The organism is Paenibacillus sp. FSL P4-0338 (assembly GCF_038002365.1).
In the GTDB taxonomy this organism is placed as follows: Bacteria; Bacillota; Bacilli; order Paenibacillales; family Paenibacillaceae; genus Paenibacillus_AQ.
In genome coordinates this window covers 1211104-1267076 of the sequence record NZ_JBBOCG010000002.1, presented here as the reverse complement: position 1 = coordinate 1267076, position 55973 = coordinate 1211104, and the positions used below count along the sequence as shown (strand labels likewise).

Here is a 55973-nt window from a genome sequence, read left to right as displayed (position 1 = left end):
AATAATTAATCCGAAGAAATAAGGCTCACGATACGAGCGCATGAGCTGCATGATTAGACTATCGTTATTGCCTCCCATCGTTCTCGCTTCTTCCCGCAGCTCCGCCGAACGTGATTCTGGCAGGACCAGCAAGGTGATTACCGCAACAATGGCGGCAGCCCCCGCAGCGACAAAGAAGGGGACGCGGATGCCCAGCTCCGCAAGATAACCGCCGATTCCCGGCCCGATGATGAAGCCGGTGGTAATGGCTGCGTTGATGAAGCCCATGCCCTTGGCCCGCTCCTCCGAGGTAGTGGTGTCTGCCACATAAGCCATAACCGCAGGCATAATCATCGCGGCACCGATACCGCCAAGCATTCTGGATACGAACAGCACCCAGGAGGCATTGGCCAGACCGAACAGAAGCTCCGAGAAGGCGAATACGGCCAGACCGCCGACGATGATTTTTTTACGGCCCATCTTATCCGACAGTCTTCCGGCGAAGGGCGAGACCAGCAGCTGCGTCAGTGAGAAGGCTGCCACCAGCAGTCCTACCACACTCCCGCCAATGCCCAGCTCGTTCATATAGGTAGGCATAATAGGGACAACTAGCCCAATCCCCGTGAACGCCAAAAAGATATTCAACATCAGGAGCAGCATCGCTCCCCGGTTTTTTAACAGTAATGACATTGGTGTTTCCCTCCGTATATCTCAGAGCCTTGCTATAAGCTCTGATTGTAATTCATTAATGATCTCTATTTATTGCTCCATCTTCCTGGAACCTATCCCCTGAAGCAGGATCTGAATTCCCGCACGGTAGTATGCCCTGATCGTCTCCGGGGTATCGGTCCGGCCTGTGATCTCATGGACCCGGCTGATTCCCTCCAGCATGGCGCTGAGCGTGATTACATAGTTCTCCAGATCACCACGGATCAAATAACCGGAATCCATCCCCTCTTGCAGCAGTACACGGCAGGCCTCTGTTACCGATTCGAAAATATGTGAGAGTCGCTCACGGATCTCCTCTGACAGCGTATGAGATCTTCCGTATTCCTCCAGGGCATGAATCAGCGGATTCTGGATATCTTTTGCATAATGATCCCCAAGCGCGTATAGACGGGCTTCCGTTCCGCTAATCCCGCTCCGCAGCTCCTCCCACTCCTTGAGCCACTTCAGGGTATCCACCTCCACTACGTACAGGAACAATTCATCCTTGCCCGGAAAATGGTGATACAGACTGCCCTTGCTGACCTTCGCGGCTGTGCAGACCTCGTTCATGCTTACAGCGCCATAGCCCTTTTGCGCAAATAAACTGGTGGCATGCTCCAGAATCCGGCTCTTCGTTTCTTCTCCATCTGAGCGTCCCTTCATTGTTAACCCTCCTCTAGACCGACCGATCGGTCTAATTATAACACGCAGTAATGTCCATACACAACCCCCATCACCCATACTCATCTATCCCTTCGGTATATCAATAAGTATATATGGGACTAACGCCAAATAACCCCACAAAGTGGGGCTTTAGCTTCGATGATGACTCAGGTACTTTGCGGGGACCCCAAAACGCCAAAAAAGGCAGCACCGGAATATATCCAGCCTGCCTTTTATTACGATGGTTGATGTTATATCCCCGTAGGGTTCAGAAATCAATCAGCCCCAGGCTGATTTGCAGCGAATCATCCACCAGCTTCATGGTTTCATCGTCCAGATGGGTGATTTTATCCGTTAAGCGTTGCTTGTCAATGGTACGAACCTGCTCCAGCAGAATCACGGAATCCCGGTCAAAGCCATGAGCTGCTGCATCAATCTCGACATGCGTCGGCAGCTTGGCCTTCTGGATCTGGGCAGTGATAGCTGCCACAATCACAGTCGGGCTGAAACGATTGCCAATATCGTTCTGAATGATCAGTACCGGCCTTACTCCACCTTGCTCAGAACCCACAACCGGTGAAAGGTCGGCAAAAAAAACGTCGCCGCGTTTAACAATCAATAGTTACACCCCGCTTACTAAGCGGCCAAGAGTACTGTCTGCATCTTCCTCTGCGAGAAAAGCCTCGCATGCCATGGTCAAATTAATCTTAGCCATTTCCATATAGCCCCGCTGCATGGACTCGCGGATGGTACGTTTCCTCCGATCGCTCAAGTACAGCTTCATGGCCTGCCTGATCAATTCACTACGGTTAGAGTTCTCCAGTTGAACGATCCCATCTACTTCCTGCAAGAGATGATCGGGCAAGCTGATCATGATTCTTTTGGTGTTCTGCAAATTGGCCACCTTCTCTTCCACCCCCACAAACCTTCTGCCCTTGTGTTCCAGTGTTACAATATACAAGGAATTTTATACAAGGAATATATGCCGCCAGTATATCAAGTATGCTGCATCCCATTATAAACTAGAAATGGCGGTTCGTATAGACTATAAGTCACAAGCTCTACACGGTACGTTCCTTATATTCAGTTCCTGTACTAGGTATCTGGTCAGGGTATTAGGCTTGCAGCAAAGGATTAACGAGGTTGGGTAGCATACCTTGGCGTACATACACGCGCGGTACCCGGTGAGCCAGCATACAGATTACTTCGTAGTGGATCGTCCCTAAATGGAGCGCCAGTTCATCTGCCGTAATCGACTCGGTGCCCTGGCGGCCGATGAGTACAACCTCTTCGCCTGCTTTGATTTGTTCCGCTTCTAGAGCGAAAGATTTGAGTGATACCATACACTGGTCCATGCAGATCGTTCCGACGACAGGAACGCGGCGTCCGCGTATTAGCACCTCCGCTTTGCCTGTTAGCATGCGGGAATATCCGTCAGCGTACCCCACGGGGAGCGTAGCGATGATCTCATCGCCTGCCGTGAAGTACCGGGTGCCGTAGCTGATGCCTGAGTCAGGCGGCAGGGTTTTGACATATACAGCCTGCGTCTTCAGCGTCATTACCGGGTGCAAGGCCACCAGCTCGCGGTTCACCTCAGCCGAGGGGTAGAATCCGTACAAGCTTATGCCTACACGCACCATGTTAATGGATAGTAGAGGTGTATCAATGGCCGTAGCGCTATTGCCCGTATGTATGATCGGGATGGTAATGTTCATGTCCCGAAGCGCCTCCGCCACGCTCATGAAACGTCGGTGCTGCATTAGTGTATAGCTTTTATTGTGTTCGTCTGCTCTGGCAAAATGGGTGAACATGCCCTCCAGCTCCGCCTGTGCCACCGCATGAACCTCAGCGATGAATGCAGGCGCATCCTCCGGCAATAATCCCAGTCTTCCCATTCCGCTGTCAATCTTGATGTGTACCTTCAGCCGGTGCTCCTTCTCTACAGGAAGAGCCCTAACCGCTTCCAGTACCTCCGGTGTGAACAGTGTAACGGTGATATTGTTCTCCCAGGCTACGGCAATGCCCTCCGGTGAAGTATAGCCCAGCACCAGGATAGGAAGTAGTATTCCCGCCTGACGCAGCTCCAATGCCTCATCCAGAAAAGCAACACTGACGTAATCTGCTCCAAGCCGCTCCAGCTCCCGCGTCACCTCCACTGCTCCATGTCCATAAGCATTTCCTTTGACGCATCCCATGAACTTGGTCTCCTGCGGCAATACGCCGCGTAAAGCTTCGTAGTTGGCACGCAAATCATCCAGGTTAATCTCGGCTGCTGTCGGCCGATAGCTTGCCTTCACTTCAGGTCACCTTCTTACATTGTAGTAAAACATCTCTGCCTTGTTCGCACAGATCAGAAGTCTTACTGCCAATGGTAATGCTCGTGAAGGCCGCTGTCAATGTGAGCAATGTGTAGGCAAAAAACGGATACCGCGGGTAGAGGAATGATTCCCACCTTGCGCAGTATCCGCCCACTGATTTTTATTTACCCGATTGTTCCTCCATAGAAGCGGCTATTTGCATCATTTCCGTAACTGGCAGATTTGCGCTTGTAATCCGGTACTCTACACCCTCGCTCATCCAGGTCAGCGTCTGCTGCTCATCTCCGCTAAGCAGGCCTGCCGTGAAGCCCAGATCGACCAGTGTTCCGGGAGCCAGTGACACTGCACGGTCCAGCGGACGGGCTTCCATAATCGTATACTGGTAGACGCCGTCATAGCGGATCAGCACCGCATGGTCCTTGCTGCCTTCAATCTTATTGGTGTCCTTCAGCTTCACACCGGCCGGAATGTAAGCCGGCTCAATGATCCCGAAGTCGCCCAGCTCGGCCGTAACCGGCTCACCGGTCTGTTCACCATCTTCCGAGACCACCGGATTGCCATCCTGATCCACTTCCGCCATCGTATTCTCGGAAGGGCTGCCGGCCGCCATATTCTTCTGCATATCGAAGGAATCTGCTGTGAATTCCGGATCGAACTTGAAGCTGTCGAAGGTCACGTTCACCACAACCTTGGCTTCGGAATCCGATACCTGCACCTGCTTCGGCTCATAGGTCTTTTTGTTCAGCCAGATCTTCTGGCGGACCAGCGCACTGCTCTGATAGTTGGCAGCGACCTCGAACACATAATAATCCCCGTCCTCCACGAACTGCCGGTTGTTGTCTTTGACAATTCCCTTCAGCAGCGTCTGGTACAGATACACCTGACCCTGGCTGTCCGGCCAGTCGCTCTGGAAGCGGAAGCTTTTACCCAGGCTTGGGGTCAGGACGAATACGCCCTCATCATTGCGCAGCACAATCTGCTTCACGTCCTTCTGGACGTTAGACAGGCTGATCCGGTAATACGAAGGATTCTTATACCATACCTCCACCTTGTAATCCTGCGGCTGCTCCCCGGTGTACAAGGTCATCGTGCCTGAGCCCTGATAAGCTCCCTGCTTGCTCTCCAGCTTGTCAGACACTTGATTCAGATCCTTGACCACAGAGGCGGCATCCTTCTTCCCGCACCCCGCCAATACTAAGGCCACGCTCATAATGATCGCGAGTACCCATGTTATCCGGCGCATGACATCATCCCCTTAACCTGTTTTGAATGCATTGATTAGTACATGTCTATGAAGGACTTGGCCTCAATATGCAGACGGGCATGACAAGCTTGAAGAATAGTAGAGACGCTATTACAAAAAAGCACCAGCCCGCAATCCCCGCCACGCTCTGGGGTTGCAGTCTGGTGCTCTGATTCATCCTATGCCTGCCTATGCCTCATACCTGTTCCTTTATCCGCTCCTCAGGCTTACCAGTTAATGGACTCTGCGATCTTCAGAACCTCAGCCCGGTCAAAGCCACGGGTGCTGAGGCCGTACATCACGCCGCTTGCTTCCCAGTCCAGGCTTCTGTCACTGACCAGAACCGCATCCGTCCCCTTAAGCTTCACCTGCTCCACCTTGTCGTCAGTTGCCATTGAAAAGGCATTCTCCTCATTGGCCAGGCGCAGCTGCATCCAGATCCGCTTATTCTTATCCTTGCTGGTGAAGAACAATTCAACAATCTGCCCGCTTACGCCCTCCTCATCCTTATAGAACTCTCCGTGGTCAAAGGCAAAGCCCTCAGGCAGGTATTCCGGCAGCTTCACCTTGAAGAGGGCGTATTGATCCAGCTTCGCTGCCTCCTTGACGGTAAACTTCTGCTCTGACGCTTCCTTGTCAAGCTGCTCCTGCTCACTCTTCGTAATGGGCTTATCCCCGTCGAAGCGTACGATGGCCTCCCCGGCTGCATTGAAGATGGCTGCAGGCATGGGGTTAAATGAGGTGACGGGATTCCCCTGCTTATCAAATATCTTGCCCTTCCAGGCTTCCGGAAACTCCGTAGGGTGGCTTCCGTCCATCTGAGCGACCTCGATATGTCCCAGATGGACGGAATTCAGCACACGCTCCAGCATTTCCTGTGCGAACGAGGGTCTCACGAAGGACACGCTCACCACGGCAGCCACCAGCAGTGAAGCTGCAATCATCACCGGACGTCTGATCCGTTGTTTGTTTTTCATTCTATTATCCTCCTGTTGTTTCTGAATGGAGCGGCTTCTCACCTGGCGGAGAACCGCCGCCGGATCGGACTCCCGGGAGAAGTCCTGGCGAGCCAGATAGTCTCCCAGCTCCTGAAGCTCCAGCTCAACTGCATGTTCGGCGCTCTTCTTGTTATTCATAGCTCTTCCACACTCCCTATTTCAGATTTCAGTTTTCGCATGCTGCGATAGAGAATGACTCCGACATTGCTCTCCGAGATTCCGGTAATCCGGGCAATCTCCGTATTCTTCAGATCCGCCCCGAACTTCAGGGCGATGAGGTTACGTTCCTTCGGGCTGAGCGTGTCCAGCGCCACCTGTAGCCTATCGCTGCGCTCTCTGCCTAGGATGAGCGTCTCCGGCTCTTTTTTGCCAGACACCAGCTCCCGGATACTGTCCAGTGAGAAGAAGCGCTGCCGCGCGCGGCTCCGGTAATAATCATTCACAACGTTGCGGGCAATGGCGAACAGCCACACCTCAAGCGGCGCTTTCTCCGGGGAGTAACCGGGCAGCTTGGATAACGTTTTCTCGAACACCTGGCTGGCCAGATCTTCGGCGGTGTAACGGCAGCTCACCCGGTAGGCGATATAGTTGAATATCCGTTTATAATAGGCTTCAAAAACCGCTGCAAACTCAAGCTCTGTCTGTATATGAGCAGGAACTCTATCATGTATCAAAGGCAGCAATGCGCGCTCTTGCATCCTTGTGGCACTCCTTTCCAGGAAGATTCTACTTGGCCAAGTAATTTACATGAGCTAATACGCTCTATCTACCGGATCCATTACATCTCTGAACAAAAAAAAGACAGAGGATCGAAGCTCCCCTGCCTACTGTAGTTTTTTTAGGAATTACTGGCTATGCGGATTATTGCTGAACGCGGCAAGGCTCCTTTTCTCAAGCGTGCTCCTTCTTCCCGGTCAAAAAGTAGATCAGCGCCAGCACTGGCAGTGCCAGTCCGATTAGGGTTGTCAGACTCCAGCCGCCGTAAGCGTAGGCCCAGCCCCCGAGTGATGATCCCACGGCGCCTCCAATGAAGAAGATCGCCATGAACAAGCCGTTCAGCCGCCCCCGGGTCTCATTGCCCAGTGAATAGATCGCCCGTTGTCCCAAGACCAGATTGCCTGACACGCTCATATCGAGCAGAATCGCCGTCAGCACCAGCAGGCCTAGTGTAAGATTAGAGGAATCCCGCAGCAGATAGGCTAGGATAAAGGAGAGAACGGCCAGTGAAATGCCAAGACCGGTCAATAACCGGGTCCAGCCCTTGTCAGCCAATCTGCCCGCAATCGGCGCGGCTGCAGCTCCGCCCACACCAGCCAGGGCAAACAGGGCAATTCCTTGCTGGGACAGATGAAACTCGCTGGACAGGTGCAAGGGAACGGTCGTCCAGAACAGACTGAAGGCGCCGAACAGGCTGGCCTGGTATAGAGCGCGGCGCCGCAGCACCGGCGTGTGCGTGAGCAATGTGCCCAGAGAGCGGAGTAATTGTCCGTATCTCAAGCCGGGAGCGGGCTTCCGGGCGGGCAGAACACGGGATAGGAGCAGCGTCAGCAGCGCAGTAACGACAGCCGAGACCATGAAGATGGACTGCCAGCCCCAGAGTCCGGCCATGAAGCTGGCGACCGGGCGGGCGAACATAATGCCCAGCAGCAGTCCGCTCATTACATTGCCTACTACTCGGCCGCGATCTTCCCCTGTGGCCAGATAGGAGGCATAGGGCACCAGGACCTGCGCTGCTACCGAGCCCAGTCCGATCAGCAAGGAAGCGGCCAGGAACAGCGGTGCATTTGGTGCCAGGATGGACAGCACCAGGGCAGCCACAACCAGAATCAGCGACATCACCGTCAGACGGCGGTTCTCAATAATATCGCTGAGGGGGACAATGAACAGCAGTCCGGCTACGTAACCGATCTGCGTCAGGGTAACGATTAGCCCTGCCGCTCCGGCCGACAGATGAATCGCCTGCCCGATGGGCCCAACCAGCGTCTGGGTATAATAGAGATTCGCCACGATCAGTCCGCAGGATACGGCTAGCAGAAATGTGATCCAGCCGGGAACAGCCTTGGCGGCTTCAGCGGAACCTGCTTGTTGTTGCACCCTAACTCCAGCCTTCATTTGAAACTCCACCTTCCATTTTTTAAATACTGAACGATAAGTTCACTAATTAGTTATGAACAAATAATATACTAAACGTTCAGTATTGTAAATAGGCAGTTTTATGGTATACTCCAATTAGAGTTGAACCAGCACTGTCAGGAGGAATCACCATGGAGAAAAAAAGAGGCCGTCCGCGCAACACAGAGGCCAAGAATGCTATTCTGAACGCTTCATATGAATTATTGCTGGAGACCGGCTTCTGCGCAGTTACCGTGGAGAAGATTGCAGAGCAGGCCCAGGTCAGTAAGGCAACGATCTATAAATGGTGGCCGAATAAAGCGGCGGTAGTGATGGACGGATATCTGTACGCTGCTAACGCCAGACTTCCGATCCCCGATACCGGTTCCGCCAAAGAGGACATTCTGATTCATGCAGGAACGCTCGCACAGTTCCTCACCAGCCGGGAAGGTAAAGTCATTACGGAGCTGATCGGTGAAGGGCAGTCCGATGCCGGACTGGCGGAGGCGTACCGGAGCAGATATTTCGGGCCGCGCCGCCAGGAGGCCTGGAAGCTGTTCGAACGGGGGATTGCCCAGGGGGAACTGAAGCAGGGACTCGATATCGGGAGTTGTATCGACTTGATCTACGGCCCTATTTTTTACCGGCTGCTGCTGACCGGAGGAGAACTGAGCGAAGACTCCGTCAGAGCCCTGGTGTCACTTGCCCTTCAGGCGCTTGAGGCTTGAGGTTCCTCACCTCTGCTGAACAACAACATTTATAACGAGCACCCCCTTTCTAAAAGGGTCCCGCCATTTCAGAAAGAGGGTGCTATGATTGAATTTTAGCGAGTTGCAGGCTTAAACATGTACCCCATCTTTTTCAAATAGGGGTTCAGCTTGTCAAGTAGCGCAGTCTGTTCTGCAATCCTATCATCCGGTATACGATCCAACTGTCTGCCGTCCGGTCCGGTGAGTGACGCATTGTACTCCTTCCATTCCTCTATCAACAGTTGGACATTAGCCAGTTCCTCCCCGCTAAAAGTCTGTTCTGCCTTATCCAGCAACTGGTCACTGAAAGCGGCGAAATCAGAATCCGTCATAGTTGTTGCTGTGAGTGGAGCTGCAGCCTGATCGAGCTTGGTATTAAATGGCTTAACTTCAGCAGCCAGCTCCTTATAGCGTATCAAGTCTGCATCACTCAGCTTATCGAATTGCAGCACGCCCTGCTCATCTGCAATCTGCAGATTATAGACGGCTAACTCATGCAGCAAAGAGGTTAAGGCTTTGAAATCTTCCTCACTCAAGCTGGACTTTGACTGCTGAAGCTTAGCCTCAAGCCGATCATATTGCTGCTGGGTACCCTCAATCTTTGCCAAGTTATCCTGTGAGCCATATAGAGTATCCGCCAGATAGTTATAACCGGCATAAGCTCCGGTAGGAATAATTAAGGTCGCTGCTATTATAGCTGCCACCAGCCATTTTTTCATACGTCTACCTCCTTGTCCTGTTGGAATTCTGTCCAGAATCTTCTCTTTCAGTTCGGGGGGAGCATGTACATTCCCGGCTTCTTCCTGAAGAGCGCACCGTAAATCATGTCCTAGACTCATACAGCTCCTCCACCTTCCCCAATTTGATTGTATCCGCCTGATGCTTCCGTCTTAGCTTCTGCAGTGCGGCATGAAGCCGTGATTTCACCGTCCCGAGCGGGATCTGAAGAATTACCGATATCTCCTCCTGTGAGTACTCATGCAGGTAATGTAGAATAATGACTTGCTTCAGCTTATACGGCAAACGGCTAACCCCTTCGGTAAGTACCCGGTTTGTCATCCGCTCTACGACATCGCTGGAGAAATCCTGTACCATAGTCTCACTGGTCTGCTCCGCTTTGTTCATAATCCGCAGATGTCTCCAGTTTCTGCGCCTGTAAGCATGGACCTGCCTCATCGTGAGCCCCATAAGCCAGGGTCTAAAGGCTTGTGTCCTGTCAAATCTCCTTAGTGAGCGGTGCAGCTCAATATAAATTTCCTGTACAACATCCTCTGCATCTGAAAGCCCGGTAACGAGGAAACGCACGGTCTTATAGACATCATGAATGGTTGCCTCATATAACTCACCGTATGCTTCACGGCTGCCGGCTAGCGTGAGCTTGATGAGCTGCGAGTATGGATCAGTTGTCTTCATCCGTTATTCCCCCTTCAGGCTTACACTATTTATTGGAGGGATTCCGAGTTTTCGTTCGTTTTATTTTTGTTTTTGGGCTGTAACAGGCTTGTCTTATCTTTGTTAACAGAACGTGACCCGCGGGCGGAGTTTTTCATTTATAATACAAGAGATTGGAATTTCCAGACACCGGAGGTTATCTTATGAAAAAATTAATTACTGCTGCCGCTATTGCCCTGCTCCTCGCAGGCCATGCGGCGGGTTCATCCATAGATATTGCCCATTCTGCTGCTGCCCCTCTATCCCTTGTTGTGGACGGACAAGCCGTTCTCCCCGGGGCTCCCCCCTTCCACTCAGGCGGCACATTATACGTACCAGCCCGCACGCTGCTGGAATACTACCCGATAGAGCTGCAATGGAATAACACTCTCAAGCAACTTACTCTGTTCACGAGCTGGGACAAGACTATTCTTACGCCCGGTAGCGCCTCCAAACAAGTGACTTATACGCAAACGGATGGAGGATATCAAGAGGAGCTGGACTCTCCTGTGTTACTGAAGGCAGGCCGTGTATATATCGCGGCAGCTACCTTGGACTCCCTTACAGGAGCTGTTACAGAGCTGAATCCGGGAGGAAGCCGGGTTAACATTACCCCGGGCAGTCTTAGCACAACAGTAAGAGTACCCGCTGCCCCCCTTGCCGTTGCAGAGAATAACCCCAAGGTGAAGCTGTACGCCGCGCTCAAGGACGGCAATACCTACAAAGGATTCCTCCTTGAAGTGAACGGGAAAAAACAGCGCTTCAACTGGAATGTATCCAGAGACTACTCGCACCCGCCTCAGCTCTTCTATGCCGATGTAGATTCGGACGGCAAACCGGAGGTCACGGTTGTGTTCACCCTGGGAACCGGGACCTCGCTGGTCGCACAGGAGGTTCATGTGGTTAAGCCGGAACAGTGGAAGGAAATATCGGTGCCTGCTGCGGACAAAGCAGCCTCTGCTGTAGTATCTTCCAGTATTTCGCTGGATAAGGACGATGTCCTGCTGAAGCTTGAGCTTACAGGACCCAAGCCGTCCAAGGTGACGCTCAGACTCCCGGACCGTGCTGAGGACGGCATGAAGTATTTCGGCAGCAAAGCGGCCATTGGCGCAGTGACCTACTACTCCGTAGAGAATAACAAGCTGCTCGCAGATACCAGCCTGATGGTCGGGACGACCGAGAGTGTCGGTACCCTGAAGCTGGAGTATAAGGCAGGCAAGACGGGGATGGAGCTGGGGTCTATTGCTTTTGAGCCGGATGAACGCGGTGAAGCCATTGTGGAGTAAAAATCCGCCGCTGGAAGGAGAGGCTTGCAAATGATTGATGCCCATATTCATCTAGACCAATACGAGGATCAAGTAGTGTCCTCCATGCTGGAGGGACTGCGGGAGCAGGGCATTGAGGCCCTGATCGCCGTCTCGATGAATCTCGCTTCGAGCAAGCGAACGCTGAAGTTAGCAGCCAGCTATCCGGGCCTCGTGAAGCCTGCGTATGGCTTCCATCCAGAGCAGGCGCTGCCTATGGAGGAAGAGTTGAATTCGCTGCTGAAATGGATTACAGACCATGCGGACAATATGGCCGCTATTGGTGAAATCGGCCTTCCCTACTACTCCCGGGCCGAAGCAATCGCACGCGGTGAGGGCTGGGAGATGGAACCTTATCTCGGACTGCTGGGCAGACTTCTCAGGCTAGCTGCCCATTTAGCCAAGCCGGTTGTACTGCATGCTGTCTATGAGGATGCGTGGACCGTATGCGATCTGCTGGAGCAGCATGGCCTTACGCAGGCCCATTTCCACTGGTTCAAGGGGCCCGCTGCTACCGTTGACCGGATGATTAGCCGCGGTTACTACATTTCCTTCACTCCCGACATCCTCTATGAACCGGAGATTCAGGAGCTGGCACGCCGCTACCCGCCGGAGCTGGTCATGGCAGAGACAGACGGCCCATGGCCGTTTGAAGGACCATTCACCGGACGCACCACCCATCCGGCTATGGTCCATGACGTTGCCGCCGCCTGGGGGGCGCTGCATGGATATTCTGTTACCGAAGCCAGAGCGAAGCTGACGGCGAATACGGTGCGATTTTATGGGCTATAGGTATAGGGCCGCACTAATTATGTAGGACATCAGACCGGATTATGTACAGGCGAAATGCTTAAGTGTATTCGGTACAACTAAATCGTTTGACTTACTGCCGAATAGCCGTTTAGATGTATTTCATATATCTAAAATGCCTCATTATCCGGGATCTCGCCCACTCGGGCAAATTTAGTTGTACAAACTACAGTTAGAAGAGGAAATCCTTCCTTTTGGCTGTTTTTAAATGTATAGAATACAACTATCCCCGAATGTCCAATATGTCCGCTTCGAACCCGGTCTTTGAAGATGTTTCTATTGCAAAGTAAGAAGACGCTGGTAGGCGCGCGCATGATTTTAAGAGGGAAATTCCGGACTATCCGTTTGCGGCCAGCTGACCAAGAAAAGCTAAATAGGCAGCCACCACATTGGTCGGCTGCCTTCTTGAATTTAGCTTACACAGGCATCCGCCGGATCAATACTTCATCATCTTTGAACTCCATGACATAAATATCCGGCTTGGTCGTCTGCAGTAAGAAGTCCAGACCATATTCCGGGGAGAAATGGCCCATCATCAAGGACATCACCATGCCATGGGTGCCGATGGCCACTTTTTTGCCAGCATGGGTCCGCAGAACGTCCTGCAGCGCCTTCACTGCACGTGCCTGGCACTCCCGGTTGGATTCCCCGCCCGGCAGGGCGTAATCCGGATCGGTGTAGATCTTCTGGAGCTCAAGATACAGGTCATCGTCGGTTAGCTGCTCGTTACCCTCCATCCAGACCTTTTCTCTCAGATCATCGATCAGAATGATTTCCTGCTCCAGTTGATCCGCCAAATCCGCAATTGTATTAACCGCCCGGATATACGGGCTGCTGTACAGCACATCTATCCCTTCATCCTTCAGGCATTCTGTGACCCGCAGGGCATCCTCCTCCCCCTTGGGCGACAGGCCGCGCGTCCATTCATCCACCCCGGTACGCAGCGAATCCCCGTGCCTTACCATATAGATATAAGTTGTCATAAGCTCCTCCTGTTCGTCCATACAGAAATTAGTGATCTATCAACCTTCTCAGCTACTCTCTACTGCCGGATGGGCGGCTTCCGCTTTAGACCTTGCCATCGGCCAGAGCTGCCGGCCAAACACCACACCTGTCAGACCCAGAAGCACCTGCAACAAGCCAATGTTGACAAAAATACGGGCCGGACCTGCATATTGCACCAGCACGCCGCCCAGCAGAGGCGCTACAATCATTACCGCGCTGAGTACGGTATTCTGGATGCCGAAGATACGGCCGGTCATGTGCGGCGGGGTTTCTTTTTGCAGACAATAATTGAACGTAACCATAAACATGCCGTTGCCGATCCCCAGCACAAATCCGATGAGCAGCACCCACAGCATCGATGCCCCCGGCCTAAGCAGACCCAGCGCGGCAATCGACCCGCCAATCAGCACGTACCCGAGGCCCAGCTTCCAGCCATACCGGCCTTCGGATTTCAGCTTGTTCAGAATCAGAATAATCAGCACGGCTCCAGCTCCCGTTGCGGCAACCATCCAGCCCAGCAGCGCTTCCCGCTCCGGGGCGAATATCCTGAACAGACTGGTGAACTGAAAATCAACCACCTGAATGACCATTGCTCCGGCAATTCCGAACAACATCGCAGTCAACAGCAGCCGGCTGCGCAACAGAAAGCCCCAGCCTTCCCGCCACATGGTGAGAAGCGGAATCTTACCTTGCTGCGCTTCAGACAGCTTTCTGTCTGCTTCATCCGTGCGGATATTCTTGACAGACAGCAACAGCAGGTAAGAACAGCCGCGCAGCAAGGCATTGAGCAGGATACACCACTGCGGCGTAAGGAAGGCAAGCGCCAGACCTCCAAGCAAGGGACCGGCGATCTTGGAGCCTTGATTGACCAGTCCGTTCAGTGACGAGGCCTGCATTAGCTGGTCCTCCCGGACCAGACTGCGGGTCAGGGACTGCTGGGCTGGCATATTCAGTGTGGACAGTGCTGAACGCAGCGCCAGCAGAGGCAACAGCCAGACCATACTCGGGGCGAACAGCACCAGTAGCGTCAGCAGCGCCGTCAGGAGATCGCAGATGCGCATCAGCTTCAGCTTGTTCAACCGGTCGGCAGCTGCCCCGGCAATCGATCCAAGCAGAATGCTCGGCAGCGCCAACGCTACCGGAATGAGCGCCAGCATCAGCGGCCCGGCCTGCCAGCGGTAACCCACCAGCACCTGAATTGCCAGTGAATCGAACCAGTCGCCGAAGCTCGCCGTGGCAAAAGCGCTGTACACCCGCATATACGTTTTGTTATGAAGCAGGCTGTTCCCCTGCTTGGTTGATTGTTCCATCTGACATTCCTCCAGGTTACATAAGATCGTAGATGAAGCTCCATCTATGATTCTAAAGTAACGGAGAATTGTCAGAGAATTATCATGGGGTCTCCAGCAGCGGCAGCAGGATGTGTTCCAGGGTGTGTTCCAGTCTGGCCAGGCCACAAGCTTCAAGCTCGGCTACAAACAGGCTGTTATACTTTCGGTCCGAGGCACTTCCGCTCACGAACATCCGGCAAAAATGATGAATCTTGTACAGCGCATAGAAGCGCAATGGCACGAATCCCGACATATCCAGCACCTGCAATCCCTCATGGATCAGCCGCTCCCCCTCTATCCACTGTTCACGCCGCAACTTCCAGAGTCCCTTCACGACCTTGTAATTGCCAATCTCCCGCAAAAAAGGCTTGTCCTGCAAAATCCGGCTGACAGCTTCATCCATCCGTTCGAGCTCTTCATCGCAAGCTCCCGCTGAGAGATGGATGAACAGCCCCGTGATTACCGTGACCGGGATGAAATTCTCGAAGCCGGGTTCGGAAATGACCTGGTAGGAACGCGTCAGACGTTCCAGCGCTTTTTCCGGCTGGCCTGCAAGGGTGTACATGTCCAGCATCGTGAGAATCTCCAGCTCCAGCTGCTCCGGCGGGTTCAGCAGACTCCGCGCAATCAGGCGCTCGGCGTACGCCACCTTCTCCCTGGGATCACCAATGAAGAAGTAGAACAGATTGAGGTAAAAGAGTCGGTCCTTTAACGGAATCTCGTCCGTATGAATCAGCCACTCCAAATCGCCCTGGACAAAATGAATAACCATAGAATAATGCGCGTCCAGCTCGTAGCCGAGGATGTCCTGCTGGCGGGCAAGGGTGAGCATGGAGTTCCCCTGGCCGTAGACATGGAACTTCATGAACACCTCTCGCATCGTGTCACGCAGCTCCGGGTCATTCGTTGCCGGATTCACAGCCACGCCCGCAAGGCTGCCCGGGATTGCCAGACTGTACCCGAATCCGCGTATCGTCTTAATGTAAATCCCACCCAGTAGACGCAGCTTCTTGCGCAGCCGGTAGATATGATCGTCAACGGTCCGTTCCACCGGATATTCCATCGGCCACACTTTATCCAGCAGCTGCTCCCGGCTGAAGGTCCGCCCCCGGTTACGGTACAGAAACTGCAGCAGTGCGAATTCCTTGGGCAGCAGCTCTACCGTTAATCCTCCGGCGGATACCTTAAATTCACTTCCGTTCAACTCCAGATGCATGGCCGTGCCTCATTTCTTCTGATTTCTTTCATAAGAGAAAGTATACATCATGCGTTGACTTTATTTAAGTACTCGCAACTGGTTAAGGCGGCCTGGCTCACGCACCAGCGCTTTTTTGATTACATTTCGCCTACGCGCCGTCCCTCGGTCCCATTGTGATCGGTTTTTCGATTACATTTCGCCTACGCGGCGCCTTCGGTCCCGTTGTGATCGGTTTTTCGATTACATTTGGCCTTCGCGCCGCTTTCGGTCCCATTGTGATCAGTTTTCCGATTACATTTGGCCTTCGCGCCGCCTTCGGTCCCGTTGTGATCAGTTTTCCGATTACATGCCTGTAGACCGAAAAATCCCCCTGCAGTTGCTGCTGCAAGGGGATTCATAGTTGCTCTAAGATGCTCTCAGCTGACTAGCCTGCCATATTATTAATGGAGTCCTGCTCCGAGAACACCGAGATATGATCTACCGTCCCTGTGGATTCCGGGATGATGAATTTGAGCTGATACTGCTTGTTGGCCTGATAAATATAGATGTTATGCTCGCCATTCACAGTAGTATCATCCGGCTTGCCGAGGACTTCTTCAATCTGCTCCAGTGTGAGGTTACGCAGGTCTGGGGCGCTGGAGCGCACATCGAAAATCTTGCTGCCCTTATTGAAGCCGATTACCACCTGCTTGCCCGAATATGTGGAATAGATCCCTTTGCCTGCCGATTCCTTGAGGTCCGGCTCTCCCCACGCGGCTTCCACCTCATCAATAAGTCCGGTGTGTGCAGCATATTCGACACCGGGCACCTTGCCCTGCTTGGCAAGCTCCAGCAGTTCCTTCAGCTGCTTGCTCCGTTCCTGCGGGGTGGCGGGAGCTACGGTATCTGCTTCAGCCCCTGCAACCTCAGTAACCGTAGACTCTGATGAGGCTCCGGCTGCGGCTTCAGAGTCAGCAGTTACAGGCTCTGCGCCCGCAGCAGCACCTTCATCTGTACCGGATTCGCTTACCTGCGCACCTTTTGCTGCCGATGAAGCGCTATCCCCTGGCTGCACAGTTGCTGTAGCCGTAGCCGTATTGTTATACGATGGTTCCGTTTTGCCGGAATTACAGGCTGTAAGGCTGAGCATCGCCCCAACGATAAGAATACCTGTGATTGTTCTAATTGCTGTAGTCATGCCGCCATCTCCTTCGTTATGGGAAACATCCTCTTTTGTCTAAACTGTACCCTATGACGAAGTGCCTGTAACAAAGGTTGCAGGCGCAGACCTCCTGATCCAGGTATTATACGCATTGCCTTATGCTATGAATTTCCCTGTCTGATCACGGTCCAGCGCCGTTTTGTTCACCACATAAGTTCGGGCCATCAGATCATGCAGCGCCCGCTTGCGCTGGGTGAATGCGACGAACAGGCAATCCACAATCACTACCCAGCCAAAAAACACATTTATATCGGCCGCAAGCGGACTCCAGTTCACGAGACTGCTTGGTATGGCAGATAACGCCTCGGTATTCAGACTCACAACCACTGCCAGGAAGCTGTTAACAATAAAAAAACTATCCCTGATCAAAGCCTGCCGGAGCACCGGATATCTTCCATTCTCATCAACGATTCTTGCCCCCAGAAGCAGCCTGCCCGGCGTCCCGCCGTATCGGACAACCATAAATATATTGAACACCATAAGCAGTGCAAACTGTATAAAAAGCGGGAATGCTGACCCTGCCGACTCTGCCGCCGGCACTGAAATCCTGGTCAGTAAATAGGTAGGAAGAATAAGAATAAGTGAGTCAATGATATTAATCAGCACTCTTTTCCAAAAGCCTACAAATTCATATACATTAAGCTGCTCCTCGATCCACGGCTCCATACTTTCACCCCTTACGCAAAAGTAGTCCATCATTCATGCCCATATCCATAACCCTGGCAGCACAATCAGCAGCAGCGCAACGGCAATGAGACTCCGGGTCAAACCCGGGTTAAGCTTGCGGTTCTTCTCTGATTGGTACCAGCCTTTGAACTGCCAATAGTTGCGGTACATCACAAAGAACACCAGCAGATTACCAGGTACGGCAGTGTACAGGAAGCCTTCCCTTCCATATGCCATTTTGAATATCCACTGCTCCACGCCTCCTAGCACAAGCAGCGTAAGAATGAGCAGAATCACCAGACGCACCATCTCTACAATAAAAGTTGCCAATTTGCCCATGATGTCCTCCCGTATAATTAATCACTCGTTCCCAGCACACTCTTCCCCTGCACATACCTGCACATACCTGCCCACATGCTGCAAAATCTCACGATTCTGCTGCACGATGATCCGCTTAGCCTGATACTCCTCGGTTAATGCCATGATTGCAGGAATACCCTCCCTCCTGAAGCTGCGGTTCCATTCCAGCAGCATGATCCGGAGATACTTGAACGACTGCTTATAATTCCCCTGCTCCAGCCCCAGTCTGGTCTTCATGAACCTGCGGATGACCCGGGCATCCTGTACATAAGCCTTAGGCTGAATCAGAAAAATCAGATCCGCTTGCCGGAAGCTTTCTGTTCCCCATTTGTAATGTACGCCCTCTATAATCCACGACTCCGCATCCATAGCTTCCGCGAGCTTGGCATCCCGCACCTCCGGGGAGTTCTTGGTATTGTCCCTGCGATCCCAGACAAAATTATCCGTCTCATAGCAAGGAATTCCGTAACTTTGAGCTAATTTCCGGGCGATATATGTCTTCCCGCTCCCGCAGCCGCCTATAATCCGTACTCTAATCTTCAGTCCCTCCCCTGGAAGATCAAGAATATAACAAATCTCTCTCATATTACTATTCTCTATGTATCCTGTCACTCTACTCCACCCGGTTAAACATTTGAAGCCAGCCGATCAATGTTTGATAGGCTGGCTTCTGGAGCCGCAGTGTATGGCGGCATCTTGGTTGGATAATCCCTGGCTGGTGCAGCAGTATCCTGCTGCTTTACAGCTTCACTGCTCCCTCTTTAGCGTTCCAGGTGAACGGCAGGCCGAACAGCGGCGTTAAGCTGCCCAGCGGAATGTACAGGCGGCCGTCTACACTTTTGGAGGCTAGCATCTCCACTGTTTTGCCGTTCACTTTGGCTTTCGTGCTAAGCGGCTTGTGAACTGCTGTATTCTTGCCTATTGTGATGATAAGCGCTCCGGTTCCCGCCTCCTGCATCAGGCTTCCGCCCAGCAGCTTCACGGATTCACTCAGTGGAATATACACCCGCGAATCCTCCAGCAGGAAGGAATTCTTCACTTGCAGCTTCTCCCCGCCCTTGACAAAAGCTCCCGCAATCATTGTAGATCCCATACGGTAGCCGTTCTTCTCGGCAATAGCCGCCATCTCAAGCCCGGAGGTTGTAATGATGACCCGGGTGTTCTTCGCAATCTTCGGATACAGCCAGTGAATATCATCATTGTGCATGCGGATGCATCCGGCGCTGACATATTTACCGATAGAGGATTCATTGTTGTTGCCGTGAATGGCATAGGTGGTGCCGTAAGTGTCATTGACCTCCAGCCCCAGCCAGCGGTCCCCCAGCGGATTGGCCGGATCTCCTCCGGGAATCTTATCCTTGTAGTAGGGTCTGTTCTTGATTTTGACCACCATCTTGAAGCTGCCTTCAGGCGTCAGGCTTTTCGTTTTGCCAGTAGCGACCGGAAAAACCTTCACCAGCTTGCCATCGCTGTAATACGCCAGTTTGTTCGTTTTTTTGTTCACAATGATCAGATCTGAGGAAGACGATGCCGCCGCGGCCGATCCTGTGAAGCATGCGGTCAAAAGCATTACAAATACCAGTGTAAATGCAATGCTTTTGGGAAAATACATTTGAATCCGGCTTGCCTGTTCACGCTGACTCATAGTTGCCCCCACCTCCAGGTTATGGATGATTCTGGATTGTCTTTTCTACATAGACGTTCATTTGCCGCAATAGTTGCACAGCAGCCTGTACCTATTCTTATCAACTCGTCCCGCCCGGAGTGACGCAACGTTTGCAATATTGTAACCGTTCTTGGCGGAAGCGCCTCAATTGCACCCGAGGCATGAATATTCGCCAGTCCCATCAGAGATAATAAGCCCGCATGACCATAACACCCATCTCAAGGAGGCCAAAAATAGTGAATACCAACTCATCTGCACAGATCCGGGAATGCGAGCAAATCGTTCAGCAGCTGATGGCACAGACCCAGCAGGGAACGCAGAATTACCAGCAGCTTCTTCAGCAGGAGCAGCAGGATGCCGCCAAGCTCCAGGAGCTTAGCCAGCATAACAGCAAGGCCATTCAGATGATCCAGCAGGCGCTGCAGGGCCATCAGACCGCGATGCAGCAGCTAGAGCAGATCTCGCAGTCGGTCAGATCGATGGAGCAGTTCCCGCAGACTTCCGGCTTCAATACCCATACAAGCATTCCAAGCTTCAATTCCGGGAACCAGATGGGACTAATGCATTCTATGGGACAGAGCCAACCAATGGGGCAAAGCCACAATACAGGAATGGGAGGGTATAACTCTTCCTTCAGCCCGTCCTTCACTTCAAACAGCCAGCCGGTGAACTCACTGCATAGCCCGATTAATGCGGGGATCAACCACCAGCCGATGCATACGCCAATGCAGACACCAATGTCCGCAGGCTCCTCCTATAACACTCCAATGAATCAGGGACGAAGCTTCCAGTAGGAAGCGCGGGGAGCATATACGATTATATTTCGAAAAAGGGTTCTCTCAGACCGCAGCAGCGGAAGCTGAGAGAACCCTTTTGGCGTACGCGCCCCGCCATGAACGGTCTGCTCTTCGTCTAGACTACCAGCCTGCCCGTCTTCTCCGCCAGCCCAACCGTCGCTTCCACCCCGGAGTTGAACTCCAGATAATCGCTCTCCACTCCATCGCTGAAGATCACGCCGTCCTCCGGCATCTGCGAAGTGATGCGCAGCGGCAGACTGCTGCTGATTCTCCCGAATACCAGCTCTGCTGAAGTCGTCCGGCTTGGAAAAGGCTCCCGCACGGTGAAATACAGCTCGGGATGATTCCAGGCCAGCCCGCTGCCCGCGCTAACTGCGGCAATCTCCGCAGACACCCGGGCTGTCCGTTCAACCTCTGCATCCTTCATTTGTGCGGCACGGCTGACGATTCCTGCGGCTCCGGCGAGCACACTCTTGAGCCAACCCGTGGAGCCCAGGCCAGTCGAGACAATGATGCCGCTGGAGGATTGCTGCTCCAGCTGCCCGTTCAGCTCCAGCTGATACCGGGCTGAGACATGGGTCCGGCGGCCGATGAACAGATCGTTCACCCCGTATAGGCTCTGGCCGTCATTCAGCTCCACCTTGGCAAGGGTAACCTCACGGACCTGGCGCTGGGCGCGCAGCACCTCACTCACCACTTGCCGCACCTCCTTGACCCTGAAGGGCAACAGCACGCCATCCCAGCGCAGCGGATCAGGATTCACCCCGATCAGCGGCTGCTCGTGAAGGTATTTCAGCGTGTTGGCGACCAGACCGTCCTGGCCCAGGACCACTACGGTATCCTCGGCCCCAAAGATGAAATTCGGCACATGCTGCCGCTCCAGCACCTGGAGCCGGCCGATGGCGCTGAGCTCGGTCACTGCGGTCTCCACGGCTTTGCGGTATTGGAAATCCTCGCTTAAGTAGTCGCTGAAATCGGCTCCCAGCCGTTCAATATAGAACTGGGCCTGCTGGATCGTATTGTAGCGGACCACAAGCTCCTCCAGGCGAGTCTTGCGTTTGATCAGTATGATTTTGTTCTCCGATCCCCGGCTGCTCATCGTCCGTTACCTCCTCTGTCTGCTCCGGCTCCGCCTCCTGCGGAACCGGCCATGATTCCTTGCAGCAGATCCGGCGTAATGTTAAGCTGGCCGATCTTCCCGGCGTTCTCCGCCAGCTCCTGGAAGGCGATGGCGATTAGCTTATCCGGGTTCATGCCTACATTCGTCAGCGCCTGCAGGACGTTAGGCGATACATTTTGCAGCGAATTCATTACCGCCGTCAGCTCGTAAGCCTTGGCATCTGCTTCGGCTCTCTTATTCGCTATGGCCAGCTCAATCAGCGCCTGCTTCTTCTCCTCCAGCTCCGTATCAAAAATCAGCTGCTCTTCCTTCATCTCATTCTGCTTCTGCTTCGCTGAACGGTCAGAATCCAGCAGCGCCTCACGCATCTGTCTCTTCTTCGTCTGAACGGCGATCTCCGTATTCAGCTCATTCTCCTTCACCCGCCGCTCCTGCTCGATCGAAGCATTGCGCCGCTCATATAGCGCATTATCCGCGCTGCGGAGCATCTCCTCCCTGGCCTGCGCCTCCAAGGCCCGCAGCGTCTCCTTATTCGGTACAATTGCCAGAATGGACAAGCCCATCAGCTCAATGCCCAGCTTCTCAATCTCCGCACTCTGGCCGATTTCATGAGTAATCATCTTGGCAAGACGTTCACTCGACTGGATAGCCTCCTTCAGCGGGAGCTGCCCGAGCTGCTTCTTGGTCAGGACCTTGGCGATATTAATCACCCGCTGGGCCAGCTTGTGCGGATCGTCGGAGAGATAGGTGTTCTTTTTGAGATTATAGGTGTAGTTAAGGATCTGGGTGGTCTTGCGGTAATCGGCAATCCGGTAGGTCAGCTGTCCCTGGACGGTTACCGTCTGATAATCCGCCGTAATTTCCTCGAACATGAATGGAACATCTATCGAAGAGACAGGCACCACAACCACCGAAGTCGTCGGCGCATAATAATGAAAAGAAAGCCCGACCCCTTCACGTACTACCTTGCCATTCTTCACCTTGAGCACATAATCACTGGGCTGGAATTTCACGAACCGGAATCCGAACATGGTCATTACCTCCTATGGGTTGTATTCTGAGTCATCTGCTAAGCAGAGGGGAACTCAGTTATTAATTAGTTGTTATTATTAATTTATTATTAACAACATCATAGCAGACCATGTTGATATTATCAATATGTTATTAACAAAACAAGCAATTTTTTTGTACAAAATCAATTCCTGCATTGCGTTTTGTCTATTGAGTAACTCCTGACTATAATTTATGATGACTTCAACGAGAATGATTATCATTATTGGTAATTACACTACCTTTGGGAGGCATACATATCATGAACAAGGCAAGATCCACCTTAGCCATCCTGTGCATCATCTTCCTGATGAGCACCTTACTGCTCGGCTGCAGCAGCAATAAGGAGCAGAACAGCCAGGCATCGGCACCTACCGCCGCTCCTGCTGCGGAAGCTACTGCTGAAGCTTCGGCCACGGCTGCGGCTGTAGCTGCAACCCGATCATACACGGATTACAAAGGCCATACGGCGGAGATTCCTGTGCATCCGCAGCGGATTATCTACTCTGGAGAAACGTACGGCGATCTGACCGCAATCGGTGTACAGGCCATCGGCTATCCGCTCTCCATGGCTGAAGGCCAGGTATTCGAGGACAAGCTCACTGGCGTGGAAGATGTAGGATTCCCGATTAACCTGGAGAAGACGATTGAGCTTCAGCCCGACCTGATCATCTATGCCGGCATTGAGGAAGCAGATTACGAGGCACTGTCCAAAATTGCTCCAACAATTATCTTCAACACCTTCGCCCCGCTGAAGGAACGGATGCTGGAAATTGGAGATATCCTGGGCAAGAAGCCTGAAGCGGAGGCTTGGCTGGCACAGTATGCGGCGAAGGAAGAGGCGATGTGGGCGCAGCTTAAGGCTTCGGGCATGAAGGACGGCGAGACGGCTTCCGTCTTCACTTATTATCCGGGAGACCGGCTGTTTGTAATGGCAACGACCGGCCTCTCGCAGGTGTTGTACGGAGAGCAAGGCTTCAAGCCTTCCCCAGCCATTCAACAGGTACTGGACGACGATATGGGCTTTCAGGAAATCTCGCTGGAGGTGCTGCAGGAATATGCCGGGGACCGGATCTTCCTCCTGACTCCGGTAGCGGAAGAGGCTAAGCAATCCACTGATAAGCTGCTGGAAAGCGCGGTGTGGACAAGCCTGCCCGCCGTCAAAAACGGCTTCGTCTACACACAGGACATCATGAAGACCTCCAGTGATGCTACCACAAGAGAATGGCTGCTCGGTGAGATTCCTGCCATGCTGGGCAAGCAATAGTCGCGGTGGCAGACAGACTGAAAAGCAGCTTATCAACGCCTGTTGATAAGCTGCTTTATTTTATATACAATATTGTTTATTGATAATCATTCTCAATATATTTCAATTCTGATCTGCCCTGAAAGGAGAACCAAGCCTTGCGCCAGCCTGCCCATCCCGCTCAACCTCTGTCGCCGCCCCCGCCTGCCCCTCTCCGTTCTCTGCTGTTTCAAATGAAGGGCATTGAGCTGGTGATGCAGAGCGCTGACACCGTTTCGGCCGTGCGGACTGCGGAGCAGCATACACTTCTGCTGTTTACAGGCGGACGCGGTGAACTCCGCATCACAGATCAGGTCACACTCTCTGTACATACGGACAAGTGTTGTCTGCTGCCTCCCGGAACCTCGTACAGTCTGGATAACCGGGAGCTGACGCTTTATTATTATGTGCTGACTTTTGCCGCTTTTACTACAGGGGATTCCCCTGCATTCTGCCTGGATGAACTGCTCCCGGGGCAAAAGGAGCTGATTGTCCACCCCTTCACCAGAGTGATCCGGCTGGCCGAAGAGCTGCTTGCACACCCTAACGGCGGGGATGACCTCCAGTATGTCAGACAACAGCTCCGCTTCCAGGAGCTGCTGCTCCTGCTGCTTGAACAGAACTACTCCACCCGCCAACTGCCTAGTCCGGCGCAATCGGTGGAGAGCACTGTACACTTCATGCAGCAGCATTATAGGGAGAGCATCACGGTGAAGCAGCTCGCGGAGCTGGCAGGTGTCTCCCCCTGGCAATACACTCCGATCTTCCAGAAACTGACCGGACAGCGCCCGCTCGATTATCTGACAGATGTGCGCATTGGGCACTCGAAGACTTATCTGCTTGAATCCTCTGAGCCGCTTCGCGAGATTGCCCGGCGGGTCGGCTTCTCCGACGAATACTACTTCAGCCGCCGCTTCCGGCAGAAGACGGGAGTGACTCCCGGGCAATATGCCCGTTCGCAGCAGCGCCGGATTACCGTCACGGACTGGACCGGACATTCGGTGGACATCCCGGAGCGTCCGAAGCGCGTTGTCTACCACGGGGAGACCCTGGGCGATGTGCTGGCACTGGGGGTGAAGCCTGTCGGCGGCGGCGAGGCGTTCGCCCGGGGCAGCGTCTATAGCCACCGGGTCAAGCGCTTAGCCAATGTGGGGTTTCCGCTGGACCCGCAGTTGACCCGTTCCGTCCGCCCTGACCTGATCATCCTCGCAAGCCCGGATGAACAGGTCTACCGCGGGGTATCCGGCATTGCGCCGTCCCTCACCTTCGACTCCTTCGCACCGCTGGAGCAGCGGCTGCGGACGCTGGGGGAGTGGCTCGGGAAGCAGCGCGAAGCTGAGGTCTGGCTGCAAGCCTACCATGCGAAGAACGCCGCCATGTGGCAGCGTCTGTACGCCGGAGGGCTGCGGGCTGGTGAAACAGCTTCGGCACTGTTCTATGACCATGGCAACCATCTATACGCCATGGGAATGACCGGCTTGTCCACGGCCCTGTATGCCCCTGGCGGCCTGCAGCCGACAGCGGCGATCAAGGACATTCTGGACAAGGACCTGGGGTTCCGCGAAGTGGACCCTGCGATGCTGCACAGCTACGCCGGGGACCGTGTCTTCATGCTGATTCCAGAGCGGGAGGACTCGCGGGAAGCCATGCAGGAGCTGCTCCAGACAGAGCTCTGGAGTAGTCTGCCTGCCGTGGAGCAGGGCCATGCCTACATGCTGGATGGAGCCAAATGGAATTCCGGCGATGCGCTGACCCGGGAGCGGCTGCTCACACTGCTGCCCAGACTGCTGGGCGCTCAGAAAGGGGAGTAGCCTGAGCACCCTTCTAGGGCTTGAGAAGAGCACGTATGGCTGCGAGCCGCTCCGGGTCTATCGGCTTCAGCGGGTCGCCGTCCTCCCGGACTGCCGAACCAAAGTGTACCCGGCGGACGCCGGTCCGTGTAACGAAATCCTTCAGGTCAGCGGCATTCAACCCGCTGCCTGCCAGGATGGAGAGGGAAGAACCGGCAGACAGCCGTTCCAGTACAGCAAGTCTCACCATACCGCCAGGCGTATTGGCAGCAGCAGTCCCGCCGGACGTCAGGATATCCGTAATCTGCGGATAGCGCTTCAGAACCTCTAGAGCTTCAAGCTGGTCCTGCACCTCGTCGAAAGCACGGTGGAAGGTAACCTCCATCCCCGCTGCCCTATCCAGCAGCCGGCTCAGCAGCTCTTCGTCTATCGTCCGGTCCTCCCGGAGCATTCCCATCACCACAGACAGCCCGCCTACCCCGGCTATATGGCGGATATCGCGCAGCATGGTCTCCACATCGGATGCATTATACACGAAGGAACGTGCATGCGGCCTCACCATTACTCTCACCGGAATACTGACCTGCTCCCGGACCGCTTCAATCAGGCCCAGACTGGGCGTTAATCCGCCCTCCCTGATGCCTGTGACCAGTTCAATCCGGTCAGCACCATAATGCTCCGCTATAACCGCATCACTTACCGTAGTAGCTATAACCTCTAACAGCATAAATTGCTCCACTCCCCTTCTTGGTTGTAATCCTTGTAAACTGCCTTACCCTTCGATCCGTCCAATCTGCTCTATCAGTCACGGGGATATATAGAGGCCGGGCAAATTCCTGACTATGTCATTTCTTCCAGCGGAGGCATGGATGCCACGGTAATCTATTACAAACAGCAATAATCAGAAACTGCACTAGACCAGAGACCAGGATTTTTCCCGCCTTTTGGAGAGTGTGTTCTCTGGATGAAGCCTCTATACTGAAGAAGTTGAAATTTGGAAATTCGGAATGGAGCGGTCTGAATGATAAGACAAAGTATATACGCGTGGAAAATATTGATGCTCTCCCTGCCCAAAGGAATCATTGCCTTCGTCATTGCTGTTACGGGTCTGAGTGCAAGCCTGCCTCTGATTATTGTATGGGTGGGGTTGCCTCTGCTGGCCCTGACCTTGGCCTGGTGCCGCAGGATGATGTCCGGTGAACACAAGGTGATTGAAGCCTGGTCCAGCGGTAACAGCCGCCGGGGAGCCGGGCAGCCTGCTGCCGCAGATCATGCCCCCGCCTTCCACTGGGAGGGGCTGCGGACATTAGGACACCAGCTCCGCGAAAGGGAGTCGTACCGGGGAATACTGTACAGCCTCCTCCAGCTGCCCGCAGGCATTCTCGGCTTCACACTTGCGCTGGTCCTGCCTACGGTTGCCTTCAGCGCTCTTCTGTCGCCTTTGGCCCAGCGAATCAGTGCATCGATATTCTCCTATGATTTGAATATGCTGGACCCGGAGTTCTTCTTCTTCCTATCCGGCACAACCTCGGACGAACGCTCGTGGATTCTATGCGGAACCGGATTTGTGCTGCTGCTGATTCTACCGCTGCTGCTTGTGGGTCTTGGACGTTTGTACGCGGCCTGGATCAGTGCAGTCTCAGGCACACATGTGAATTCCAGCAATACCCCGCTTGAAGTCATACATACCTGATCTCTTCCCGCATATCTATTAATAGTTCACTTGCCAAAGCTTACGAAGCGGGTTGTCCCCAAAGTAATTGCAGAAAGGGCGGCCCGCACAACCTTGTGAGGAGGCGGTTCAGTGCTCATGATCCTGGTGTATCTGTTTGCTGTGCTTGGCGTGTCTCTCCTGCTCTTGGCTGCGGTTCTTCAGTACAGACTCTCCCGTCCCAGGGCAGCGGGCCATAGCGGGGCTACCTATGCCCTGTCATCCTTCAGCCTGAAATTCCCCCAGCGGTTCATTACCCCGGACGAATCCCATCTGATTGCCCTGGACGAAGAAGGCCAGGCACTGGCCATCGGGCTGCTGCATCCGGGTAAGCCGGAGCCGGCGACAGCCACCATGTATACGTTCGATGCCATCCTTGGAGCAGAGATTGTCGAGAATTCCTTGACGCTCAGTAAAGTCAGCAAGACCAGCCGGATTACCACCAGTGCACCAAGAGTACGGGCAGGCGCTGCCGCTAGTTATGAATTTACAGACGCTGTGCCGGAAGGCAGTCCTGCCGAAGAGATCCGCGAGCTGACACTCAGAATCTATTTTAGCAGCGCAGATACGCCTGTGGTATCCATCCCTTTTCTCCCGCCGCTCCTGCCGGCCCGCAAAACAGATCTGCAATATTCCGCAGCCTTCCTGGAGGTGCAGCAGGTACATGAAAGAATCCGCGACATCGTCTCTGCATAAGGAAAACCGTAGCCTTCAGAATTCGCAATTACCGGACAACCGCTGTAAAATCCTCCAGAGCCCTCCCCTGTCTCAGCTTATCAATGATGGTGAGCAGGAAGCTCTCCGCGAGGCTGCCTGGTAATATGGCGTCAACAGCTTCATCCAGCGTGAACCAGGCGGCGTGGTCCAGCTCGTCGCTCATGGCACTTAAGTCATCCGTGTCAGCCACACTGATGTAATTGAGCATTAAAGTATTAGACGGGGCGAAATACTGGCTGCGCATATATTCATAAGCAATCACCTCAAGCCCCGCTTCTTCCTTCACTTCACGGATCAGGGCCGCTTCGGCGTTCTCTCCCTTATTCACATACCCGGCGAGCAGAATGTAATCCTTGCGCTTATGCTGCTGGATGAGCAGGATTCTATCGAGACTCCGGTTCAGTACGGCTGTACTCATCGCTGTGCTGAACACAGGGAATCTGAAGACGGCGCAGGATTCGCAATAGGGTACCTCTCCTTCTCCATTGCATTCCTTCATAACCAGACGGGTTCCGCATTCCAGACAAAACTTCAAGCTCTATCGCTTCTTTCTGTATGTAGTATAGTTGATGTCTATTCTAAGCGATTGCTTCCAAACGTACCATGATAAAATTTCAGGAACCCGTCCTTTATACCGATGGGGGACAGGGTTTCTTGCCGTGATGTGGAATATACTATAAGGGGCCCGGACACTACGGGCTGCATTACATCATAGAGATGGAGGGAACTACTCGACATGAACATCATTAATTTCGCGCATCGCGGCGCATCCGCAGCCGCCCCGGAGAACACAATGGCGGCCTTCCGCAAGGGTCTTGAGCTTGGTGCAACCGGCATTGAGACCGACGTACAGCTTACCAGTGACGGAGCAGTAGTAGTGATCCATGATGAGAGTCTTAACCGTACCACTTCAGGCAGCGGTTATGTGAAGGATAAGACGCTTCGTGAGATACTGGAGGTAGACGCAGGCTCCTGGTTCAGCCCTGAGTTCGCTGGAGAACGGATTCCGACACTGGACGAGCTGCTGGATCTGCTGCAGGGCCGGGAGACGATTTTGAATATAGAGCTTAAGAACGGGACCTTCCTCTATCCCGGCATGGAAGAGAAGGTAATCGCCGCTGTCCGGGAGCAGGGTATGAGTGAGCGGGTCGTGATCTCCAGCTTCAATCATTATTCCCTAGCCTACTGCAAGTCGCTGGCACCGGAGATCCGTACGGGTATTCTCTACGGCGAGGGACTGTACCGTCCTTGGAATTACGCGGCAACCTTGCAGGCGGATGCGCTGCATGCCCATCATTCCTCGGTGCTGCCGGAGTTCGTGAACGCCGCTGCAGAGAAAGGCATTGTCTATCATCCGTGGACGGTTAATGATCCCGAGCGGATGCAGGCATTAATCGAAGCTGAGGTGGCGGGAATTATTACCGATCATCCGGATATTCTAGCCGGGCTTTTGGCTGCCAGAGGCGTCTGACTTATGGAACACGGCTGCGCTGTCCATAGGACGGCGCAGTCCGGCGGGTGAACGAGTGGAATTCTGTACATCTCATTTGGCGTCACAGGTATTCAACAAAAAAACAGCTGGAATAAAGCACTTAATCGGCCCCGATTTTCTCAGAATCCATTGGATTCGGCAGATTGAGTGTACATTTTCCAACTGCTTACTTGTAAGACTTATAAACCTTATTGCGCTCTTGAGCTGCTGACCAGCTTCACGGAAGGAATGCGGCCCTCCTGCTTGTATACAGCACAACGCCCGCTTCCCAGCTGCTTGGCATTGTACATAGCCGAATCTGCCTCCTGAAGCAGCTGCTTCGGATCGATCCGGCCCTGACTTATCGTGATCCCGACACTCGCGGACACGAATAATTCATGGCTCTCCAGCTTATAGGTACGGGTGATGCGCTCCAGAACCTTAAGAGCAAGCTGCTCTGCCTCCTTGCGGCTGTAGCGTTTGGCGATAATGACGAATTCATCTCCGCCCACCCGGAAAATATGCCGCTTGCCCTTGCAGGTGAATTGCTGCAGGCTGGTTCCAACGGCCTCCAGTAACAGATCCCCTGTATGATGGCCGAGGGTATCGTTAATCGATTTGAACCGGTTCAGGTCGAGATATAATACTGCAAGCTGCTCGCTCATTTTGCAATGATCCCAGAAATGATCCATTCCGTTCTTATTCAGCAGGCCAGTCAGCGTATCCCGGTATGCCAATTCCTTGAGCTGCTCACGCTCCCCAAGGATCATGCGCATCCGCAGGAACAGATACAGAATACCGGCAAGTGTCAGCATGTACAGGAACAAAGAGATCAGCAGACTTCTGCCTTCTGTAGTGAAGCCGGTTAAGGCTCTTCTGCCGAGCAGATGCATGCCGGAAAGTCCGGCACTAATCACCAGCACCACAAGACTCGAGCGGACTGCCCGGGTTCTTTGCGTTTGTCGGGAGAAATCCCTTGTCAGTCTAAGCGAGATATATACGGTCAGTACCCCTATAAGTATGGATAGAATTGTCAACATATAATTGCGGGCCTCTTCCACTAGTCTTACGCCCTCCTTCAGCCTATCAATGAATTTATGAATTTATCGCTTTCAAGCGCTACTGTACAGGAACAGACTGAACAAATTCTGAACAACTCCGGCAAGAGGCACTGTAAATGAATACCCCTAGCGGATTAGCATTAAGCATATTATCGGCAGGACAGGCGCTTTATTGTAATGAAATGCTCTGAAATATCCGTCCTATCCGTCCATATGCTCCGCACTGTTGTACAATTCACAGCTCCAGCTGCCCTTCTCCTTGACCAGGCAGGTGATGGAGGTGTTCTTCAGCAGCACGCTCACATCCAGGGAAGGCACAAGTCCGGCCAACGTACTCCGCAGAATAGCCCCGTGGCTGACTACCAGCACATTGCTGCCGGGATGGCGCGCAGCAAGCTCTTCAATCGCCCGGACTCCCCGCTCGCGGGCCAGCTCCTGACTCTCCAGCTTCAGATCCATCGTCTTCCACTGGCTGCCGAAGCGCTCGATCCGCTCACTCTCGGTGGTTCCTTCAATTAATCCGCCGTTCATCTCCCGGATGCCCGGAACGAGACCGGCCAGCGGGATGCCCAGCCTCCCGGCGATGGTCTCCGCCGTCTGTCTGGCCCGCAGCAAATCGCTTGAATAGATATAATCCCACGCTTCACTGCTAAGCCGCTCCGCAAGCACGCCGGCCTGCCGGAAGCCTTCCTCGTCCAGAGGATTATCCGTATGACCCTGTACCCGGCCCTCCTGATTCCAGCGTGTGCTGCCGTGCCGGATTAAGCCTATTCTTGTCATGATCGCTACCGCCCTTATATGCAGATATTCTAATGTGATCCCATTATAAACCAACCCGCTGCTGGATGCATGCTCCATTGACGGTAACGGGAGACGATTATATGATGATAGCTCAAGTACTGCATTCTGGGGCCTGTTCCAGAATCATCCTAACCTGCAGATTAACCTGCTACAACCCAAAGGAGATTTTGTGTATCATGAAAAAACTGCTCACCCTCTTTACCGCCTTCTGTCTGCTGGCCGTCCTTCTTCCAGCACTGCAATCCGGTGCCGCTGCGGCACCGCAGCCCAAGCTTGCCGTATATGTGGACAAGGAGAATCACTCCTTCATCCCGCTCCGCTTCCTGAACGGCTTCGCCGGTATCCAGTCCGTACTCACCGCTTCCGGCGGCCAGATTGAGATATCACGCGGCGAGAATTCCATTACCTTCACTCCAGGCAAGCCCGGGGCTTCCGTTAACGGCAAGCCCGTTACCGTAAGTGTGCGGCCTTTCAGTGAGAACGGGACTACCTATGTCCCCTTGTCTCTTGTAAGCCAGACACTCGGCATACAGCTCCAGTGGAATAGAGAAGCTGGGTCGCTTACGCTAACAAGCGGGGCTGAACCAGGCACTGCGGAGACAGCCACCCTGCCTGTACAGAACGGCAGCCTGATCAAGAGCGGCTCGCCCGCTGTAGTCAGCGGACATCATACCTACAAGGTCGGCGGCCGCTCCTTCAGCGTCCAGACCGTCACGGTCTCCCTGCTGCATCCTTCGGTGAAGCTGGATGCCGTTCTGGCCGGGAATACCGTCGGTAAGACTGAAGCCCTTGCCAGCATCGCCAAGCGCAGCAATGCTGCCGCCGCGATCAACGGCACGTTCTTCGCCGCGTATACTAATGACGCTTTCAAGGCTCCCTACGGCTACATCATCAGCGGCGGCAAGATGCTGAAGAACAGCTCCGGAGACAAACGGGCGGTCTTCGCTTACGACCGCAATATGCTCGCTGAACTGATTCCGGGCAGTGAATTCAAAGCCCGCTTCGATTCCGGTTCCGTTCACGGCGCACTTCAGGCTGGACCACGGCTGCTGGTTAACGGGAAGGTCGCGCTGAATGTGGCGGGGGAAGGCTTCCGGGACCCCAAAATCCTGACCGGCGGAGGCTCGCGCAGCGCACTGGGCATCACCCGCGATCATAAGCTGATTCTGCTCACCTCCGGCGGGGCAACCATCCCTCAGCTGGCGGAAATTATGAAGCAGGCCGGAGCCTACCAGGCGATGAACCTCGATGGCGGTGCCTCAAGCGGCCTATATTACAATGGCAAGTACCTGACCACTCCGGGACGCCTGATCAGCAACGCTCTGGTTGTACAGACTAAATAATCTACCCAGCTTAGAGTTCAAATCTAAAGTCTGTTGATGAAACTGCCTTTATGGAATGCTGCAAAGCTGCCATTCCTAAAGGGCAGTTTCTTTTTTGATTCCAGCGACTCCTCTATGTGCGTAGTTCAGGCAGAAGGCAGAATAAGGAATACGCCTATGGGGGATAATACAGGGAACACATCCAGATTTCAGCAGAAGGGAGTCCCCGAGATGCCTCAAGAGCCGAAGAAGAGCCGTAAGACTACCCAAGATCCTGTAGAAACCTCCGTGCCTGCACCGCTTCCGTTGAAGCTCTCCCTTGAGGATAATTTGCAGGAACTCAGCCGCCGGATCGGCAGCAGCTCGGATATTGTCATCCGCCATTATAAGAATGAAGCTCAGCCTCCCCTTTCCCTTGCCTTCATCTATATTGACGGTCTGGTCAACGCCGATACTGTCAACCAGTCCGTACTCCAGTCCTTAATGGAGAACAGCACGCTGAACGGAGATAGCATTACCACAGAAGCTGCCTTCAACCTGATTAAGGAGCACATTCTGCCAATAGGAGGAGTGAAGGAGGCCCGGACCCTGGAGGTGCTGCTGCCCCTGCTTTTTGACGGCTATACCCTGATACTGTTCGAGGAGCTTCAGGTCGCGCTGGCCGCCGACACCTCCGGCTGGGAGAAAAGAAGCATTAATGAGCCAACCTCCCAGGGAGTTATCCGCGGGCCGAAGGAAGGCTTCACCGAGAGCCTGCGTACCGGGACCGCCATGCTGCGCCGCCGCCTGAAAACCGCCGATCTGCGGATTGAGGAATATACCATCGGCCAGCGTACCGGGACCGGAATTGCCCTCGTCTATCTGGAAGGCCTCGCCAGTGAACAGGTGCTGGCCGAAATCCGCCGCCGGCTGAACGCCATCAATACCGATGCCATTCTGGAGAGCAATTATATTGAAGAATTCATACAGGACGGCGGCCTGACGCCCTTTCCCACCATTCAGAATACCGAACGTCCTGACGCTATGGCCGGGGGCATTCTGGAAGGCCAGGTCGGGATTATCATTGACGGCACTCCCTTTGCGCTGCTGGCCCCGTCCACCTTCTTCAACTTTTTTCAATCCAGCGAGGATTATTACCAGCGGTATGATATTTCCTCCTTCCTGCGGCTGATCCGCTATGGTGCATTCTTCGTCTCTATGCTGCTGCCTGCACTTTATATTGCCGTTACTACCTTTCACCAGGAGATGCTGCCGACCACCCTGCTTATAAGTCTGGCTGCCCAGCGGGAAGGCGTTCCGCTCCCCGCATTTGCTGAGGCGCTGCTGATGGAACTGACCTTCGACGTCCTGCGTGAAGCGGGGGTACGTATGCCGCGGACCATCGGACCGGCTATCTCTATCGTAGGCGCGCTCGTGCTGGGCCAGGCCGCCGTCTCGGCCGGACTTGTGTCCGCGGCGATGGTGATTGTGGTTTCTTTTACCGCCATCTCGAACTTCGTGATTCCGTCACTCGCCATCGCCAACTCCATCCGGCTGATCCGCTTCGTGATGATGTTCATCGCTGCCTCGCTCGGTCTGTTCGGCATTATGTCCTTCCTGATGGTGCTGCTGATTCACATGGCGGGCCTGCGCTCTTTCGGCGTGCCTTATCTGTCTCCGGTGGCGCCGATGATTCCGCGTTATCTGAAGGACATCTTCATCCGTGTTCCGCTGTGGAGCATGAATATGCGTCCGAAGACCAATCTCGGCAAAGAGACCCGCAGACAAGTCCCTAACCAGAAGCCACAGCCCGTGGAAAACACAGCTCATCCATCACCGGCACAGCCTAAACCGCAGGGAGAGGGTCCAGCATGAATGGAAAAATCGGCACCACCCAAGCTGCCATGCTTGTAGTCAATACCATCCTGCCGACAGCCACTGTCGTGCTGCCTATCATTATCAGCACCTATGCAGAGCAGGACGCTCCGCTGGCGATCATCCTGTCTACCGCGGCGGGGCTGCTCATTGCGTGGATCGTCGGGGCGGTGATTCAGAACAGCAACGGCACTCCTTTTCTGGAGTGGGTGGGGGAGAAAAGTTCCCCTGTGGTCGCAGTCATCCTTGGTCTGCTGATGCTCCAGTTCTACCTGGACACCACCGCAACCATTCTGCGGGAGTTTGTCAATTTCATTAAAGACAACGTCCTGATCGATACCCCGATCACGGTGCTGGTCATACTCATTCTCTTCATCACTATCTATATGGTCCGGCAGGGCATTGAAGCCATCGCCAGAGTGAACAGTCTGGTTATTCTATTCTATCTGTTCTTCGTACCACTGTACCTGTTCGGGCTCTACAATGATCTGAATGTGCATCATCTGCTGCCCATGTTCGATCATAATCTGGCTGAGATCACCCTGGCGAGCCTGACACCGACTGCATGGATGTCTGAAGTGGCGGTGCTGCTGTTCCTGGCCCCTTACCTGCAATATCCGCAGCGGGCCAAAATTATCGGCTGGACCGGCCTGCTGTTCGTGGCCACACTGATGATGTTCTCATTAATCACAGCCCTGATGGTCTTCGGACCGGAATTCATTAAGCTCAGTGCTTACCCCGGCTTCGCTACCATCAGCATCCTCCGGGTCGGCCGGTTCATAGAGAAGCTGGATATTCTCTTCATCTCTTATTGGGTGCTGTCGATCTATCTCAAATTCGCCATCTTCCTGTTCGTGACGGTGGAGTGCTTCAAGCAGACGTTCCGGGTCAGCAGCAGCCGGCCCTTCATTGGCGCGCTGGGTCTGATCATTGCTCTGGAATGCCTGTTCTCCTGGCAAAGCTCAGCCAAGCTAAATGTATACAACCAGGAAGGGCGGTTCGTGGTCTTCTTCCTGTTCAACGTCCTGGTACCGCTGGGCGCGGTCCTGCTGAACAAGGTGCACAAGGCCCGGTCTAAGCGGAAGGGGCTGGAGACATGATGAACAAACCGAGAACTCTGCTGTGCCTGATTCTCTGTCTCCCGCTTCTCTCCCTCCTGCTCTCCGGCTGCTGGGATGACCGGGAGCTTAACGAGTTGGGCATTACCTCCGGCTCCGCCTATGACTGGGAGAACAATCAGTGGAAGGCGACCTACCAGGTCATCAACCCTTCCTCAGGTGCCAGCGGTATGGGCGGCAGCGGAGGAGGCAGCACCAGCTCGCCGCCCTTCCTCACGTTCACCGTCAAGGGCCGGACGATTATGGAGGCCATTGAACGGACGAATCTGACCAGTACGCGGGAGATGTTCTTCTCCCACTCTAGAATTACTGTGATCGGCGAGAGCCTGGCCAGACACGGGATCAATCAGCTGATTGATATGTTCCTGCGCAAGCAGGATGCCCGGGAGACGGTCTTTGTCTTCATCTCCCAGGGCGATGCGGGAATGATTCTGGATCAGCTGATGCAGATGACCAAGAACCAGGGCGCCGGCATCCAGCTAATGATTGAACAAGAATCACGGCTCTTGTCCTACTTTCCGGGAACCCGCCTGTATGAGCTGGCGATGGCGCTGTCCTCCGAATCCAAAAGCGCGGTGTTGCCGGAGATTCTGCTGACCGGCTCACAGACGATGGATGAGACCAGTGAGACCGCGGTTACCGATCTGCCCTCACGGCTGGCGCTGGGAAGGCTGGGCGTTATTAAAGGGGATACGTTCGCGGGCTGGCTTAGCCAAAAGCAGGCGTTCGGGCTTTCTTTTCTGACCGATAATGTTGATTCTGCCACCATCGCCTTCCCCTCCCGGCCGGCAACAAGCGACAAGCTTGACGCATCCTTCGTCCTGCAGAATTCGGCCACCACCGTACGCCCTGTCTGGGCCAAGGATCATTATGTGATGGAGGTTAACGTGAAGGGCAGCGGTGTGCTGACGGAGCTTGGCAGCATCATGGATCTGAACGACCGCAAGGCGATCAGTGAGATGGAGGAATCACTGGAGCAGCGGGTGCTGGAGCTAATGAATAACGCCTGGACAGAGGTCAAGCGGCTGAAGGCAGACGTCACCGGTTTTGCTGTGAGAGTACACCGGAGCGATCCGAAGCGCTGGAAGCAGATTGAGCAGGAGAAGCACTGGGACAGTGTTTTTCAGGAGATCGAGCTCCGCCCTCAGGTCTCGATTGAGATGGAACGGACCGGACTCAGCAACAAATCGTTCAAGTCTGTCCAGCAGAAGTAAAGGAGCATATCTATGAAAATAGCTATTACTCTTCTACTCTATGCGCTTGCCTACGGGTGGGGGTGGAGGAAGCTGAGCGGAGAAGGACATCGCCGGCGGCGGCTCTTGCTTGGCTGCATTATGGGATACGGAGTCTATCTTAATCTATGCGGTATTACCGATACCCCTCATCTGTCGCTGGGTCTCCTGTATACGGCGTACTTTCAGCCTGTCGGCAGAGCCATCATCCATTGGTTAGGAGGCTGAGAAGCCATTATGGTGAACAAAGAACAGGTCAAAGAACAAGTCTCTTCCCTGCAGATTGCGTTCATGATTATGCTGTTTGAAATCGGCAGCACGCCGCTGTTCCTGCTGGGGGGCACCGCCAAGCAGGATTCCTGGCTGGCGATGTGTGCAGGTTCAGCGGCGGGCTTCGCCCTTCTCCTTGTGCTGATGTGGATTCAGTACCGCTCTCCGGGCACGGACCTGATTGGAATGCTCAAAGCTCATTTCGGCACAGCTCCCGGGGCGTTCATCGGTGCGGTTTACAGCCTGTACTTCGCTTATCAGTCCATGCGTAATGTCCGCGATCTCGGCGAGCTGACGGCGATGACGATGCTGCCGAGAACCCCCATAGCCATTACGATGCTGGTGTTCGTGCTGCTGGCCTTATATGCCATTTGGAAGGGGGCGGAGGTTGTCTTCAGACTGCCTGAGGTGCTGCTTCCAGTCATGCTGTTCTTCTATTTTCTGCTTATTCTGATGCTGGGCATCATGGGAGTGATCGATTTCGGCCGTCTGGCGCCGGTGATGGAGGGCGGGTTGATGCCGGTGCTGCAAGCGGCGCTGCCGGAGATCGTCTCGTTTCCCTTCGGGCAGATGATTGTTTTTCTGATGCTGTGGACGCTATGGGAGAAGCCCGGTATGCCTGTAAAATACACAGTGAACGCCTATCTGCTCATCAGCGCGTTCCTGATCTTCATGAATGCGCTGAATGTGGCCGTCCTCGGCCCGTCGATTGCGGGCGTCAGCCAGCTGCCTTTTCTCAAAACCGTCCGGGTGCTGTCCAACCTCAAATTCGTCGAACGGCTTGATATTCTCGTCACCATCCAGCTCTTCCTGGGGCTGCTGATCAAGATGATGCTCTTCTACTTCTGTTCTGTAAAAGCTCTTGCAGAGCTGACCGGCAAACCGGCCAAATGGTGGGTCTTCCCTGTGGGGGCCGTCATCTATGGTTCCTCATTCCTCGAACGGGATTACACCCAGCATATCGCCATCGGCCTGGGTCCGAGCCTGAAGCTTGACCCGCTCTTCCAGGTCGCCATTCCGCTGCTGCTGGCCCTGTCGATCTGGGTGCGGGGCCGGTTACAGCGTTCAGCTTGAAGCAGATTGCTCCGGCTGCTGCTGGTTGAACTTCAGATTCTGCGGCCCGGACGGAAGGTTCTTCGCACCTGTAGAGCTATCCGTTACGGGTACATCCTTGCCTACTTCCTCAAATTCACATTCCCCCAGCCACACCTGTCCGGTTCCGCTCAGCAGTATTCCGATATTGATCACGTCGGCTTCGGACGATCCATTACGCAGGCATAGTGGTTCCATTCCGTGGTTCCTTGTATGCTCCGGTTCTGCATGTTATCAAAAGCCAGCATATTCTGCTGATTATCATCCACTCTCATCCACAGGCCGCTCCAGCCGGTGACATTCTCCGTTCTTACGAACCCGGAGAAGCGCATCCGCTTCCCTCGATACTCTCTTGCCTGAAACTGCTGCATTAAGGTTCCAAAACTATTGTCGTCCTGCGCAGCCTCTTCATTGGAATAAAGATGCATGGAGGGACTTGTCTTATAGCAGACGCGGGGATCGATCTCTACCTTATAGTTGTCCGGGTGAGTACCTGTAATATACCAGCCTGTAATCTCTGACATTGTAAATACCTCTCTTTCTTGAATATAGTCTCACCTGCGATCTGTACTGCGCAGGCGGCAGATCATAGATTTCCTTGAAAGCTCTTGTAAAAGCCTCCTGGCTCTCAAAGCCGTACTGCAGCGCAATCTCAAGAATACGTGTCTCGGAGTACAGCAGGAGATTGGCTGCTTGGCTGAGACGGCGGGCCCGGATATATTCATGGACATTTTTGTTCACATATTTCCGAAAAATCCGGTGAAAATGATATTTGGACAACCCTGCTGCCTTAGCCACCTTCTCCAAAACCAAATCCTCTTCCAAATGCTGCTCAATAAATTCGATACTCTTATGAATCAATTGATAGTGAATTACTCTCACCCCCTCCACAACTCAAAGTATATATTAGGTACCGGAAACACTTTTGATAAATCTTGCTCTATTTATCTTTCCCTAGGGAAACATTATTGTTGCAAGGACAAATTTATTTACGTATACTAATCTTGTGGCAGGGTGCAATATTTTGTTCCCTGCACAATATACTATACAAGTGCATATTTCATACTTAAGGATAACTATAACTATTCATTCATTATTCATACGAAAGTGGGAGTGCTTATGGCCGGAGCCGTAATTCCATTGTCTGAAGCTGTGAACGGCAGCACGCTGCGGATCAGCGGGATCGAGGTCCATGGTGTGCTGCGGAGAAGATTGCTTGATCTCGGATTTGTCGCCGGGAACCGTGTAGAAGTGCTGCGGCGCAGCCCGCTCGGAGACCCTACGGCTTACCGGATCAGCAATACTACCATTGCCCTGCGGCGGGAAGAGAGTTCCCTCATTTATGGCGAACTGATTGGAGGCGGAGAAGGATGAGCGAGTATACTGTAGCTTTTGCCGGCAACCCCAATACAGGCAAGAGCACGCTGTTCAACCTGCTGACCGGCATGCGCCAGCACACCGGCAACTGGGCGGGCAAAACCGTAGTTACCGCTGAAGGGCGGTTCACCCACAAGGAGCATACCTACCGGGCCGTTGACCTTCCCGGCACCTATTCGCTCTACTCCAATTCCGCCGATGAAGAGGCGGCGCGGGACTATATTATTTTTGAAGAACCGGATGTAACGCTGGTGGTTCTGGATGCAACATCGCTGGAGCGCAACCTCAATCTGGCCCTGCAGGTGCTGGAGATTACGGGACGCGCCGTGGTCTGCATCAATCTGATCGATGAAGCCAAGCGGCTGGGCATTGATATTAATCTGAAGCGGATTGCGGAGCGGCTCGGCGTGCCTGTCACGGCCATTTCGGCCCGCAACGGGATCGGCATCGAAGCGCTGCTGGATCAGATCGCACGCGTAGCGACCGGTGAATTCAAGGCAGAGCCGCTGAAGATTACCTATGGCGAGGAGATTGAGCAAGGCATTGCCGAGCTGATCCCCATGGTGGAACAGACGGTCGGTGCCAGATATCCGGCACGCTGGATTGCCCTGCGCCTGCTGGACGGTGACCACAGCCTGCTGGCTTCCCTCAAAGCCCATATGGGACGCAAGGGTATATCTGTAGCGAAGGAGGTGGCCCGCCATGGAGTCACCGCATGCCATTAACGGCCAAGACCCGCTTGATTCCCTGCTCGCAACCGCGAAGAAGCTGGCAGACAAAGGGGCGATCCGCGACGAGATCGTCAGCGGAATCTATGGCGTATCGGCCGGAATCTGCAGCGATGCCGTTACTTATCACGATAAGAAGAAGCTAGGCAGCACCTACAAGCTGGATAATATCGTCACTTCGAAGATCTGGGGCTTCCCTATTATGCTCGCCGGCCTTGGTCTGGTATTCTGGATTACCATTGCCGGCGCCAACTATCCTTCGGGCTGGATTGCCTCCCTCTTCAGCTGGATCGAAGGCTATCTGACCGCCGGGTTTGAGGCTGTTCATGCCCCGGCCTGGCTGCACGGCGTGCTTGTTCTGGGACTGTATCGCGGAACCTCATGGGTCATCAGCGTCATGCTGCCGCCCATGATGATTTTCTTCCCGGTGTTCGCGCTGCTGGAGAATTTCGGGTATCTGCCCCGCGTGGCTTTTAATATGGACCGTCTGTTCAAGAAATCCGGGGGGCATGGCAAGCAGGCCTTGACGATGTCGATGGGCTTCGGCTGCAACGCCGCCGCTATTCTGTCCACCCGTATTATTGAATCGCCCCGCGAACGGATGCTGGCCATTCTGACCAACAACTTCGTCCCGTGCAACGGCCGTTGGCCTACGCTTATCTTGCTCTCCTCCATGTTCATGGTCGGGGCGGCAACCACCGGGGCATTGCGTACCTTCTCGACGGCGCTGGTGCTAATGGGCATCGTGCTGGTCGGAATTGTCGTCACCCTGAGCGTATCGTGGGTCATGTCCAAAACAGCGCTGCGCGGTGTCCCCACCCACTACACCCTGGAACTGCCGCCTTACCGCCGCCCGCAGATCTGGAAGACCATTGTCCGCTCCTCCAAGGAAAAGTCCCTCAATGTGCTGACCCGCGCCATCGTCGTGGCCGCTCCGGCAGGGATCATCACCTGGATTCTCGGCAATCTGTTCATCGGCGGCGAGAGCGTGCTGAATCATATGGCGGCCTGGTTCGATCCGTTCGCGCAGCTGCTCGGCATGGACGGCTTCATTATTATGGCCTTCATCCTCGGCCTGCCCGCTAACGAGATTGTACTGCCTATCCTGCTGATGGGCTACATGTCCTCCGGGGCCATGGTCGATATCGAAGGTCTCGGCAGCATTAAGGACATCTTCCTGAGCCACGGCTGGACCTGGCTGACGGCATTGAATATGATGTTGTTCTCCCTGCTCCACTATCCTTGCGGCACCACACTGGTGAACATCTACAAGGAGACCAAAAGCCTGAAATGGGCTGTGCTCTCCGCTGTAATCCCGCTCGCTATCGCTATCGGCGTAACCTTCGCGGTGGCTTCGGCGGCCCGGCTGTTCGGCTGGGTGTAAATCATGCAGAGCACTATTCCCCAGGACGGGCGGATAGTGCTTTTTTGCGCTCTGGGGCGCATCCTTCGCGGCAACCCCCGCCGCGCCACCGCCAAGCGCAATGTAATCGGTTTTTCGATTACATTCGGACCACACGCCACCGCTGGTATTATCCCCTTGAAGTAGACACTCGAAAAAAACCTCATGTGTTAACATGAGGAAATGAGTGAACTTGGAGGGGATTTTGGTATGGCCAAAAAGGGACAAGTATTTCAATCGTACACAGAGGAATTCAAGAAAGAGGCCATTCAAGCCTATTGTACAGGAGGTGAGAGCTATAAGGTCGTCTCCGACAGGTTGGGAATTGTGAACTGTACCCAGCTTAAAGTATGGGTAAAGAAATATCGGAATGGGGAGCCACTCGATACACAAAAAGGGGCAACAAGCCCTTTAAAAGGACGTCCACGTTCTACATTTGCCAGTATAGAAGAAGAACGAGATTACTTAAAGGCACAGGTGGACTACTTAAAAAAGCGGTATCCAAATCTGTAAAGGGAGGGAAGCTTGGACTACACGACAAATACGCCGTCATTGAAGAACTACGTGACCAACATCGCATCACCCGCCTATTAGCCATTGCAGAGGTATCGCGGGCAAATTACTACAAGTGGCGAGGTGCACAGGTTCGACGAATGGATGCCTATGAGCAAGAGCACGCCATGAAAGAGCATATGGTAGCTATTCACCTGGCTCATCCCTATTTCGGGTACCCTCGAATGCAGGCAGCCCTGCGGGAGGCAGGCTACCTCGTCAACCACAAGAAGGTATGGAGGCTCATGAAAGAGCTATCGATCCAGTCCGTCATTCGCAAGAAAAGGAGTCGTGCGCGCTCCGCTCCTTCCGTGGTCTACCCGAACCGATTAAAGCGTAAGTTTCATGCGACAGCACCTCAGCAGAAGCTAGTAACGGACATCACGTATATCTCAGACGGCACCCGCTTTTATGATCTGTCTGCGATTCAGGACCTCTTTAACAATGAGATTGTAGCTTGGCAGATCTCGGAGCGAAACGACGTAAACCTCGTCATGGATACGGTTGAACAGTGGACGCGGAAAAGAGACGTGTCTGAGGCCGTGCTCCATTCGGACCAAGGCTTTCAGTACACGTCTCAGGCGTACAACACACGATTAGAGGCATTCGGCGTCAAGGGCAGCCACTCTCGCAAAGCAACCTGCCTGGATAACGCCTGCATCGAATCCTTCTTTTCGCATCTGAAGACAGAAAAGTTGTACCTTCACCAGTGTAAGTCAGAAGCAGAGATTCATCAAGCAGTTGAGGAGTATATCTACTTTTACAATTACCAACGTTTTCAGGCGAAACTGAAACAGCGCGCGCCGATTGAGTATCGACACGCGCTGGCTGCTTAGTTTTTTCTTCTGTCTACTTGACAGGGGTATGACCACCGCCGCGCTAAATGTGATCGGTTTTTCGGTTACATTTGATCCGCACGCCACCGCCAGTAACAAATATTGAATTTCCTGCAAGAAGTGCAACAATGCTGCCGAAAATAAGCGGCTTATGCGGAAATCGTACAAGAAATGCAACAAAGCTAGCACAAACTTGCTCAAAACATCGGAATTCCTGCAAACGATGCAACAATCTCCACAGCCCCCTAAAGAAGTTGGAGCCCTCCCCCACAAAAATGTAGACTAGATATAGGAGGAGGATGAACGGTATGGGACACTTAACAGGAACAAGAGAGAAGGCCGCACAAGAGGTGTTGTCTGGCATTAAGTCAGCGGTGGTTGCCCGAAAGTATGGGGTGACCCCATCGACGGTGAATCAGTGGGTGAGAGACTACCGAGAGGCCCATGGGGAACAAGATCATCCGTATCCCCAGGAGCCGGTGGAGGAACTGAAGCGCCTCCTGGAAGTGGAGCGAAATACGAAAAGGCCGTCAAGATGCTCGGCGAAAAGGAGTTAGAGATTGAGATTCTGCGTGAACTGCTAAAAAAGCCAACCCCTGCTTATCCGAAAAAATCGAGGTAGCCGACATGTTCATTAAGCAGGGGAATACCGCAGCGTCGGTACTACGTCTTGTGGGGCTCGCAGAGTCTACGTACTACGACCGCAAGAAACGCAGGTCACTGTCTCCAAAGGCCGCTCAAGGGGGGCGTGGAAGGCCCCAGCCCGGCTACTCCCTGACCGAGTCTGGAGAGAAGATTAGCGACGAGGAAATCCAGGAATGGCTGCTGGAATTAATCGCTGGAGAAGAGCACGTGTACGGGTACAAACTGCTGGCTAAGTGCTTGTGGAATCAGCACCGTCTAAAGCTCAATCACAAGAAAAGCTACCGGCTGTGTCAGGCGCTGGATATCTTGCAGCCGCAGCGTCACAAACGTTTCAAGCATCCCCGGAAGCTGCCGGAGAACCGGGTCATTACCGGGGCGGGCCAGCTCTGGCAGATGGACATTAAGTACGGGTACGTGGCGGGCCGCGACCGGCATTTCTTTGTCCTGAGCATTATCGATGTGTTTACCCGTGTCATCGTCGGCTACCACCGCGGATCGTCGTGTGAGGCCAAGCACGCCTGCCAGACGCTGGGACGCGCCATGGAGCAACACTGCGCCCCTGACAGCGCACGCCCGGTGATCCGCACCGACAACGGCCCCCAGTTCGTCAGCCATCTGTTTGGCGACATGTGTGAAAGCTGGGAAATGACCCATGAACGTATACCGCCTCGAACGCCGGATTTAAATGCTTGTATTGAATCGTTCCACAGTAATATCGATCGGGATTTGTTCCGCAAAGAGGCCTTCGACACGTTCGAGGAGGCCTATGAAGCGGTGGACCGGTACATGGACTTCTACAACAACCGTAGAATGCATACGAGTCTTCGGAACATGCCGCCAGCTACCTTTGCGGAGTGGGTCCAGACTCTAGAAGACCGCTCCAGCTTCTTCTGGCCGAGAAAGAAAGCGAAATAAAGAGCATGGCTACGACAAGTACTGGTTTTATACGGAGGACTCCGGGATAAGGGGGTCGCACCGATGTGATCGGTTTTTCGATTACATTTGGCCCGCATACCTCCGCCAAGCGCAATGTGCCCAAAAAAACGTTTCGTTTTTTTGAAAAAGGGAAGACTATGGGATAGGATTCAATTGAACACTATATCCTAACTGCTGGATATATTTCACGTACCTATCTAACGTGTTTTTCTTGGACGTCTCATCGCCTAGTGAGACGTCTATTTCTTGGTATGACCTCTTCTCCCGCATCAGGGCATGGAGGATTCGAATCAGCAAATGCGCGGTGGCGACGTTTGCTTTTTTATCGCCTCGTCTCTTTCGAATTCGTCGAAAGAATTGTCCGATCCGGTTCGAGGAGCGAGAGTTTGCCCAAGCCGCCTGACACAAGGCCCCTTTCAGATGCTTGTTCCCTTGCATCGTTTTTGACTTTCTTCGCTTTCCAGCGCTTTCGTTGTTCCCTGGACACACCCCCGCCCATGAAGCAAACTGCGCATCACTCGGGAACATTTCCGCGACATGCGGCCCCACTTCGGCAAAGATGGTCACGGCAGACGTCCGCTCAATTCCTGGAATGGAGTCAATTTGTTCAATCTTCTCCAGGTACGGTTCTGCCTTCGCCTCGATTCGAGCTTCCAGTTCCGTGATCCTTTTCTCCAAATAGACCAAGTGGTCCCAGTGGTCTCGAATCATCTCGCGATGATGACGGCGCAACTTGCCATTGAGCGCGTCTAGCAACTGCGGAACTTTCTTTTTTAAACGGGTTTTGACCAGGTTCTTAACGGTCCCTTCGTCGATGACCTCGCCGTCCATGATCTTCTGGAGCAGGCCCCGCCCTGAAACCCCATATAGATCGGACATAAAGGTGGTTAGCTTGATGTTGGCATCCTGCAGGATTTTGTGAATGCGGTTTTTCTCCGCCGTCACCGCCTGCACCATCTTACTCCGGTAACGGGTCAAGTCTCGCAAATCCCGGATGTCCTGTTCGGGCACCATACTGCCTTCAATGAGCCCGCAACGGTGCAATTGCGCTAACCAGCGCGCATCTTGCATGTCACTTTTTCGACCCGGCGTATTCTTTACCCGCTGGGCGTTGGCCAAGACCAGATCACAACTGCCCTCTAAGATGTTCCATACCGGTTTCCATAACACGCCCGTGCTCTCCATCACCACCTCCCGGCAGCCGTGTTCACTCAGCCAATCTTGCAGGCCTAGCAATTCTTTGGTTGTCGTCCCAAAGGTTTTCAGGTGACATTGTGGTTTCTGTTCGATCGGTCCTTTCAACACGCAGGCCACAACGGTTTCCTGGTGCACGTCCAGACCGGCGCAACACATACGTACAGCATCCATTCCAACCATCCTCCATCGTCAGTTTACAAATCATGCGCTCGAGTGAGTGTAATTTAATACACGTACTTTTGGGGCTACAATAGGCGATGCTCGAAAAGCGCAATAGAACGGTTTTTCGCACGGGGTGTATCCCAGTAACCGTTTCCGCCCTTTGATTTGTATATGTAGTGTTGACGACTACAGCCTCATTTAGAATGGTTGCGACGGATGCCACCCACTTATTTTCATTCCTGGGGGTGACAAGGCCTCTGTCTTGTCATGCCTGTTTTTCAATTACATTTGGCCCGCATACCCCCGTGGTTACAGGAGTTAACGGGCAAATAGGGACACTTGTTCCTCTGCTATTTGACTCTCCCTCTCCCTGCATGTTAGGGTGATTTGGAAGGTACTATTTTCTGGGAGGGATTGTTCATGACAGCAGTGAAGCTCAGTATTGATTATGATGGATATGAAGAAGGCAAGCGGATGGTAACGGAGATTGAACGCTTAAGCGGAAGCCCTGAAGCCGCCAGCCTGACCAGCCTTACAATTGGCGATTGGGGACAAGCCTACGAAAACAGCTCGGAGGAGGTTGCCGAGGCGCTGGTGAAGTATAGCGCAAGCTTCCCGGCACTGCGCAAGCTGTTCATCGGGGAAATGAGCTACGAGGAATGTGAAATCTCGTGGATTACCCAGAGTGACCTCTCCCCGCTGCTCCCTGCCTATCCGGAGCTTCAGTCATTGACGATCCAGGGCGGTACCAGTCTGCGGCTAAGCCAGCTGCAGCACGACAAGCTCGAAGAACTGATTATTATTACAGGCGGACTCGGCAAGGATGTGCTGGCGGATATCGCCGGTTCCACTCTGCCTAACCTGCAGAAGCTCGAACTCTATCTTGGGGTGGACAATTACGGCTTCGACGGCGGGCTGGAGGACCTTCTGCCGCTGATCGAGCTTGGGAAATTCCCTAAGCTAACCTATCTTGGACTCAAAAACAGTGAGATCCAGGACGAAATTGCCGCAGCCCTGGCGGATGCGCCGATTCTGGACCAGCTCCATACCCTGGATATGTCACTGGGAACGCTTAGCGACACCGGCGCAGAGGCGCTGCTAGCCAGCGAGCGGGTCAAGGGACTGAAGCAGCTCAATCTGAGCCATCACTTCATGTCTGACGAGATGATGCTGCGTCTGAAGAACAGCGGCTTGCCGGTCGATGTCAGCGACCAGCAGCAAGCCGATGACGATGATGACTGGCGTTATCCGTCGATCACAGAATAATGCAGCCCGCAGCACCGCTGATTGTCTTCTGCCAGCCCGGCGACCGGCGCTCGGCCGGTATCCAGCAGGCGCGTTCGCGTCTCGGGATGCCCCCGGCGCTGCTGATTCCCTACGCCGGGCTGCTGGAGAACCAGCCGCTGGCTGATCTGCTTACGCTGGCTGTGCAGCAGCAGGCAGCCTGGCTGCCGGAACAGGTGAGCCGGCAGCTTCGGGGCACAATTCCGGAACCGCCGGGGCTGAGTTCGCCAGCGCTGAACGGGACGCCGGTTCCGGCACAGCCGGCTACAACGGACCGCCGGAGCGGCGGGCACTCCGCGCCGGGACCCGCAGCGGAAGCGCAGCACCTGCGGCCGGATTCTCCAGGCGGCAGCTTCAGCGTGCCTGCTGTGCCGGGGTCCGCAGCGTGCCCGCCGCTGCTGCGGCTGGAGTCCCCCGGCGGCAGCTTCGCGCTGGAGCGGGCGCTTATCGCGCTGGGCGCACCCGATGCACCGGACGCGGACGACTCGCTGCACCCGTTCGGGCAGCAGCCGGACCTGCGGCCGCTAAGCTTCAAAGCGGCCTCCGCCCTGAAGGACATGCCCGGCGTGCTGCATCACCCGTCCCAGTGGTTCCGCGGCTACTGCCGCCTGCTGGCGCGGCTCCGGCAGGAGGCCGGGCAGCTTCTGCCCGCCTCCCGCTGGACCAATGACCCGGCGGAGATCGCAGCCATGACAGACAAGCGCCGGACCCAGCAGATTCTGGCTGAGGCCGGCGTCTCTGTTCCCCGGCCGCTTCGCGGCAGCGGCGGACAAGTCCCCGTGGACTACGCCTCCCTGCGCGAGCTGATGCTGTCACAGCGGATGCACCGCGTGTTCATCAAGCTGGCCAGCGGCTCCGCCGCTTCCGGCGTGATTGCTTATCAGCTGAACCCGGCCACGGGAGCTGAGTCAGCGGTCACTACCATCGGGGTCGAGAGCTATATCACCCGGCCCCCGGTGTATTATAATTCCAGAAAGCTGCAGCGCTATACAGATTCTGCCCGCCTTACCGGCATCATTAACTGGCTCTACCGCCACGGCGCCTATGCCGAGCAGTGGATTCCGAAGCCCGGCAGGGATGGGCATTCCTTCGACATCCGCCAGCTGGTTGTCGCTGGAGAAGCCTGCCACGCTGTCGCCAGGGTGAGCACCACACCGATTACGAATCTGCATCTGCGCAGCCAGCGGATGACTCCGGCGGAGGCCGGACTGAGCGAGGCGCAGCAGGCTGAGGTGCGCCGGACAGCGGAGGCTTCGCTGGCCGCTTTTCCGAACTGTTCCGTCGCGGGCATCGATGTGCTGGTTGGAAGCACCGGGCAGACGTATACGGCGGATGTGAATCCTTTTGGCGACTTGTTGTACGATATTAAATACCAAGGCTGCAGCACCTACGAATGGGAAATGAAGCAGCTGCCTTAGGAGGAATCCGGCCCCATGACCGATATGAATGCCATTGTCGGCACCCACGATATATTAATGATTACACTCGATACTCTGCGCTACGATGCGGCTGTGCTGGAGGAGGCGAATTGCCCCAATCTGTGCGGCAGCGGCTCCTGGGAACAGCGGCATACTCCCGGCAGCTTCACTTATGCGGCTCATCACGCCTTCTTCGGCGGCTTCCTGCCCACTCCGGCTGACACGAATAAGGCTGAGCATGTGCGGCTGTTCCACTCCAAGAATACCGGGATGAAGACCCATCCCCACACCTGGCTGTTCGATACACCGGATATGGTGTCGGGGCTGGCTGCAGCGGGTTATCAGACGGTGTGTATCGGGGGCGTCATCTTTTTCAGCAAAAAAGTGCCCCTCGCCCGCGTCCTCCCCGGTTATTTCCAGCAGAGCTACTGGCGGATGACCTTCGGGGTCACGAACCCGCGCTCGACGGAGCACCAGGTGAATCACGCGCTCAAGCTGCTCGGCAACACCCCGCTGGACCAGCGGCTGTTCCTGTTCATGAACGTGTCAGCGATCCATGGCCCGAACCATATGTTCCTGCCGGGCGCCCGCAAGGATTCGGTAGACAGCCAGCGTGCAGCGCTGCGTTATGCCGACGGGGAGCTTGGGCGTCTGTTCGATGCGTTCCGGAAGCGGGGCAATCCGGTATTCTGTCTGGCTTTTTCCGATCACGGTACGGCTTACGGCGAGGACGGCTATCAGGGCCACCGGCTGGCGCATGACACGGTATGGAATGTTCCGTACCGGGAATTTATTTTATAAGCATTGAACTGAAATTTCGATCCCGCACAAGGAAGGAGAACGTATGACGTCCATCCGGCAATCTCTGCATCACATGAACCAAGACGGACACCCTCCCTTCTCCGCTGGGGAGCTTCAGCAATGGACGGAGCAGATCACGGCCCATCCTTACCGCAATTATCTCTATTCCTATCCGCACAAAACCGCTTACCGCGAGTTCGCGTTCCCCCTTCCTTTAGAGGAGCTGTGGCGGGATGAGCCTGCGGAGAGTTTTTTCTTATATATGCATATTCCGTTCTGCGGCGCGCGCTGCGGCTTCTGCAACCTGTTCACGCTGCCTGATAAAAGAGCGAATGTGCACGCCGAATACGTGGATGCGCTGGAACGGCAGGCCCGGCAGTGGGCAGCCTTCACCCGTCACAAGCCTTATGCGCGCTTCGCCATCGGCGGCGGGACGCCCAGTCTTCTCGCTCCCGCCCAACTGAACCGGTTGTTCAGGATTGCAACGGATATCATGGGGGTTGATCTTAGAACCACCTCTATCTCTGTGGAAACCTCACCCGAGACGCTGACGGAGGAGAAGCTGACGATTCTGAAGGAGCATACCGTGGACCGCGTCAGCATGGGCATCCAGAGCTTCGTGGCCGCCGAGTCGGCTGCGATCTACCGCCCGCAGGACCCGGAGGTGGTGTACCGTGCGCTGGAGCTGCTAGGGCAGTTTGATTTTCCCATTCTTAATCTGGATCTGATCTACGGACTCCCAGGGCAGACAGTGGACTCTTGGCTCTATTCGCTGAACCAAGCGCTGCGGCATGAACCGGAGGAGATCTTCCTCTATCCGCTCTACACCCGTGAGCATACCATTGTGAAGCCGGGCGATCTGGTGAACCAGCTGGATATCCGTCATGAATGCTATGAAGCAGCACGTGCAGTGCTGGCAGAGCGTGGCTACCGCCAATACTCCATGCGCAGATTCGCCAAAGAAGATGCCGGAACCGGCAAAGATATTCTCGACTACAGCTGTCAGGAGGAAGGGATGGTCGGTCTCGGCTGCGGCGCGCGGTCCTATACCCGGAATGTGCATTATGCCTCCCGCTATGGCGTCAGCCGCAAGGCCACGGAGAGCATTATCGCGGATTATGTTGCCACAGAGCGTTATGATACAGCCGATTATGGCATCGTCCTGAGCCTGGACGAGCAGAAACGCCGGTTCATTCTAAAAGCAATCCTGCACAGCAAAGGGCTGACGATTGCGGATTATAACCAGCGGTTCGGGACTACGCTATGGGAAGATCACCCCGAGCTTGGCCTGTTGGTACAGAGCGGGTTCGCCACGGATGATGAGGGCATTCTGCGGCTGACTCCAGATGGGCTGGGGTACTCTGACTCCATCGGTGACTGGTTCATCTCCGGTGAGATCCGCGAGCAGATGAAGGAGTTCGTCCTGCCATGAAGGCAGTCCTCTACTACCGCGGTTCCCTCTCCTCCTGTAACTATGACTGTCCGTACTGCCCCTTCGGCAAAACCAAAGACAGCGCCGCCACCCTCGCCAAAGACCGCGCAGGTCTTGAGACCTTCGTCCGCTGGGTGGCGGAGCAGGGGGCAGCAGGCCACCGCCTGTCTATCTTTTTCAATCCGTATGGCGAAGGCTTAACGCACCGCTGGTACCGGGAGGCGCTGATTACGCTGTCCCATATGGAGCATGTGGACAAGGTCGCCATCCAGACCAATCTGTCGGCCCGGCTTGATTTCACCGCTGAACTGAATCCGGCCAAGGCAGCCTTCTGGGCGACCTATCATCCGGGTCAGGTAAGCGAGGACAAGTTCCTGGCACAGTGTATGCAGGTATACCTGCAGGGCATTCCTTTCAGTGTGGGCAGTGTGGGGGTGCATAGTGCCTTCCCGGCTATCGCCTCGCTGCGTGCGGCCTTGCCGGAGGATGTCTATTTGTGGGTGAACGCCTACAAGGATAAACGGGATTATTATACGGCGGAGGATATAAGCTTCCTGAGCGGCATAGACCCGCATTTCCAGATTAATGCGCTGGACTACGACAGCCTCGGCGCCAACTGTAATGCCGGCAGCAGCGTATTCTACGTGCAAGGCCCCGGCCTGGTAAAGCGCTGCTACAAGGACCGAGCGGTCATCGGCAACCTCTACCGTGACGGCCTGGAGGGACTGGCTGCCCAGCGGAGCTGCCGCATGAAGATCTGCGACTGCTACATCGGCTATATTCATATGCCCGAGCTGGGCCTGGAGCAGATCTACGGCTCCGGCCTGCTGGAGCGGATTCCTTACGGCGCAGGGAGGACAGAGTAATGACTGGTGAGCTACAAGCACACAAGACCCCTGCCGGGTTAACGATATGGCTTACCGGTCTGTCAGGGGCAGGCAAGTCTACGCTTGCCGCGCGGCTCACAGACCGGCTCCGGGAGCAGGGGCAGGCGGTGGAATGGCTGGACGGCGATGAGCTGCGGCGCAGCCTGGGGCGGGGACTCAGCTTCAGCCGCGAGGACCGGTTCGAGAACATCCGCAGGGCGGTGTACCTCGCCGGGATGCTGAACCGGCATGGCGTGATTACCGTGGTCTCGGTAATCAGCCCTTATGCCGAGATGCGCAGCTATGCCCGGCAGGAATTGCCGGGCTTCGTCGAGGTCTATGTGGACTGCCCGCTTCCCGTCTGTGAAGCGCGGGATGTCAAAGGGCTGTACGCCAAGGCCCGCTCCGGTGAGCTCCCGGCCTTCACCGGGATCTCCGATCCTTATGAAGCTCCGGCTGACCCGGAGTTGACGCTGCACACTGCGGAGCGTACAGCGGAGCAATGCATGGAAGAGCTGATCAGCTGGCTCACGGAGCATCGGCTTTATCGGCTCTGATGGAATAGAGCAGACGAAATAAGGAGGGGCGTTAATGCCCCTCCTTTGTTTATTTAGCCCGCGTCCGCTGAATTCAGGGGCACTAATGCTCCTCATTTGCTCATTTTGCCCGCGTCCGCTGAATTCAGGGGCACTAGTGCTCCTCATTCGCTCATTTAGCCCGCGTCCGCTGAATTCAGGGGCACTTATGCTCCTCATTTGCTCATTTTGCCCGCGTCCGCTGAATTCAGGGGCACTAATGCTCCTCATTCGCTCATTTAGCCCGCGTCTGCTGAATTCGGGGGCACTAATGCTCCTCATTCGCTCATTTAGCCCGCGTCTGCTGAATTCGGGGGCACATTGGGACAAATTGTATGTGATAAACCGAACACAATTGCTGCTACGAGGGTAATCAAACCCAATGTATACGAAAAACCAAGCACAATAGTGTAGGTAGTATCGCCTTATTAATCCACTCCTAATTACTTATGCGAGTTAGATTGGCCGCGCAGGAGAATCAATACGGCGGCTCCAAGAACTGCGATTCCGGCACCCGCTCCAGCGTATAGCAGCCAAGATGCAGAGTTTGTTTCAGGCACGGCCGTTGGATTATTTTCAGTTGTTGGATTACTTTCAGTTGTTGGATTACTTTCAGTTGTTGCGTTATTTTCAGAAGCTGGAGGGTTTGTTGATGTTGGATGGTTTCCAGAGACCGCCCCTGGATCATCAGCGATCCCGGGCGGCTCCGTGGGCGAGCCCCCTGATATTCCGGCGCCAAGCTCCTTCAAGTCCTCCTCCGCACCAGAGAAGAATGCCGTCCGGCTGCACAAGCTGACTGTAAGCTTAGCGGTCCCTCCCGCACCCTCCGCTTCCTCTGCGCCTGCATATACGATGTAGCGTTCACCCTTGGTGAATTCAAAGCCGCAGCTTTCCTCCGCCTGTGCGGTAGTTACCGTCACCCTCTCCCCCACTTCACCCTTCCACCGGGCTCCCACTTGAAAGGTTACACGCACCGGATCAGCGCTGGACTGCATAATTTTAAATTTCTCTTGAATGGAGACTACCGTTCCCTCAAAAACAGCCGTACTCTTCTCCATTGCCTCCAGCGGCGAAGGAGACACAACACAAGAACAGGCATAGGTTACCTGCGGGCGCACAGTCAGCAGTGTCATGAAGACAATTAGCGCACAGAGAGCCGTCAGCCAGGCGCTCCGTATTTTCCTTCCCGTTACCATCATCATCACGCTCCTCATAACCCTCAGACGGAAATTTCCAGAGAAAGGTTACTCTACAAACCAAAAAGTCCCATCCTAGCAAAATAGCCGCAGTTACTCGCTAAGCATACCTAATAGAGATGTAGCTGCAACTATCAGCTGTTACCGTCTTTCCCGTTACCTATTCCTATTCCTGTCACCTATCTCACTAGCTACTCCCCCGCCTCAATCTCCCGCGCAATGGCGGTGAGTTGCTGCATTCCCTCGCGCAGTAATGCTTCACTGGCAAAAGAATAGCTGAGACGCAGCCAGGACTTCATCTCCCCCAGCGGATCGCAGAGCTCACCGGGAACGAAGGAGATGGACTGCTCCAGGCAACGGGCCAGCAGCTGAGTTACCGGAACACTGTCCGGCAGCTTGACCCACAGATTGAGGCCGCCCTGCGGAGTGGTCCATTCCCAGCCGGTGGCCGCGAGCTCCTCCTCCATAATCTCCTTGTGCACCTGCAGGGCAATCCGCAGCTTGCCGAGATGCTGCTGTAACCGCGGCGATGTGTAATAATGCAGGAAAATCTTCTGATTCAGCAGCGGCGTCCCGTTGTCCGCCAAGGACTTGGCCGCGATCAGCCGTTCCATGAACGGGTAACGGCAGGCCACCGCGCAGATCCGCAGGCCGGGAGCCACATATTTGCTGAAGCTGCTGATATAAATGACCCAGCCCTCCGTATCATAGGCGAAGAACGGTGCGGGCGGCTCTTCCCCGAAGTACATATCACGGAACGGATCATCCTCCACGAGCAGGCAGCGGTAGCGCTCCGCAAGCTCCACCAGGAGCTTACGCTGCTTCGCCGGAACCGTATACCCCGTCGGGTTATGATGGGTCGGGTTGATGTAGAACATCCGCGGCTTAAGTTTGCGCATCAGCTCCTCCACCGCCGCCAGATCATAGCCCTGCGCCGAGATCTCCACGGCTACCAGCCGTGCCCCTGCCCGCTTGAAAATATCCAGCGCCACACTATACGTAGGCCGTTCCACCAGCACAACATCCATCGGGCCGAGCATGATTCCGGCAATCAGATTGATTGCCTGCTGGGCGCCTGAGGTAATCAACAGCTCCCGGGCCGACAGCTGGAGCCTATAACGTTCCTCGAAATGGCTGCTCAGCGTAACGCGCAGCTCTTCATCCCCCTGTACGGAGGCGTAGGTGCCCATGACCCTCGGGTAGAGATCGAATACTTTTTTGACATAATCGGACAGGAACAGGTTCGGCAGCAGTCCCGGATCAACCAATGCCTGAGAGAACTGGTACACTACGGGCATACGTTGAATATCGGACATCGGGCTCCTGACCATATATCCGGGTACTGCCGTCCCTTCGTCCGCCGGAGGGTTAAGCCTGCTGTCCGGCGCCACATAATAACCGGATTTGTCTTTGACATACAGCTTGCCGCTCTCGGCCAGCGCCCGGTAGGCCTTGAACACTGTCAGCCGGTGAACCCCCAGCTCCTCCGCCAGCAGCCGGATCGAAGGCAGTTTATCACCAGTCTTCCACTCCCCGCGCTCCATCCGGTTCAGCATGAACTCATAGACTTGGCGGAATAAGGGATTATTCTGCCCGGCACCCGCTATTTTTTCCATCAAAAAACTACCGCCTCTCTGCAACCTATACCGGGGTCGCCCCGCTCCATCGCTCCATATTCACTCGACACGGCTCCAGCTGACGCTTGCCGGCTCCTACACATCCCCGCACGCCCCGCCGCTAACTTCTCTTTGCCCTATTGTACAGCATTCCCCTCCGCAACTGTTCTACTATCTTCAAACTGTTCTGTGCCAATGAGGATATGATTAACTGAAATCTTTAAGAGGGTGACACATTACCACCGCAAAGGGGAACTGAACCATGATTCTGTTAGCTTATTCACTTGTCTGTCTGATCTTCGGCACTACCTTCCTGGCCATCAAAATCGGCGTAGACGCCGGAGCGCCGCCCTTCTTCTCTGCGGGACTGCGTTTTTTCGTGGCGGGTGCGGTGCTGTTCCTGTTCATGGTTTTGCGGGGCAAAGCCCGCTTCTCCCTGCTGCTGCGCAAGGAAATGCTGCTCACGGGAGCAGCCCTAACCTTCGGCACCTTCGCCGCACTCTACTGGGCGGAACAA

General features: G+C 54.5%; 60 protein-coding genes (2 of these 60 only partly in view). 29 read left to right on the top strand and 31 right to left on the bottom strand.

Going from position 1 to position 55973, the window contains the following annotated elements:
* The 9 genes from MKZ07_RS29415 to MKZ07_RS29375 form a co-directional block, all read right to left on the bottom strand.
* Positions 1-669, bottom strand: partial view of an MFS transporter gene (locus MKZ07_RS29415; protein WP_076162119.1) — the 5' portion only. 543 nt of this gene lie to the left of the window's left edge; only the first 669 of its 1212 coding nucleotides appear in the window; the start codon lies at positions 667-669; the stop codon falls past the left edge of the window.
* A 69-nt stretch (positions 670-738) separates the two neighbouring features.
* Positions 739-1350: a TetR/AcrR family transcriptional regulator gene (locus MKZ07_RS29410; protein WP_341029066.1), complete on the bottom strand. Its 612-nt coding sequence runs from the start codon at positions 1348-1350 to the stop codon at positions 739-741.
* Positions 1351-1618: 268 nt separating this feature from the next.
* Positions 1619-1969: a type II toxin-antitoxin system PemK/MazF family toxin gene (locus tag MKZ07_RS29405; protein WP_036697332.1), complete on the bottom strand. Its 351-nt coding sequence runs from the start codon at positions 1967-1969 to the stop codon at positions 1619-1621.
* A gap of 3 nt (positions 1970-1972) precedes the next feature.
* On the bottom strand, positions 1973-2254 hold the full coding sequence (locus tag MKZ07_RS29400) for a CopG family ribbon-helix-helix protein (protein WP_036697455.1): 282 nt from the start codon (positions 2252-2254) through the stop codon (positions 1973-1975).
* Between the two features lie 211 nt (positions 2255-2465).
* Positions 2466-3647 (bottom strand): alanine racemase, encoded by a 1182-nt coding sequence (gene alr / locus MKZ07_RS29395; RefSeq protein ID WP_036697334.1) that lies wholly within the window; start codon positions 3645-3647, stop codon positions 2466-2468.
* Positions 3648-3828: 181 nt separating this feature from the next.
* Positions 3829-4911 carry a LolA family protein gene (locus tag MKZ07_RS29390; RefSeq protein ID WP_341029065.1) on the bottom strand — a complete coding sequence of 361 codons (1083 nt, stop codon included), beginning with the start codon at positions 4909-4911 and terminating at the stop codon, positions 3829-3831.
* Between the two features lie 227 nt (positions 4912-5138).
* Complete coding sequence (locus MKZ07_RS29385) at positions 5139-6047, bottom strand: DUF4367 domain-containing protein (RefSeq protein ID WP_051493808.1); 909 nt, start codon at positions 6045-6047, stop codon at positions 5139-5141.
* Positions 6044-6607, bottom strand: coding sequence for a sigma-70 family RNA polymerase sigma factor (locus MKZ07_RS29380; protein WP_341029063.1), 564 nt, complete (start codon positions 6605-6607; stop codon positions 6044-6046). Before MKZ07_RS29380 ends, MKZ07_RS29385 begins: the two co-directional genes overlap by 4 nt.
* Positions 6608-6800: 193 nt before the next feature.
* A complete protein-coding gene (locus MKZ07_RS29375) occupies positions 6801-8021 on the bottom strand; it encodes an MFS transporter (RefSeq protein ID WP_083678243.1) in 1221 nt (406 codons plus the stop codon).
* Between the two features lie 152 nt (positions 8022-8173).
* Between MKZ07_RS29375 and MKZ07_RS29370 the strand changes: the two genes are divergently transcribed.
* Positions 8174-8749 carry a TetR/AcrR family transcriptional regulator gene (locus tag MKZ07_RS29370; protein ID WP_341029061.1) on the top strand — a complete coding sequence of 192 codons (576 nt, stop codon included), beginning with the start codon at positions 8174-8176 and terminating at the stop codon, positions 8747-8749.
* 95 nt (positions 8750-8844) lie between these two features.
* On the opposite strand, the gene MKZ07_RS29365 is transcribed toward MKZ07_RS29370, so the two are convergent.
* Positions 8845-9489, bottom strand: coding sequence for a DUF3600 domain-containing protein (locus tag MKZ07_RS29365; RefSeq protein WP_341029059.1), 645 nt, complete (start codon positions 9487-9489; stop codon positions 8845-8847).
* Positions 9490-9592: 103 nt separating this feature from the next.
* Positions 9593-10183: a sigma-70 family RNA polymerase sigma factor gene (locus MKZ07_RS29360; RefSeq protein ID WP_036697352.1), complete on the bottom strand. Its 591-nt coding sequence runs from the start codon at positions 10181-10183 to the stop codon at positions 9593-9595.
* A 182-nt stretch (positions 10184-10365) separates the two neighbouring features.
* Here MKZ07_RS29360 and MKZ07_RS29355 point away from each other — a divergent pair, with 182 nt between their 5' ends.
* Together MKZ07_RS29355 and MKZ07_RS29350 are read left to right on the top strand one after the other, a co-directional pair.
* A complete protein-coding gene (locus tag MKZ07_RS29355) occupies positions 10366-11487 on the top strand; it encodes a stalk domain-containing protein (protein ID WP_051493809.1) in 1122 nt (373 codons plus the stop codon).
* A gap of 30 nt (positions 11488-11517) precedes the next feature.
* On the top strand, positions 11518-12297 hold the full coding sequence (locus MKZ07_RS29350; RefSeq protein WP_341029057.1) for a TatD family hydrolase: 780 nt from the start codon (positions 11518-11520) through the stop codon (positions 12295-12297).
* Between the two features lie 434 nt (positions 12298-12731).
* Here the strand turns inward: MKZ07_RS29350 and MKZ07_RS29345 are convergent, their stop codons facing one another.
* From MKZ07_RS29345 to MKZ07_RS29310, 8 genes are all read right to left on the bottom strand, one after another.
* A complete protein-coding gene (locus MKZ07_RS29345; protein ID WP_341029055.1) occupies positions 12732-13298 on the bottom strand; it encodes a histidine phosphatase family protein in 567 nt (188 codons plus the stop codon).
* 48 nt (positions 13299-13346) lie between these two features.
* Positions 13347-14630, bottom strand: coding sequence for an MFS transporter (locus tag MKZ07_RS29340; RefSeq protein ID WP_341029053.1), 1284 nt, complete (start codon positions 14628-14630; stop codon positions 13347-13349).
* Between the two features lie 82 nt (positions 14631-14712).
* Positions 14713-15867 (bottom strand): winged helix-turn-helix domain-containing protein, encoded by a 1155-nt coding sequence (locus tag MKZ07_RS29335; RefSeq protein ID WP_341029052.1) that lies wholly within the window; start codon positions 15865-15867, stop codon positions 14713-14715.
* Between the two features lie 406 nt (positions 15868-16273).
* On the bottom strand, positions 16274-17026 hold the full coding sequence (locus tag MKZ07_RS29330; RefSeq protein ID WP_036697360.1) for a YjgB family protein: 753 nt from the start codon (positions 17024-17026) through the stop codon (positions 16274-16276).
* 120 nt (positions 17027-17146) lie between these two features.
* Positions 17147-17716, bottom strand: a complete 570-nt coding sequence (locus MKZ07_RS29325; RefSeq protein WP_036697362.1) for an RDD family protein — start codon at positions 17714-17716, stop codon at positions 17147-17149.
* 33 nt (positions 17717-17749) lie between these two features.
* Entirely contained in the window at positions 17750-18055 is a 306-nt protein-coding gene (locus MKZ07_RS29320) for a hypothetical protein (RefSeq protein ID WP_036697365.1), read from the bottom strand.
* A gap of 21 nt (positions 18056-18076) precedes the next feature.
* On the bottom strand, positions 18077-18661 hold the full coding sequence (locus MKZ07_RS29315; RefSeq protein WP_235218489.1) for a hypothetical protein: 585 nt from the start codon (positions 18659-18661) through the stop codon (positions 18077-18079).
* 154 nt (positions 18662-18815) lie between these two features.
* Complete coding sequence (locus tag MKZ07_RS29310) at positions 18816-19721, bottom strand: L,D-transpeptidase family protein (RefSeq protein ID WP_051493812.1); 906 nt, start codon at positions 19719-19721, stop codon at positions 18816-18818.
* A 257-nt stretch (positions 19722-19978) separates the two neighbouring features.
* On the opposite strand from MKZ07_RS29310, the gene MKZ07_RS29305 reads away from it, so the two are divergent.
* Positions 19979-20536 carry a hypothetical protein gene (locus MKZ07_RS29305; protein ID WP_063829045.1) on the top strand — a complete coding sequence of 186 codons (558 nt, stop codon included), beginning with the start codon at positions 19979-19981 and terminating at the stop codon, positions 20534-20536.
* A gap of 118 nt (positions 20537-20654) precedes the next feature.
* On the opposite strand, the gene MKZ07_RS29300 is transcribed toward MKZ07_RS29305, so the two are convergent.
* Together MKZ07_RS29300 and MKZ07_RS29295 are read right to left on the bottom strand one after the other, a co-directional pair.
* Positions 20655-21638, bottom strand: a complete 984-nt coding sequence (locus tag MKZ07_RS29300; protein ID WP_036697368.1) for a sugar kinase — start codon at positions 21636-21638, stop codon at positions 20655-20657.
* Positions 21635-22690: an SPFH domain-containing protein gene (locus MKZ07_RS29295; RefSeq protein WP_036697369.1), complete on the bottom strand. Its 1056-nt coding sequence runs from the start codon at positions 22688-22690 to the stop codon at positions 21635-21637. The genes MKZ07_RS29300 and MKZ07_RS29295 overlap by 4 nt, the downstream gene beginning before the upstream one ends.
* Before the next feature lie 281 nt (positions 22691-22971).
* Here MKZ07_RS29295 and MKZ07_RS29290 point away from each other — a divergent pair, with 281 nt between their 5' ends.
* Both MKZ07_RS29290 and MKZ07_RS29285 read left to right on the top strand, forming a co-directional pair.
* Positions 22972-23976, top strand: a complete 1005-nt coding sequence (locus MKZ07_RS29290; protein WP_036697372.1) for an ABC transporter substrate-binding protein — start codon at positions 22972-22974, stop codon at positions 23974-23976.
* A gap of 137 nt (positions 23977-24113) precedes the next feature.
* Entirely contained in the window at positions 24114-25805 is a 1692-nt protein-coding gene (locus MKZ07_RS29285) for a helix-turn-helix domain-containing protein (RefSeq protein WP_235218490.1), read from the top strand.
* Positions 25806-25818: 13 nt separating this feature from the next.
* Here MKZ07_RS29285 and MKZ07_RS29280 read toward each other — a convergent pair whose 3' ends face one another.
* The gene (locus tag MKZ07_RS29280; protein ID WP_036697375.1) at positions 25819-26511 is read right to left on the bottom strand and encodes a copper homeostasis protein CutC; all 693 of its coding nucleotides are present in this window, start codon (positions 26509-26511) and stop codon (positions 25819-25821) included.
* A 294-nt stretch (positions 26512-26805) separates the two neighbouring features.
* Between MKZ07_RS29280 and MKZ07_RS29270 the strand changes: the two genes are divergently transcribed.
* Together MKZ07_RS29270 and MKZ07_RS29265 are read left to right on the top strand one after the other, a co-directional pair.
* Positions 26806-27477: a sensor domain-containing protein gene (locus MKZ07_RS29270; RefSeq protein ID WP_083678247.1), complete on the top strand. Its 672-nt coding sequence runs from the start codon at positions 26806-26808 to the stop codon at positions 27475-27477.
* A gap of 111 nt (positions 27478-27588) precedes the next feature.
* Positions 27589-28191 carry a hypothetical protein gene (locus MKZ07_RS29265; RefSeq protein WP_036697380.1) on the top strand — a complete coding sequence of 201 codons (603 nt, stop codon included), beginning with the start codon at positions 27589-27591 and terminating at the stop codon, positions 28189-28191.
* Between the two features lie 28 nt (positions 28192-28219).
* Here the strand turns inward: MKZ07_RS29265 and MKZ07_RS29260 are convergent, their stop codons facing one another.
* Positions 28220-28747, bottom strand: a complete 528-nt coding sequence (locus tag MKZ07_RS29260; protein WP_051493813.1) for an NAD(+) diphosphatase — start codon at positions 28745-28747, stop codon at positions 28220-28222.
* A gap of 201 nt (positions 28748-28948) precedes the next feature.
* On the opposite strand from MKZ07_RS29260, the gene MKZ07_RS29255 reads away from it, so the two are divergent.
* Entirely contained in the window at positions 28949-29683 is a 735-nt protein-coding gene (locus tag MKZ07_RS29255) for a glycerophosphodiester phosphodiesterase (RefSeq protein WP_036697382.1), read from the top strand.
* Between the two features lie 209 nt (positions 29684-29892).
* Here the strand turns inward: MKZ07_RS29255 and MKZ07_RS29250 are convergent, their stop codons facing one another.
* Together MKZ07_RS29250 and MKZ07_RS29245 are read right to left on the bottom strand one after the other, a co-directional pair.
* Positions 29893-30723 carry a GGDEF domain-containing protein gene (locus MKZ07_RS29250; RefSeq protein WP_341029043.1) on the bottom strand — a complete coding sequence of 277 codons (831 nt, stop codon included), beginning with the start codon at positions 30721-30723 and terminating at the stop codon, positions 29893-29895.
* A gap of 222 nt (positions 30724-30945) precedes the next feature.
* Complete coding sequence (locus tag MKZ07_RS29245) at positions 30946-31524, bottom strand: histidine phosphatase family protein (RefSeq protein ID WP_036697383.1); 579 nt, start codon at positions 31522-31524, stop codon at positions 30946-30948.
* 197 nt (positions 31525-31721) lie between these two features.
* On the opposite strand from MKZ07_RS29245, the gene MKZ07_RS29240 reads away from it, so the two are divergent.
* From MKZ07_RS29240 to MKZ07_RS29215, 6 genes are all read left to right on the top strand, one after another.
* Positions 31722-32888, top strand: a complete 1167-nt coding sequence (locus MKZ07_RS29240; RefSeq protein ID WP_036697385.1) for a phosphodiester glycosidase family protein — start codon at positions 31722-31724, stop codon at positions 32886-32888.
* A gap of 210 nt (positions 32889-33098) precedes the next feature.
* Positions 33099-34721 carry a spore germination protein gene (locus MKZ07_RS29235; RefSeq protein WP_063829048.1) on the top strand — a complete coding sequence of 541 codons (1623 nt, stop codon included), beginning with the start codon at positions 33099-33101 and terminating at the stop codon, positions 34719-34721.
* On the top strand, positions 34718-35821 hold the full coding sequence (locus MKZ07_RS29230) for a GerAB/ArcD/ProY family transporter (RefSeq protein WP_036697387.1): 1104 nt from the start codon (positions 34718-34720) through the stop codon (positions 35819-35821). Before MKZ07_RS29235 ends, MKZ07_RS29230 begins: the two co-directional genes overlap by 4 nt.
* Positions 35818-37053 (top strand): Ger(x)C family spore germination protein, encoded by a 1236-nt coding sequence (locus MKZ07_RS29225; RefSeq protein WP_235218491.1) that lies wholly within the window; start codon positions 35818-35820, stop codon positions 37051-37053. Before MKZ07_RS29230 ends, MKZ07_RS29225 begins: the two co-directional genes overlap by 4 nt.
* A gap of 12 nt (positions 37054-37065) precedes the next feature.
* On the top strand, positions 37066-37299 hold the full coding sequence (locus tag MKZ07_RS29220; RefSeq protein ID WP_036697389.1) for a hypothetical protein: 234 nt from the start codon (positions 37066-37068) through the stop codon (positions 37297-37299).
* 9 nt (positions 37300-37308) lie between these two features.
* Entirely contained in the window at positions 37309-38415 is a 1107-nt protein-coding gene (locus tag MKZ07_RS29215) for a GerAB/ArcD/ProY family transporter (protein ID WP_036697391.1), read from the top strand.
* On the opposite strand, the gene MKZ07_RS29210 is transcribed toward MKZ07_RS29215, so the two are convergent.
* Genes MKZ07_RS29210 through MKZ07_RS29200 form a run of 3 tightly spaced genes read right to left on the bottom strand, consistent with a single transcriptional unit; the run spans position 38407 to position 39315 of the window.
* Positions 38407-38589 carry a hypothetical protein gene (locus tag MKZ07_RS29210; protein WP_051493815.1) on the bottom strand — a complete coding sequence of 61 codons (183 nt, stop codon included), beginning with the start codon at positions 38587-38589 and terminating at the stop codon, positions 38407-38409. The genes MKZ07_RS29215 and MKZ07_RS29210 overlap by 9 nt on opposite strands.
* Positions 38586-38957, bottom strand: a complete 372-nt coding sequence (locus tag MKZ07_RS29205) for a hypothetical protein (protein ID WP_051493816.1) — start codon at positions 38955-38957, stop codon at positions 38586-38588. Before MKZ07_RS29205 ends, MKZ07_RS29210 begins: the two co-directional genes overlap by 4 nt.
* Complete coding sequence (locus tag MKZ07_RS29200) at positions 38905-39315, bottom strand: helix-turn-helix domain-containing protein (protein ID WP_268748814.1); 411 nt, start codon at positions 39313-39315, stop codon at positions 38905-38907. Before MKZ07_RS29200 ends, MKZ07_RS29205 begins: the two co-directional genes overlap by 53 nt.
* 237 nt (positions 39316-39552) lie before the next feature.
* Here MKZ07_RS29200 and MKZ07_RS29195 point away from each other — a divergent pair, with 237 nt between their 5' ends.
* From MKZ07_RS29195 to MKZ07_RS29170, 7 genes are all read left to right on the top strand, one after another.
* A complete protein-coding gene (locus tag MKZ07_RS29195; protein WP_036697393.1) occupies positions 39553-39807 on the top strand; it encodes a FeoA family protein in 255 nt (84 codons plus the stop codon).
* On the top strand, positions 39804-40535 hold the full coding sequence (locus MKZ07_RS29190; RefSeq protein WP_036697395.1) for a FeoB small GTPase domain-containing protein: 732 nt from the start codon (positions 39804-39806) through the stop codon (positions 40533-40535). Before MKZ07_RS29195 ends, MKZ07_RS29190 begins: the two co-directional genes overlap by 4 nt.
* Positions 40513-41922 carry a nucleoside recognition domain-containing protein gene (locus tag MKZ07_RS29185; protein WP_036697397.1) on the top strand — a complete coding sequence of 470 codons (1410 nt, stop codon included), beginning with the start codon at positions 40513-40515 and terminating at the stop codon, positions 41920-41922. The genes MKZ07_RS29190 and MKZ07_RS29185 overlap by 23 nt, the downstream gene beginning before the upstream one ends.
* A 228-nt stretch (positions 41923-42150) precedes the next feature.
* Positions 42151-42453, top strand: coding sequence for a transposase (locus tag MKZ07_RS33685; protein ID WP_076160338.1), 303 nt, complete (start codon positions 42151-42153; stop codon positions 42451-42453).
* On the top strand, positions 42375-43328 hold the full coding sequence (locus tag MKZ07_RS29180) for an IS3 family transposase (protein WP_445260094.1): 954 nt from the start codon (positions 42375-42377) through the stop codon (positions 43326-43328). The genes MKZ07_RS33685 and MKZ07_RS29180 overlap by 79 nt, the downstream gene beginning before the upstream one ends.
* Positions 43329-43636: 308 nt before the next feature.
* Entirely contained in the window at positions 43637-43885 is a 249-nt protein-coding gene (locus MKZ07_RS29175; RefSeq protein WP_036700708.1) for a helix-turn-helix domain-containing protein, read from the top strand.
* A 70-nt stretch (positions 43886-43955) separates the two neighbouring features.
* Positions 43956-44888: an IS3 family transposase gene (locus MKZ07_RS29170; protein WP_341029030.1), complete on the top strand. Its 933-nt coding sequence runs from the start codon at positions 43956-43958 to the stop codon at positions 44886-44888.
* A 156-nt stretch (positions 44889-45044) separates the two neighbouring features.
* Here MKZ07_RS29170 and MKZ07_RS29165 read toward each other — a convergent pair whose 3' ends face one another.
* Entirely contained in the window at positions 45045-46277 is a 1233-nt protein-coding gene (locus MKZ07_RS29165) for an IS110 family transposase (protein WP_076162511.1), read from the bottom strand.
* A 411-nt stretch (positions 46278-46688) separates the two neighbouring features.
* On the opposite strand from MKZ07_RS29165, the gene MKZ07_RS29160 reads away from it, so the two are divergent.
* The 6 genes from MKZ07_RS29160 (at position 46689) to cysC (ending at position 52626) form a co-directional block, all read left to right on the top strand.
* Positions 46689-47534 carry an STM4015 family protein gene (locus tag MKZ07_RS29160; protein WP_076157208.1) on the top strand — a complete coding sequence of 282 codons (846 nt, stop codon included), beginning with the start codon at positions 46689-46691 and terminating at the stop codon, positions 47532-47534.
* Positions 47534-48970, top strand: a complete 1437-nt coding sequence (locus MKZ07_RS29155; RefSeq protein WP_341029029.1) for an STM4014 family protein — start codon at positions 47534-47536, stop codon at positions 48968-48970. The genes MKZ07_RS29160 and MKZ07_RS29155 overlap by 1 nt, the downstream gene beginning before the upstream one ends.
* A 15-nt stretch (positions 48971-48985) precedes the next feature.
* Complete coding sequence (locus MKZ07_RS29150) at positions 48986-49771, top strand: STM4013/SEN3800 family hydrolase (protein ID WP_036693769.1); 786 nt, start codon at positions 48986-48988, stop codon at positions 49769-49771.
* Positions 49772-49844: 73 nt separating this feature from the next.
* Positions 49845-51203: an STM4012 family radical SAM protein gene (locus MKZ07_RS29145; protein ID WP_341029800.1), complete on the top strand. Its 1359-nt coding sequence runs from the start codon at positions 49845-49847 to the stop codon at positions 51201-51203.
* Positions 51200-52069, top strand: a complete 870-nt coding sequence (locus MKZ07_RS29140) for an STM4011 family radical SAM protein (RefSeq protein ID WP_341029028.1) — start codon at positions 51200-51202, stop codon at positions 52067-52069. Before MKZ07_RS29145 ends, MKZ07_RS29140 begins: the two co-directional genes overlap by 4 nt.
* A complete protein-coding gene (gene cysC, locus MKZ07_RS29135) occupies positions 52069-52626 on the top strand; it encodes an adenylyl-sulfate kinase (RefSeq protein WP_341029027.1) in 558 nt (185 codons plus the stop codon). The genes MKZ07_RS29140 and cysC overlap by 1 nt, the downstream gene beginning before the upstream one ends.
* Before the next feature lie 461 nt (positions 52627-53087).
* Here cysC and MKZ07_RS29130 read toward each other — a convergent pair whose 3' ends face one another.
* Positions 53088-53846: a hypothetical protein gene (locus MKZ07_RS29130; RefSeq protein WP_341029024.1), complete on the bottom strand. Its 759-nt coding sequence runs from the start codon at positions 53844-53846 to the stop codon at positions 53088-53090.
* A 185-nt stretch (positions 53847-54031) separates the two neighbouring features.
* The gene (locus MKZ07_RS29125; protein WP_341029022.1) at positions 54032-55456 is read right to left on the bottom strand and encodes an aminotransferase-like domain-containing protein; all 1425 of its coding nucleotides are present in this window, start codon (positions 55454-55456) and stop codon (positions 54032-54034) included.
* A gap of 262 nt (positions 55457-55718) precedes the next feature.
* Between MKZ07_RS29125 and MKZ07_RS29120 the strand changes: the two genes are divergently transcribed.
* Positions 55719-55973 carry the 5' end (the start) of a DMT family transporter gene (locus MKZ07_RS29120; RefSeq protein WP_341029021.1) on the top strand. Its footprint extends 696 nt past the window's final position, so 255 of the gene's 951 nt are visible here — the first part of the coding sequence; its start codon is at positions 55719-55721; its stop codon lies beyond the right edge, outside the window.

Excerpts from the sequence above, each read along its gene's own strand:
- MKZ07_RS29345 (WP_341029055.1), bottom strand. The coding sequence starts at position 13,298 with ATGACAACTTATATCTATATGGTAAGGCACGGGGATTCGCTGCGTACC.
- MKZ07_RS29310 (WP_051493812.1), bottom strand. The coding sequence starts at position 19,721 with ATGAGTCAGCGTGAACAGGCAAGCCGGATTCAAATGTATTTTCCCAAA.
- MKZ07_RS29245 (WP_036697383.1), bottom strand. The coding sequence starts at position 31,524 with ATGACAAGAATAGGCTTAATCCGGCACGGCAGCACACGCTGGAATCAG.
- MKZ07_RS29325 (WP_036697362.1), bottom strand. The coding sequence starts at position 17,716 with ATGGAGCCGTGGATCGAGGAGCAGCTTAATGTATATGAATTTGTAGGC.
- MKZ07_RS29385 (WP_051493808.1), bottom strand. The coding sequence starts at position 6,047 with ATGAATAACAAGAAGAGCGCCGAACATGCAGTTGAGCTGGAGCTTCAG.
- MKZ07_RS29235 (WP_063829048.1), top strand. The coding sequence starts at position 33,099 with ATGCCTCAAGAGCCGAAGAAGAGCCGTAAGACTACCCAAGATCCTGTA.
- MKZ07_RS29255 (WP_036697382.1), top strand. The coding sequence starts at position 28,949 with ATGAACATCATTAATTTCGCGCATCGCGGCGCATCCGCAGCCGCCCCG.
- MKZ07_RS29170 (WP_341029030.1), top strand. The coding sequence starts at position 43,956 with ATGTTCATTAAGCAGGGGAATACCGCAGCGTCGGTACTACGTCTTGTG.
- MKZ07_RS29335 (WP_341029052.1), bottom strand. The coding sequence starts at position 15,867 with ATGCATCTGGAGTTGAACGGAAGTGAATTTAAGGTATCCGCCGGAGGA.
- MKZ07_RS29270 (WP_083678247.1), top strand. The coding sequence starts at position 26,806 with ATGATAAGACAAAGTATATACGCGTGGAAAATATTGATGCTCTCCCTG.
- MKZ07_RS29240 (WP_036697385.1), top strand. The coding sequence starts at position 31,722 with ATGAAAAAACTGCTCACCCTCTTTACCGCCTTCTGTCTGCTGGCCGTC.
- cysC (WP_341029027.1), top strand. The coding sequence starts at position 52,069 with ATGACTGGTGAGCTACAAGCACACAAGACCCCTGCCGGGTTAACGATA.
- MKZ07_RS29410 (WP_341029066.1), bottom strand. The coding sequence starts at position 1,350 with ATGAAGGGACGCTCAGATGGAGAAGAAACGAAGAGCCGGATTCTGGAG.
- MKZ07_RS29165 (WP_076162511.1), bottom strand. The coding sequence starts at position 46,277 with ATGGATGCTGTACGTATGTGTTGCGCCGGTCTGGACGTGCACCAGGAA.
- MKZ07_RS29250 (WP_341029043.1), bottom strand. The coding sequence starts at position 30,723 with ATGTTGACAATTCTATCCATACTTATAGGGGTACTGACCGTATATATC.
- MKZ07_RS29390 (WP_341029065.1), bottom strand. The coding sequence starts at position 4,911 with ATGCGCCGGATAACATGGGTACTCGCGATCATTATGAGCGTGGCCTTA.
- MKZ07_RS29315 (WP_235218489.1), bottom strand. The coding sequence starts at position 18,661 with ATGAGAGAGATTTGTTATATTCTTGATCTTCCAGGGGAGGGACTGAAG.
- MKZ07_RS29195 (WP_036697393.1), top strand. The coding sequence starts at position 39,553 with ATGGCCGGAGCCGTAATTCCATTGTCTGAAGCTGTGAACGGCAGCACG.
- MKZ07_RS29350 (WP_341029057.1), top strand. The coding sequence starts at position 11,518 with ATGATTGATGCCCATATTCATCTAGACCAATACGAGGATCAAGTAGTG.
- MKZ07_RS29175 (WP_036700708.1), top strand. The coding sequence starts at position 43,637 with ATGGGACACTTAACAGGAACAAGAGAGAAGGCCGCACAAGAGGTGTTG.
- MKZ07_RS29320 (WP_036697365.1), bottom strand. The coding sequence starts at position 18,055 with ATGGGCAAATTGGCAACTTTTATTGTAGAGATGGTGCGTCTGGTGATT.
- MKZ07_RS29360 (WP_036697352.1), bottom strand. The coding sequence starts at position 10,183 with ATGAAGACAACTGATCCATACTCGCAGCTCATCAAGCTCACGCTAGCC.
- MKZ07_RS29130 (WP_341029024.1), bottom strand. The coding sequence starts at position 53,846 with ATGATGATGGTAACGGGAAGGAAAATACGGAGCGCCTGGCTGACGGCT.
- MKZ07_RS29330 (WP_036697360.1), bottom strand. The coding sequence starts at position 17,026 with ATGACTACAGCAATTAGAACAATCACAGGTATTCTTATCGTTGGGGCG.
- MKZ07_RS29230 (WP_036697387.1), top strand. The coding sequence starts at position 34,718 with ATGAATGGAAAAATCGGCACCACCCAAGCTGCCATGCTTGTAGTCAAT.
- MKZ07_RS29220 (WP_036697389.1), top strand. The coding sequence starts at position 37,066 with ATGAAAATAGCTATTACTCTTCTACTCTATGCGCTTGCCTACGGGTGG.
- MKZ07_RS29150 (WP_036693769.1), top strand. The coding sequence starts at position 48,986 with ATGACCGATATGAATGCCATTGTCGGCACCCACGATATATTAATGATT.
- MKZ07_RS29215 (WP_036697391.1), top strand. The coding sequence starts at position 37,309 with ATGGTGAACAAAGAACAGGTCAAAGAACAAGTCTCTTCCCTGCAGATT.
- MKZ07_RS29145 (WP_341029800.1), top strand. The coding sequence starts at position 49,845 with ATGAACCAAGACGGACACCCTCCCTTCTCCGCTGGGGAGCTTCAGCAA.
- MKZ07_RS29140 (WP_341029028.1), top strand. The coding sequence starts at position 51,200 with ATGAAGGCAGTCCTCTACTACCGCGGTTCCCTCTCCTCCTGTAACTAT.
- MKZ07_RS29190 (WP_036697395.1), top strand. The coding sequence starts at position 39,804 with ATGAGCGAGTATACTGTAGCTTTTGCCGGCAACCCCAATACAGGCAAG.
- MKZ07_RS29375 (WP_083678243.1), bottom strand. The coding sequence starts at position 8,021 with ATGAAGGCTGGAGTTAGGGTGCAACAACAAGCAGGTTCCGCTGAAGCC.
- MKZ07_RS33685 (WP_076160338.1), top strand. The coding sequence starts at position 42,151 with ATGGCCAAAAAGGGACAAGTATTTCAATCGTACACAGAGGAATTCAAG.
- MKZ07_RS29340 (WP_341029053.1), bottom strand. The coding sequence starts at position 14,630 with ATGGAACAATCAACCAAGCAGGGGAACAGCCTGCTTCATAACAAAACG.
- MKZ07_RS29160 (WP_076157208.1), top strand. The coding sequence starts at position 46,689 with ATGACAGCAGTGAAGCTCAGTATTGATTATGATGGATATGAAGAAGGC.
- MKZ07_RS29365 (WP_341029059.1), bottom strand. The coding sequence starts at position 9,489 with ATGAAAAAATGGCTGGTGGCAGCTATAATAGCAGCGACCTTAATTATT.
- MKZ07_RS29185 (WP_036697397.1), top strand. The coding sequence starts at position 40,513 with ATGGAGTCACCGCATGCCATTAACGGCCAAGACCCGCTTGATTCCCTG.
- MKZ07_RS29355 (WP_051493809.1), top strand. The coding sequence starts at position 10,366 with ATGAAAAAATTAATTACTGCTGCCGCTATTGCCCTGCTCCTCGCAGGC.
- MKZ07_RS29155 (WP_341029029.1), top strand. The coding sequence starts at position 47,534 with ATGCAGCCCGCAGCACCGCTGATTGTCTTCTGCCAGCCCGGCGACCGG.
- MKZ07_RS29370 (WP_341029061.1), top strand. The coding sequence starts at position 8,174 with ATGGAGAAAAAAAGAGGCCGTCCGCGCAACACAGAGGCCAAGAATGCT.
- MKZ07_RS29295 (WP_036697369.1), bottom strand. The coding sequence starts at position 22,690 with ATGTTCGGATTCCGGTTCGTGAAATTCCAGCCCAGTGATTATGTGCTC.
- MKZ07_RS29380 (WP_341029063.1), bottom strand. The coding sequence starts at position 6,607 with ATGCAAGAGCGCGCATTGCTGCCTTTGATACATGATAGAGTTCCTGCT.
- MKZ07_RS29290 (WP_036697372.1), top strand. The coding sequence starts at position 22,972 with ATGAACAAGGCAAGATCCACCTTAGCCATCCTGTGCATCATCTTCCTG.
- MKZ07_RS29280 (WP_036697375.1), bottom strand. The coding sequence starts at position 26,511 with ATGCTGTTAGAGGTTATAGCTACTACGGTAAGTGATGCGGTTATAGCG.
- MKZ07_RS29205 (WP_051493816.1), bottom strand. The coding sequence starts at position 38,957 with ATGTCAGAGATTACAGGCTGGTATATTACAGGTACTCACCCGGACAAC.
- MKZ07_RS29225 (WP_235218491.1), top strand. The coding sequence starts at position 35,818 with ATGATGAACAAACCGAGAACTCTGCTGTGCCTGATTCTCTGTCTCCCG.
- MKZ07_RS29125 (WP_341029022.1), bottom strand. The coding sequence starts at position 55,456 with ATGGAAAAAATAGCGGGTGCCGGGCAGAATAATCCCTTATTCCGCCAA.
- MKZ07_RS29300 (WP_036697368.1), bottom strand. The coding sequence starts at position 21,638 with ATGAGCAGCCGGGGATCGGAGAACAAAATCATACTGATCAAACGCAAG.